Source organism: Actinoplanes sp. NPDC026619 (genome assembly GCF_040638295.1).
Classification (GTDB): Bacteria; Actinomycetota; Actinomycetes; order Mycobacteriales; family Micromonosporaceae; genus Actinoplanes.
In genome coordinates, this window is record NZ_JBEZYA010000006.1 from 199,346 (window position 1) to 256,039 (window position 56,694).

General features: G+C 69.7%; 56 protein-coding genes, 1 pseudogene and 2 riboswitches (2 of these 59 only partly in view). Of the genes and pseudogenes, 20 read left to right on the forward strand and 37 right to left on the reverse strand.

Annotated features, from left to right (window positions below; genetic code table 11):
* Positions 1-730, reverse strand: partial view of a hypothetical protein gene (locus AB0E90_RS15895; protein ID WP_360404946.1) — the 5' portion only. Its footprint begins 281 nt before the window's first position; the window shows 730 of its 1,011 coding nt (coding positions 1-730); the start codon lies at positions 728-730; its stop codon lies off the left edge, out of view.
* Positions 731-734: 4 nt separating this feature from the next.
* Positions 735-871, reverse strand: a riboswitch (cyclic di-AMP (ydaO/yuaA leader).
* 208 nt (positions 872-1,079) lie between these two features.
* A riboswitch (cyclic di-AMP (ydaO/yuaA leader) is annotated at positions 1,080-1,216 on the forward strand.
* Positions 1,217-1,219: 3 nt separating this feature from the next.
* Here AB0E90_RS15895 and AB0E90_RS15900 point away from each other — a divergent pair.
* Complete coding sequence (locus AB0E90_RS15900) at positions 1,220-2,254, forward strand: hypothetical protein (RefSeq protein WP_360404949.1); 1,035 nt, start codon at positions 1,220-1,222, stop codon at positions 2,252-2,254.
* A gap of 35 nt (positions 2,255-2,289) precedes the next feature.
* Here AB0E90_RS15900 and AB0E90_RS15905 read toward each other — a convergent pair whose 3' ends face one another.
* The 6 genes from AB0E90_RS15905 to AB0E90_RS15930 form a co-directional block, all read right to left on the reverse strand.
* Entirely contained in the window at positions 2,290-4,656 is a 2,367-nt protein-coding gene (locus tag AB0E90_RS15905) for a glycoside hydrolase family 65 protein (protein WP_360404952.1), read from the reverse strand.
* A 61-nt stretch (positions 4,657-4,717) separates the two neighbouring features.
* Positions 4,718-5,458, reverse strand: a complete 741-nt coding sequence (locus AB0E90_RS15910) for a beta-phosphoglucomutase family hydrolase (protein ID WP_360404955.1) — start codon at positions 5,456-5,458, stop codon at positions 4,718-4,720.
* Between the two features lie 91 nt (positions 5,459-5,549).
* A complete protein-coding gene (locus AB0E90_RS15915; protein WP_360404958.1) occupies positions 5,550-6,020 on the reverse strand; it encodes an ATP-binding protein in 471 nt (156 codons plus the stop codon).
* 115 nt (positions 6,021-6,135) lie between these two features.
* Positions 6,136-7,431, reverse strand: coding sequence for an ATP-binding cassette domain-containing protein (locus AB0E90_RS15920; protein ID WP_360404961.1), 1,296 nt, complete (start codon positions 7,429-7,431; stop codon positions 6,136-6,138).
* A gap of 147 nt (positions 7,432-7,578) precedes the next feature.
* On the reverse strand, positions 7,579-9,741 hold the full coding sequence (locus AB0E90_RS15925) for a bifunctional glycosyltransferase family 2 protein/CDP-glycerol:glycerophosphate glycerophosphotransferase (RefSeq protein ID WP_360404964.1): 2,163 nt from the start codon (positions 9,739-9,741) through the stop codon (positions 7,579-7,581).
* Entirely contained in the window at positions 9,738-11,603 is a 1,866-nt protein-coding gene (locus AB0E90_RS15930; protein WP_360404967.1) for a DUF5941 domain-containing protein, read from the reverse strand. Before AB0E90_RS15930 ends, AB0E90_RS15925 begins: the two co-directional genes overlap by 4 nt.
* A 208-nt stretch (positions 11,604-11,811) precedes the next feature.
* Here AB0E90_RS15930 and AB0E90_RS15935 point away from each other — a divergent pair, with 208 nt between their 5' ends.
* Positions 11,812-12,000, forward strand: coding sequence for a PspC domain-containing protein (locus AB0E90_RS15935; protein WP_360404970.1), 189 nt, complete (start codon positions 11,812-11,814; stop codon positions 11,998-12,000).
* A 77-nt stretch (positions 12,001-12,077) separates the two neighbouring features.
* Here the strand turns inward: AB0E90_RS15935 and AB0E90_RS15940 are convergent, their stop codons facing one another.
* Genes AB0E90_RS15940 through pdxH form a run of 7 tightly spaced genes read right to left on the reverse strand, consistent with a single transcriptional unit; the run spans position 12,078 to position 17,931 of the window.
* Positions 12,078-12,854, reverse strand: a complete 777-nt coding sequence (locus AB0E90_RS15940) for a DUF4230 domain-containing protein (protein ID WP_360404973.1) — start codon at positions 12,852-12,854, stop codon at positions 12,078-12,080.
* A gap of 39 nt (positions 12,855-12,893) precedes the next feature.
* Positions 12,894-14,066 carry an acyl-CoA dehydrogenase family protein gene (locus AB0E90_RS15945; protein WP_360404976.1) on the reverse strand — a complete coding sequence of 391 codons (1,173 nt, stop codon included), beginning with the start codon at positions 14,064-14,066 and terminating at the stop codon, positions 12,894-12,896.
* A 2-nt stretch (positions 14,067-14,068) separates the two neighbouring features.
* Positions 14,069-14,365: a type II toxin-antitoxin system VapB family antitoxin gene (locus AB0E90_RS15950; RefSeq protein WP_360404979.1), complete on the reverse strand. Its 297-nt coding sequence runs from the start codon at positions 14,363-14,365 to the stop codon at positions 14,069-14,071.
* 60 nt (positions 14,366-14,425) lie between these two features.
* A complete protein-coding gene (locus AB0E90_RS15955; RefSeq protein WP_360404982.1) occupies positions 14,426-15,034 on the reverse strand; it encodes a nitroreductase family protein in 609 nt (202 codons plus the stop codon).
* The gene (locus AB0E90_RS15960; protein ID WP_360404985.1) at positions 15,034-15,954 is read right to left on the reverse strand and encodes an aldose 1-epimerase family protein; all 921 of its coding nucleotides are present in this window, start codon (positions 15,952-15,954) and stop codon (positions 15,034-15,036) included. The genes AB0E90_RS15955 and AB0E90_RS15960 overlap by 1 nt, the downstream gene beginning before the upstream one ends.
* Positions 15,955-15,964: 10 nt before the next feature.
* A complete protein-coding gene (locus AB0E90_RS15965; protein WP_360404987.1) occupies positions 15,965-17,308 on the reverse strand; it encodes an MFS transporter in 1,344 nt (447 codons plus the stop codon).
* Positions 17,305-17,931: a pyridoxamine 5'-phosphate oxidase gene (gene pdxH / locus AB0E90_RS15970; RefSeq protein ID WP_360405454.1), complete on the reverse strand. Its 627-nt coding sequence runs from the start codon at positions 17,929-17,931 to the stop codon at positions 17,305-17,307. Before pdxH ends, AB0E90_RS15965 begins: the two co-directional genes overlap by 4 nt.
* A 218-nt stretch (positions 17,932-18,149) precedes the next feature.
* Here pdxH and AB0E90_RS15975 point away from each other — a divergent pair, with 218 nt between their 5' ends.
* The 5 genes from AB0E90_RS15975 (at position 18,150) to thpR (ending at position 23,286) form a co-directional block, all read left to right on the forward strand.
* Positions 18,150-19,256 (forward strand): citrate synthase 2, encoded by a 1,107-nt coding sequence (locus AB0E90_RS15975; protein ID WP_360404989.1) that lies wholly within the window; start codon positions 18,150-18,152, stop codon positions 19,254-19,256.
* The gene (gene serC, locus AB0E90_RS15980; protein ID WP_360404992.1) at positions 19,253-20,377 is read left to right on the forward strand and encodes a phosphoserine transaminase; all 1,125 of its coding nucleotides are present in this window, start codon (positions 19,253-19,255) and stop codon (positions 20,375-20,377) included. The genes AB0E90_RS15975 and serC overlap by 4 nt, the downstream gene beginning before the upstream one ends.
* A gap of 33 nt (positions 20,378-20,410) precedes the next feature.
* Positions 20,411-21,400, forward strand: coding sequence for an intradiol ring-cleavage dioxygenase (locus tag AB0E90_RS15985; RefSeq protein WP_360404995.1), 990 nt, complete (start codon positions 20,411-20,413; stop codon positions 21,398-21,400).
* A 306-nt stretch (positions 21,401-21,706) separates the two neighbouring features.
* The gene (gene sepH, locus AB0E90_RS15990) at positions 21,707-22,804 is read left to right on the forward strand and encodes a septation protein SepH (RefSeq protein ID WP_360404998.1); all 1,098 of its coding nucleotides are present in this window, start codon (positions 21,707-21,709) and stop codon (positions 22,802-22,804) included.
* Positions 22,805-22,809: 5 nt separating this feature from the next.
* Positions 22,810-23,286 (forward strand): RNA 2',3'-cyclic phosphodiesterase, encoded by a 477-nt coding sequence (gene thpR / locus AB0E90_RS15995; protein WP_360405457.1) that lies wholly within the window; start codon positions 22,810-22,812, stop codon positions 23,284-23,286.
* A gap of 95 nt (positions 23,287-23,381) precedes the next feature.
* Here the strand turns inward: thpR and AB0E90_RS16000 are convergent, their stop codons facing one another.
* A complete protein-coding gene (locus AB0E90_RS16000; protein ID WP_360405001.1) occupies positions 23,382-23,834 on the reverse strand; it encodes a hypothetical protein in 453 nt (150 codons plus the stop codon).
* Between the two features lie 111 nt (positions 23,835-23,945).
* Between AB0E90_RS16000 and AB0E90_RS16005 the strand changes: the two genes are divergently transcribed.
* Positions 23,946-26,588: an AAA domain-containing protein gene (locus AB0E90_RS16005; protein ID WP_360405004.1), complete on the forward strand. Its 2,643-nt coding sequence runs from the start codon at positions 23,946-23,948 to the stop codon at positions 26,586-26,588.
* Here the strand turns inward: AB0E90_RS16005 and AB0E90_RS16010 are convergent.
* Positions 26,572-27,960, reverse strand: coding sequence for an MFS transporter (locus tag AB0E90_RS16010; protein ID WP_360405007.1), 1,389 nt, complete (start codon positions 27,958-27,960; stop codon positions 26,572-26,574). The two genes, AB0E90_RS16005 and AB0E90_RS16010, sit on opposite strands and share 17 nt — an antisense overlap.
* Positions 27,961-28,035: 75 nt before the next feature.
* Positions 28,036-28,482, reverse strand: a complete 447-nt coding sequence (locus tag AB0E90_RS16015) for a MarR family transcriptional regulator (protein WP_360405460.1) — start codon at positions 28,480-28,482, stop codon at positions 28,036-28,038.
* Positions 28,483-28,700: 218 nt separating this feature from the next.
* Here AB0E90_RS16015 and AB0E90_RS16020 point away from each other — a divergent pair, with 218 nt between their 5' ends.
* Positions 28,701-28,904, forward strand: coding sequence for a DUF2530 domain-containing protein (locus AB0E90_RS16020; RefSeq protein ID WP_360405462.1), 204 nt, complete (start codon positions 28,701-28,703; stop codon positions 28,902-28,904).
* Positions 28,905-28,909: 5 nt separating this feature from the next.
* On the opposite strand, the gene AB0E90_RS16025 is transcribed toward AB0E90_RS16020, so the two are convergent.
* Complete coding sequence (locus AB0E90_RS16025; protein ID WP_360405010.1) at positions 28,910-29,731, reverse strand: DUF3027 domain-containing protein; 822 nt, start codon at positions 29,729-29,731, stop codon at positions 28,910-28,912.
* A 95-nt stretch (positions 29,732-29,826) separates the two neighbouring features.
* On the opposite strand from AB0E90_RS16025, the pseudogene AB0E90_RS16030 reads away from it, so the two are divergent.
* From AB0E90_RS16030 to AB0E90_RS16040, 3 genes and pseudogenes are all read left to right on the forward strand, one after another.
* Positions 29,827-31,203: pseudogene (locus AB0E90_RS16030) on the forward strand (MFS transporter); the annotation flags it as partial.
* A gap of 710 nt (positions 31,204-31,913) precedes the next feature.
* Positions 31,914-32,546, forward strand: coding sequence for a futalosine hydrolase (locus AB0E90_RS16035; RefSeq protein ID WP_360405013.1), 633 nt, complete (start codon positions 31,914-31,916; stop codon positions 32,544-32,546).
* Positions 32,547-32,617: 71 nt separating this feature from the next.
* A complete protein-coding gene (locus AB0E90_RS16040) occupies positions 32,618-33,430 on the forward strand; it encodes a 1,4-dihydroxy-6-naphthoate synthase (RefSeq protein ID WP_360405016.1) in 813 nt (270 codons plus the stop codon).
* 5 nt (positions 33,431-33,435) lie between these two features.
* Here the strand turns inward: AB0E90_RS16040 and AB0E90_RS16045 are convergent, their stop codons facing one another.
* The 3 genes from AB0E90_RS16045 to AB0E90_RS16055 form a co-directional block, all read right to left on the reverse strand.
* On the reverse strand, positions 33,436-33,822 hold the full coding sequence (locus AB0E90_RS16045) for a cold-shock protein (protein ID WP_360405019.1): 387 nt from the start codon (positions 33,820-33,822) through the stop codon (positions 33,436-33,438).
* A 62-nt stretch (positions 33,823-33,884) separates the two neighbouring features.
* Entirely contained in the window at positions 33,885-34,499 is a 615-nt protein-coding gene (locus AB0E90_RS16050) for an HAD family hydrolase (protein ID WP_360405022.1), read from the reverse strand.
* Positions 34,496-34,699, reverse strand: coding sequence for a hypothetical protein (locus AB0E90_RS16055; RefSeq protein WP_360405025.1), 204 nt, complete (start codon positions 34,697-34,699; stop codon positions 34,496-34,498). The genes AB0E90_RS16050 and AB0E90_RS16055 overlap by 4 nt, the downstream gene beginning before the upstream one ends.
* 84 nt (positions 34,700-34,783) lie before the next feature.
* Here AB0E90_RS16055 and AB0E90_RS16060 point away from each other — a divergent pair, with 84 nt between their 5' ends.
* Positions 34,784-37,210 carry a helicase-associated domain-containing protein gene (locus AB0E90_RS16060; RefSeq protein WP_360405028.1) on the forward strand — a complete coding sequence of 809 codons (2,427 nt, stop codon included), beginning with the start codon at positions 34,784-34,786 and terminating at the stop codon, positions 37,208-37,210.
* A 55-nt stretch (positions 37,211-37,265) separates the two neighbouring features.
* On the forward strand, positions 37,266-38,927 hold the full coding sequence (locus tag AB0E90_RS16065; RefSeq protein ID WP_360405031.1) for a DNA repair helicase XPB: 1,662 nt from the start codon (positions 37,266-37,268) through the stop codon (positions 38,925-38,927).
* On the opposite strand, the gene AB0E90_RS16070 is transcribed toward AB0E90_RS16065, so the two are convergent.
* The 5 genes from AB0E90_RS16070 to ligD (AB0E90_RS16090) form a co-directional block, all read right to left on the reverse strand.
* The gene (locus tag AB0E90_RS16070) at positions 38,924-39,340 is read right to left on the reverse strand and encodes a hypothetical protein (protein ID WP_360405034.1); all 417 of its coding nucleotides are present in this window, start codon (positions 39,338-39,340) and stop codon (positions 38,924-38,926) included. The genes AB0E90_RS16065 and AB0E90_RS16070 overlap by 4 nt on opposite strands.
* Positions 39,341-39,425: 85 nt before the next feature.
* Positions 39,426-39,761, reverse strand: coding sequence for a PadR family transcriptional regulator (locus AB0E90_RS16075; protein WP_360405037.1), 336 nt, complete (start codon positions 39,759-39,761; stop codon positions 39,426-39,428).
* Between the two features lie 76 nt (positions 39,762-39,837).
* Positions 39,838-41,229 carry an Ig-like domain-containing protein gene (locus tag AB0E90_RS16080; protein ID WP_360405041.1) on the reverse strand — a complete coding sequence of 464 codons (1,392 nt, stop codon included), beginning with the start codon at positions 41,227-41,229 and terminating at the stop codon, positions 39,838-39,840.
* A 57-nt stretch (positions 41,230-41,286) separates the two neighbouring features.
* Positions 41,287-42,198, reverse strand: coding sequence for a non-homologous end-joining DNA ligase (gene ligD, locus AB0E90_RS16085; protein ID WP_360405044.1), 912 nt, complete (start codon positions 42,196-42,198; stop codon positions 41,287-41,289).
* Positions 42,188-43,138, reverse strand: coding sequence for a non-homologous end-joining DNA ligase (gene ligD, locus AB0E90_RS16090; protein WP_360405047.1), 951 nt, complete (start codon positions 43,136-43,138; stop codon positions 42,188-42,190). Before ligD (AB0E90_RS16090) ends, ligD (AB0E90_RS16085) begins: the two co-directional genes overlap by 11 nt.
* 85 nt (positions 43,139-43,223) lie before the next feature.
* Here ligD (AB0E90_RS16090) and AB0E90_RS16095 point away from each other — a divergent pair, with 85 nt between their 5' ends.
* The 3 genes from AB0E90_RS16095 to AB0E90_RS16105 are packed head-to-tail and all read left to right on the forward strand — an operon-like array spanning position 43,224 to position 45,914.
* On the forward strand, positions 43,224-44,123 hold the full coding sequence (locus tag AB0E90_RS16095) for a Ku protein (RefSeq protein WP_360405465.1): 900 nt from the start codon (positions 43,224-43,226) through the stop codon (positions 44,121-44,123).
* A gap of 13 nt (positions 44,124-44,136) precedes the next feature.
* Positions 44,137-44,625 (forward strand): NUDIX domain-containing protein, encoded by a 489-nt coding sequence (locus tag AB0E90_RS16100; protein ID WP_360405050.1) that lies wholly within the window; start codon positions 44,137-44,139, stop codon positions 44,623-44,625.
* An 11-nt stretch (positions 44,626-44,636) separates the two neighbouring features.
* A complete protein-coding gene (locus AB0E90_RS16105; protein WP_360405053.1) occupies positions 44,637-45,914 on the forward strand; it encodes an MFS transporter in 1,278 nt (425 codons plus the stop codon).
* A gap of 458 nt (positions 45,915-46,372) precedes the next feature.
* On the opposite strand, the gene AB0E90_RS16110 is transcribed toward AB0E90_RS16105, so the two are convergent.
* From AB0E90_RS16110 to AB0E90_RS16125, 4 genes are all read right to left on the reverse strand, one after another.
* Positions 46,373-46,927 carry a hypothetical protein gene (locus tag AB0E90_RS16110; RefSeq protein ID WP_360405056.1) on the reverse strand — a complete coding sequence of 185 codons (555 nt, stop codon included), beginning with the start codon at positions 46,925-46,927 and terminating at the stop codon, positions 46,373-46,375.
* Positions 46,928-47,328: 401 nt separating this feature from the next.
* On the reverse strand, positions 47,329-48,558 hold the full coding sequence (locus AB0E90_RS16115) for an MFS transporter (RefSeq protein WP_360405059.1): 1,230 nt from the start codon (positions 48,556-48,558) through the stop codon (positions 47,329-47,331).
* Positions 48,558-49,124: a TetR family transcriptional regulator gene (locus AB0E90_RS16120; RefSeq protein WP_360405062.1), complete on the reverse strand. Its 567-nt coding sequence runs from the start codon at positions 49,122-49,124 to the stop codon at positions 48,558-48,560. The genes AB0E90_RS16115 and AB0E90_RS16120 overlap by 1 nt, the downstream gene beginning before the upstream one ends.
* Positions 49,121-49,687: a sugar O-acetyltransferase gene (locus tag AB0E90_RS16125; protein WP_360405065.1), complete on the reverse strand. Its 567-nt coding sequence runs from the start codon at positions 49,685-49,687 to the stop codon at positions 49,121-49,123. Before AB0E90_RS16125 ends, AB0E90_RS16120 begins: the two co-directional genes overlap by 4 nt.
* Before the next feature lie 51 nt (positions 49,688-49,738).
* On the opposite strand from AB0E90_RS16125, the gene AB0E90_RS16130 reads away from it, so the two are divergent.
* Positions 49,739-50,863, forward strand: coding sequence for a geranylgeranyl reductase family protein (locus tag AB0E90_RS16130; protein ID WP_360405068.1), 1,125 nt, complete (start codon positions 49,739-49,741; stop codon positions 50,861-50,863).
* Here AB0E90_RS16130 and AB0E90_RS16135 read toward each other — a convergent pair.
* From AB0E90_RS16135 to AB0E90_RS16160, 6 genes are all read right to left on the reverse strand, one after another.
* Positions 50,860-51,390, reverse strand: a complete 531-nt coding sequence (locus tag AB0E90_RS16135) for a DUF6226 family protein (protein ID WP_360405071.1) — start codon at positions 51,388-51,390, stop codon at positions 50,860-50,862. The two genes, AB0E90_RS16130 and AB0E90_RS16135, sit on opposite strands and share 4 nt — an antisense overlap.
* Positions 51,391-51,451: 61 nt before the next feature.
* Positions 51,452-51,649 (reverse strand): DUF397 domain-containing protein, encoded by a 198-nt coding sequence (locus tag AB0E90_RS16140; protein ID WP_360405073.1) that lies wholly within the window; start codon positions 51,647-51,649, stop codon positions 51,452-51,454.
* Between the two features lie 251 nt (positions 51,650-51,900).
* Complete coding sequence (locus AB0E90_RS16145) at positions 51,901-52,092, reverse strand: DUF397 domain-containing protein (protein WP_360405076.1); 192 nt, start codon at positions 52,090-52,092, stop codon at positions 51,901-51,903.
* Between the two features lie 58 nt (positions 52,093-52,150).
* Positions 52,151-53,068, reverse strand: a complete 918-nt coding sequence (locus tag AB0E90_RS16150; RefSeq protein ID WP_360405079.1) for a helix-turn-helix transcriptional regulator — start codon at positions 53,066-53,068, stop codon at positions 52,151-52,153.
* 174 nt (positions 53,069-53,242) lie between these two features.
* On the reverse strand, positions 53,243-53,686 hold the full coding sequence (locus AB0E90_RS16155) for a DUF6232 family protein (protein ID WP_360405082.1): 444 nt from the start codon (positions 53,684-53,686) through the stop codon (positions 53,243-53,245).
* Positions 53,687-53,926: 240 nt separating this feature from the next.
* A complete protein-coding gene (locus AB0E90_RS16160; protein ID WP_360405085.1) occupies positions 53,927-54,151 on the reverse strand; it encodes a DUF6232 family protein in 225 nt (74 codons plus the stop codon).
* Between the two features lie 485 nt (positions 54,152-54,636).
* Between AB0E90_RS16160 and AB0E90_RS16165 the strand changes: the two genes are divergently transcribed.
* A complete protein-coding gene (locus AB0E90_RS16165) occupies positions 54,637-55,095 on the forward strand; it encodes a DUF2231 domain-containing protein (protein ID WP_360405468.1) in 459 nt (152 codons plus the stop codon).
* 193 nt (positions 55,096-55,288) lie between these two features.
* Entirely contained in the window at positions 55,289-55,828 is a 540-nt protein-coding gene (locus AB0E90_RS16170; protein WP_360405088.1) for a type 1 glutamine amidotransferase domain-containing protein, read from the forward strand.
* Positions 55,829-55,875: 47 nt separating this feature from the next.
* On the opposite strand, the gene AB0E90_RS16175 is transcribed toward AB0E90_RS16170, so the two are convergent.
* Positions 55,876-56,694: the 3' portion of a DNA polymerase III subunit delta' gene (locus AB0E90_RS16175; protein WP_360405091.1), read on the reverse strand. The gene runs 375 nt beyond the window's last position; 819 of the gene's 1,194 nt are visible here — the last part of the coding sequence; its start codon lies beyond the right edge, outside the window — the gene reads right to left on this strand; its stop codon occupies positions 55,876-55,878.

Consider the following 56,694-nt stretch of genomic DNA (forward strand, 5'->3'; position numbering starts at 1 on the left):
GCGTGTAGTGGGTGAAGCCGGCCGCCCGCGCCTGGTTGTAGGCGAACAGCATCCGCTGGGTGATGCGGCCCCCGCTGGTCGGGTCGTCCACCGTGCCGCTGCCGCCCGAGAACGTGCCGGACGTGTCGCTGCTGCCGCCGTCGGTCGACTGCGGATCGTCCTGGCCGGCGTTGGCCGCCTTCAGCGCGCCCTCCGCCTGCGCCTTGCGCTTGGCCATCACGCTGACCTGCTTGGCCTGGTCGCGGATGGTGGCGTCGATCCCGAGCTTCGCCTGTTCCTGCTGGTCGCGGGTCTGCTTAAGGTCCTTGATCACCGCTTGCTGCTTGACCGCGACCGTCTCGAGGGTCACCGCCCGGTCCAGGAAGCCGCTCGCCGAGTCGGCCGTGAGCAGGGCGCTCATCGGCCCGAGCCGGCCGGTCCGGTAAGCCTGCGCGGCGATTTCGTCGATCGCCGCCTGCTTCGGGCCGAGCTGGGTGTCGAGTTCCTTGACCTTGGCGGTCAGCTGGGTCTGCCGCGTCTTGGACTTGGCCAGCGCCTCCTGGGCATCCACGTAGCCCTTGGACGCCGCCTCGAGCTGTTGGATCAGCGTCTTCGAGCCACCCTCGCCGTCGTCGCCGGTGTCACCCGGCGCCGCGCTCGCCGGTGTTGCCACCGCGAAGGCCAGCCCGGCGACTGCCATCAAAAGGGCCAGGAATGCCGCAGAACGGCGGCGGACAGTTTTCTGCCGCACAAAGGTTTCCTTCCGTCGGCCGCCGACCGAGTTAGCTGACGGGTTCGGGATGGAAGTGATCCCTACCGCGGTTAGGCGGATTCACCCCAAGGAACGTGGTTCCCCGGCTCGCCCTCGCGGGCGATTAAGCGGCGATCCCCCGGCTGGAGATCGGGACCGACGATACTCATGATATTGATTGATCGACAGTTCTCGTACTGTGCGCAATTCGATGATGACCTTGCGTGACAAAAGCACGGAGAGTCGCCGGAACGTCACCGCATTCACATTTCCCGAGCCCTGCCCTATAGCACGGCCTCGGGTAAAGTAGGGCCGGTTCTGCCGCCGAAGGCGCCGCCCCCGAGGTGCCGGCAGACCACCGCCTAATCGCCCGCGAGGGCGTGCCGGGGAACCAGGTCAGTGGGGTGAATCCGCCTAACCGCGGTAGGGATCGCTTCCATCCCGAACCCGTCAGCTAACTCGGTCGGCGGTCAACTGGAAGGAACGTGCATGTCCGTACGCCCGCGCCGGTGGCTGACCCTAGCCCTGGCACCGCTCGTTGCGGTCGCCTTCTTGGCGGCGCCCGCATCGCCCGCGAGCGCCGACCCCGACACTCCGTCGACGTCCTCGGCCCAGCCCGACGAAAAGGGCGACGACAACGCCGACCAGACCCTCGATGACGTTCTCGAGTCGTCGAACCGCAAATACGTGCAGGCCAAGGCCGCGGTCGCCAAGTCGACCACCGCCCAGAAGCAGCTGACCGTCAAGGTCACGCTCGCCGAGGCCAAGCGCAATGTCCTCATTCCCGAGGTCAACGCGATCGCGGCCCAGCAGTACCGCACCGGCCACCTCGGCACCGTCAGCTTTCTGCTCGGCAGCAACGGCTCGGATGACTTCCTGGCCAAGGCGGTCTCCCTCGAGGAGATCAACACGCTGCACGACAAGAAGCTGCACGAGCTCAACGAGGCGATCGACGAGGTCAACACGACCAAGGCGGCACTCGACGCCGAGGTCAAGGCGGAGCAGACCAACCTGACCGCGATGGCGAAGCAGAAGCAGACCGCCGACAAGGCTCTGTCGCTCATCGGCGGCGCGGGCCTCACCGCCGGATTCGTGGACGCCACGTCGAAGGTCGCGGCCCCGGCGCCCCGCAATTCCGACGGCGGTTTCTCGCCCGAGAAATGCACAGTGAACGATCCGACGACCAGCGGTTGCATCACCGCCCGCACGCTGCACCTCTACCAAGAGGTGAAGAAAGCCGGCTTCAACAACTTTGTCGGTTGTCACCGCGACGGCGGGCCGTTCGAGCATCCAAAGGGCCGGGCCTGCGACTGGTCGTTGCAGAAGAGCGGCTTCTCGGAGTCACACAACGCCACCATGAAGAAGTACGGCAACGACCTGATGGCGTTCCTCGTGCGTAATGCCGACCGGCTGGGCATCTACTACGTCATCTGGTATGCGCAGATCTGGTTCCCGGCGACCGGCTGGCATGCTTATCACGGGGTCAGCAATCACAAGGACCACGTACACGTATCACTGCTCTGAAAAAAAAGCCCCCGCCGGATCGGCGGGGGCTTTTCTCATTCCTGTGGGGCCCGGCGCACCGGGGCGCGACCGGCCGGCTGGGTCGGCGGCGGGCCGACCGGACCGGCCGGCGGGATCGGCACGGTAACCGGCTTCACCTGGGTGACCTCGACGTCCTTGCCGTGGTGCTGGATCACCAGGCGAGCCGACCCACCGCCGTTGCGCAGCGAGTAGGTCACCTCGTCGGAGGTGACGTTCACCCGCAGCCGCAGCCCGCGCCAGAGCAGCGAGAACTCCAGGTTGTTGATCCGGCTGGGCAGCCGCGGCGAGAACGACAGCTGGCCGTTGAAGTCGCGCATGCCACCGAGGCCCGCGACCAGCGAGATCCAGGTGCCGGCCAGCGACGCCACGTGCACGCCGTCCCGCGAGTTCTGGTGCAGGTCGTGCAGGTCCATCAGGGCGGCCTCGCCCAGATAGTCGTGGGCCAGCTCGAGGTGCCCGACCTCGGCCGCCACCACCGCCTGGATGCACGACGACAGCGACGAGTCCCGGACGGTCCGCGCGTCGTAGTAGGCGAAGTTGCGCTGCTTCTCCTCCGGCGTGAACGAGTCACCCCGGATGTACATCGCCATGACCAGGTCGGCCTGCTTGACCACCTGCTTGCGGTACAGATCGAAGTACGGATAGTTCAGCAGCAGCGGGTACGCCTCCGGCGGCGTGTTCTCGAAGTCCCACTCCTGCAGCCGGGTGAAGCCCTCCGACTGCTGGTGCACCTGCAGCTCCCGGTCGTACGGGATGTGCATGGCCGCCGCCGCGTCCCGCCAGGACGCCATCTCCTCGTCGTCCACGTTCAGCTGGCGGGCCAGGTCGGGGTGCCGCTTGGCCGCCTCCACCGCGCTGAACATGTTCTGTTGCGCCATCAGGTTGGTGTAGATGTTGTCGTCCACCACAGCGGTGTATTCGTCCGGGCCGGTGACGCCGTCGATGTGGAAGCGGCCGTGCCGGTCGTGGTGGCCCAGCGAGCGCCACAGCCGCGCCGTCTCGACCAGCAGCTCGAGACCGACCTCACGCTCGAAGTCGTAGTCGCCGGTGGCCTGCACGTAACGGCGGACCGCGTCGGCGATGTCGGCGCCGATGTGGAAACCGGCGGTGCCGGCCGGCCAGTACGCCGAGCACTCCTGCCCGCGGATGGTCCGCCACGGGAAGGCCGCGCCCTGCAGACCGAGCGTCTGCGCGCGCTCCCGGGCCAGGTCGAGCGTCGAGTGCCGCCAGCGCAGCACGTCGGCGGCCGCCGCGGGCTGGGTGTAGGTCAGCGCCGGCAGCACGAACGTCTCGGCGTCCCAGAACGTGTGGCCGTCGTAGCCGGGGCCGGAAAGGCCCTTGGAGCCGATCGGCCGCTTCTCGGCGCGGGCGCCGGCCTGCAGCGTGTGGAACAGCCCGAAACGGACCGCCTGCTGCACCTCGGCGTCGCCCTCGATCTTGACGTCGGAGTGGTCCCAGAACGCGTCCAGGTATTCCTGCTGAGCCTCGAGCAGGCCCTCCCAGCCGTCCAGCCGGGCGCTGGCCAGGGCCGCACCGACCTGGTCGCGCAGGGCGGGCAGCGAGCGGTTGCCGGACCAGCCGTACGCGGCGAGCTTCACCACCCGCAGCTTCTGGCCCGGGGCAACCTTGGCGGCGACCGTGGTGCGCAGCCAGTCGGGGTGGCCCTCGGTGGTGATCTCGTGCCGGCCGGGCGCGTCGACGAAATGCTCGACGGCGGCGGCCATCCGCAGGTCGCTGGCCTTGGTGCGATGCACCAGGAGACCGCCGGCGCGCTGCTCGAGCACCTCTTCGGCCTGCAGCGGATGGTCGAGGACGGCGGCGACCCGCGGGTCCTTGCTCATCGGCGGCAATTGCTCGTTGGCGACCAGCTCGGACTGCAGGATCAGCCGGGTGGAGGCGTCCAGCGGCTCGACCTCGTAGAGGAAGGCGACGACCGAGCGCTGGGTGAAGGACACCAGGCGCACGGTGCGGACTCGAATGGCCTGGCCGGACGGGGAGACCCATTCGACGGTGCGCTCGAGCGTGCCGGCGCGCAGATCGAGGATCCGCTCGTGCGCGCGGAGCTCGCCGTACCGCACATCGAAGGGCTCGTCGTCGACCAGCAGCCGCATCAGCTTGGCGTTGGTCACGTTGATCATCGTCTGGCCGGACTCGGGGAAGCCGTAACCAGCCTCGGCGTACGGCAGCGGGCGCAGCTCGTAGAACGAGTTCAGGTACGTGCCCGGCAGGCCGTGGGGTTCGCCCTCGTCCAGGTTTCCGCGTATCCCGATGTGCCCGTTGGCCAGTGCGAACACCGATTCGGACTGGGCCAGCAGGTCCAGGTCGAGCCGGGTCTCCCGAATGTGCCATGGGTCCACGGGATATGCCCGTTCACGGATCACGGTGGTGCCTCTCGCGAATGAGTAAGAGAAAAGTCGTGAAGATATAAGCGCTGATACGTACTCAGCGCGTCAGGAGTTCGGACAGGTCCGTGACAACGATGTCGGCGCCGTGCTCCAACAAAGCGTCAGCCTGCCCGACGCGATCGACCCCGATCACGATCCCGAAGCCGCCCGCACGACCGGCCTCAACGCCGGCCAGAGCGTCCTCGAACACGGCGCAACTCTTCGGGTCGAGGCCGAGGAGCTTGGCGCCGTAGAGGAACGTGTCGGGCGCGGGCTTGCCCGGCAGGCCCTGCTCGCGGGCGACGACGCCGTCCACCCGGGCCTCCAGGAAGTCCGTGATGCCGGCGGCCTGCAGAACGTCCTTGCAGTTGGCGCTCGCCGAGACGACCGCCCGGCGCAACCCGGCCTCCTGGGCGGCCTTCAGATAGGCCACGGAGCCTTCGTAGACCTGAACCTTGCCTTCCTGGATCTTCTGCAGAACCAGGAGGTTTTTCTTGTTGCCGATGCCGTTCACGGTCGTCTGGTCGGGACCGTCGTCCGGCGTCCCCTCGGGCAGGGTGATCCCGCGGGAGGCCAGGAAGGTGCGGACACCATCGGCGCGAGGCCGGCCGTCGACATATTGGTGGTAGTCGGCGCCGGAGTCGAACGGCACGAACGCCTGGCCGTGCTGCGCCGACCACGTCTCGAGGAACGCGTCGAACGTCTGTTTCCACGCAGCATTGTGCACAAGTGCGGTCTGCGTGAGCACTCCGTCAAGATCAAAAAGGCATGCCGTCACATGCGGAGGTAGTCCGAGCACGCGCCCAATGTAGTCGCATACCGCGCGCGGCGAGCCCCGAAGGGCACCTTCACGTTTTGCGCGCGCTTTACAACCTGTTCAAATCATCGTTTCAAGCGAGTGTCGGCAGCGCCATGCGCAGCCCGATCGTGGTACCGATCGGTCCGGTGTCCACCGTTACCTCGTCGCAGAGCTGGTGGGCGAGCCAGATGCCCCGGCCGCCGACCTCAAACGCCTCAGGAACCTCGGGCGGGCGCAGGAACCTCACCGGGATGCCCGGCCCCGCGTCGGTCACCGTGCACCGCACCGAACCGCCGGCCAGCCAGAGCAGAACCCGGCCCTGGCCGCCGGCGTGCAGCACGACGTTGGTGATCACCTCGTTGACCGCGAGCACGAAACCGTGCCGCCGGTCGCCGGTCAGCCCGACGTCGACCAGCCGGCCGGAAACCTCATGGCGCACCACGGCGATCTCGTCCCGGCCGAAGCTGCGGTCGAGCAGGCGGGAGGGATCGGTGGGACGTGCAGGGTCGGCCGACTCCACCTCGGGAGCCGAGCGCACGCTCTGCCGCAATCTTTCCTCCACCGTGGTGCAGCCTACGCGTCATGCACCCGCTGACCCTAGAAGAGGTGGCGGTCGTCTTGCAGATCTCCGCACAGAAGTTGTTGTCGATCTGGTGACCGGCTGAATTTCACCCGTCTCAGCGCCAGCCGACATCGATGCGGGCGCCGCTCTCGGCGAAGAAGTGCAGCATGTCCATCCGGACCGCCACGGCGAGCGGGTGACCCGGTGAAACCGCGGGGTACGGCGCCAGGCGGACGGCCAGCTCGGCCGGTCGGCGGTGGTGCCGGCCCGGGTCGAGCACGCTGCGCTCTTCGCGCGGCTGGACGACGGTGGCCGCCGAGCCGTTCGTGCGGCCGGCCAGTTTCTGCAGCGTGCTGCCGAACCGCCGGAGCGCCCCACCGGGCTCGGCCTCGGGCTTGCCGGTGCCCATCTCGTCCACCATGATCGCGGTCGCGCCGATGTCCAGGAAGGCCAGCGACTCGTGCCCGTGGTGCTCGAGGTAGCGGATCCGGCCGCGGAGGACGTCACCCTGCACCTCGGGCGCCACCGGGGTGAGCGCCTCGGCCCGCATGCCGACCACGATGCGCTCGCCGTGGTAGTGCGCCACCGCCCGGGCCCGGATGTCGGTCCAGGGCAGGTAGAGCGCCTGCTCGCCGAAGTTGAGCGCCACATATTGGTCGAGATGCACGTAGACGGACGCCTCGAGCAGGTTCATCCGGGGTGAGCCGAGGAACGCGGCAACGTAGAGGGTGGCGGGTCGCCCGTACACCTCGGTGGGGGTGCCGACGTCCTGCAGGACGCCCTTCCGCATGATCGCCACGCGGTCGGCCATGGTGAGCGCCTCGGCCTGGTCGTGCGTGACGTACATGGTCGTCACGCCGAGCTCGCGGGTCAGGCCGGTGATCTCGGCACGCAGCTCGGCACGCAGACCGCTGTCCAGGTTGGACAGCGGCTCGTCCATCAGGAAGAGGCCCGGGCGGCGGACGATGGCGCGGCCCATGGCGACGCGCTGGCGCTGACCGCCGGAGAGCTGGCTCGGCTTGCGGGCGAGCACGTCGCCGATGCCGAGCGCGCTGGCCACATCGCCGACCCGGTCGAGCCGGTTGCCCTGCTCCATTCCGGACAGACGCAGCGGGAAGCCGATGTTGTCGCTGACCGTCATATGTGGATAAAGAGCAAAGTCCTGGAACACCATGGCGATGCTGCGGTCGCGCGGCGCGAGCTCGAGGACCGGGTCTCCATTGAGGAGAATGTCCCCTTCGCTGGGATCCTCCAGACCGGCGATCATTCGCAGGATGGTTGATTTCCCGCAGCCCGACGGCCCGAGCAGCACGAGAAACTCGCCGTCCTTGACGTCGAGACTCACGTGGTCGACGGCAATCGTGCCATCGGGCCAGACCTTGGTGACGTCCTTGAGCAAGACGGTGGACACCGTCTCTACCTCCTGCCGGGAAAGAGTGCAGTGATCCCGGTCCCACGACGTCCGGCGATCTAGCTCACTTTGACGAGGAGTATCGATATGCCGCCATCGGGTGAACGTGCCATTTGCTCACAGTAGTGAACCGATTACAACTTTCTCTCACCCATCGAGAAACACCCGGCGAACCACGCGTTCCGCCGCTCCCCCGTCGTCCAGGTAGCAGAACTTGGCCCGGAATGCAGCCCGTGCCGCTTCCGCCTTCGCGCCGGCATAGATGCCCTGGTCAAAGACTTCTGCGAGCTGCGCGGAGTCGATTGCCACGGCGCCGGGCGGTTCCTCCATGAGATCGAAGTAGACGCCCCGAACATCGCGGTAGGCCGGCCAATCGGGCGCGTGGATCACTACGGGGCGATCGAGGACCGCGAAATCGAACATCGCGGATGAATAGTCAGTAACCAGCACATCAGCGGCCAAATAGAGATCCTCGACCACGGGGTAGCCAGAGACGTCCACGATCCGTTGCCCGCCGGTCGGCGCCTGCCCCTGCTGGGCCGCCGTCACATAGAAGTAGTGCGCGCGGACCAGCAGCGTCGTGTCCGGGCCGAGCTGCTCGGACAGCCGCTCCACGTCGAGCACGTAGGCGCCCTTCGGCATCCACTCCCGGTGCGTCGGCATGTAGAGCACCACGCGCTGCCCCGCACCGATGCCGAGCTTCTCCCGGGCCGCCGCGGTGTCCGCCTCGGTGGCCGTGGCCAGCCGGTCGTTGCGCGGGTAACCCACCTCGAGCGTCTTGTGCGAGCCGGGGTACGCCCGCTCCCAGGCGACCGTGGTGTGCGCGTTCGCGGTGACGCTGAAATCCCAGCGGTCGACCCGGCGCATCTGGCCGGCGAAGTCGGCGTCGGTCGCGGCGGCCGGGTGCTCGAGCTGGTCGAGTCCCATCATCTTCAGCGGGGTGCCGTGGTGGGTCATCACGTGCGTGGTGCCGCGCCGCTTGACCATCCATTTCGGCCAGTTCACGTTGTTGACCAGGTACCGCCCGCGGGCCAGCGCACGGTAGTAGGCCCACGAGCCCGCCTCCACGTACTCCGTGCCGGGTGGCACCGAGCCCTTCCGCGACGGGCCCACCACCCAGACCGGCCGAACCTTCGGAGCCAGTTCTGCCGCCTTGGCCGCGATCGCCGCCGGGTTGCAGGTCACCCCGCGGTACCAGTACGCGCTGTAGACCGCGAGCGACTGATCCACCGGAAGGCGCAGCTGGACGCGGTAATAGAGGTGGTGAGCGAGCTGCCGGAGACGGTGCACGACCTTGCCGCGCAGACGCCGGGCCTTGACCCGGGTGCGCCGGCTCCGGCGAATCGCCTGATCCGAGATGACGAACCGCCGGTACGAGCCACTGCCGACCAGCCGGTAGCGCAGCGCCTCACCGCCGTCCGGCGGCGGGAAGCCGGCCGGGGGCAGGTAGCGGTGATACATCTCGGTCATCTGATCGAAGAACCGCCGCCGGGACGCGGCCGGCAGCCGATTGTCGTTGCGCAGCACCCGCACGAGATGCCACAGCATCCGGCGGAACAGCAGACCGCGCACCTCGTCGCCGGACTCGGCGTATTTGGCACACAGCGCGAGCGCGGTCTCCCAGTGCTCGAAGACCTCGAAGTGCCGGTCCCCGACCGTCCGGGTGATCGCGCCGGTCCGCCGCTGCCGGTAGTGCACGCAGGTGCGGGGCAGGGTGCTGATCTTCGGGGCGGCCACCAGCAGCGGGAAGGTGAACGAGACGTCCTCGTACCATCCGGTCGAGAAGCCCAGGTCGAGCCGGGCCAGCAACTCGCGGCGGATCACCCGGTTCCACGCCACGTGCAGCACGCTCAGCGCCTTGGGCCACTGCTCGAGGGAGAACACCCGGGGCGCGCCGGACAGCAGCTTCTTGGCCGTGCCGACCTGCACCTTCCCGTGCCAGTGCACCCGATCCCAGCCGACGAGCAGCAGGTCGCAGTCGGTGGCGCGGAGCCGGGCGGCGACCGCCGCGAGCGAGCCGACGGCCAGCCAGTCGTCGCTGTCCAGGAACCAGACGTAGTCACCCGTGGCGTGCTCGAGGCCCAGGTTGCGGGCCATGCCCAGGCCGACGTTGGCAGGCGAGGTGATCACCCGGACCCGCGGGTCGCGCGCCGCGTATTCGGCCAGGATCTCGCCGCTGTGGTCGGGCGAGCAGTCGTCGACCGCGACGACCTCGAAGTCCTCGAACGACTGGCTGAGCATCGAGTCGAGGCACTGGCGAAGATAACCCTGCACCCGGTAGACGGGCAGGACGATGCTGAGCAGGGTCACTTGCGGTTGCCACCCCTCCAGTCGACAACGGCGTTGATCAGGAACAGCCCACCGACCACCGCGGCCAGCAACGCTTCTGCCAGAGTGGCCCACCCGAGCAAGGCCAACCCAGTGAGCAGCACCACGCGGACGTCCCAGCCGATCAGCGAGCCCGATCCGCGGCCGGCCGGGGCGCCCTTTTCCATCCGGGCGATTCGGTCATAGTGCCGCAGGGCCAGCGCGAACAACAGCAGGAACACCACCGGCGTCGGCACGCTGCCGATCAGCCCGACCGCCACGACCAGCAGGTATTCGCCGGCGCGCAGGAAGGCCGGCACCAGCCAGTCGAGCGGGCCGCGATGCCCGGCCCGAGCCGGCAGACCGGCTGCCAGCACCAGGAGCGCGGCCACCACCAGCTCCACCCGGGCCGGCGGCTGCGCCCAGCCGGCCAGCAGCGACACGGTCAGGGCCAGAGCGGCCACGGCGCCGAGCGCCGCGAAGGCCAGCGGCATCGGCGCACCGAGCCGGGAGAGGACGACGCCGACCAGCGGCCCGTCATCCCGGCTGGCGGCGGTGTCGCGCTTGTCGAGCACGCTCACCCGCATCGAGAGCGAGCGCAAAGAACGCAGAGCGAGGGTGTACGCGAACGCCAGCAGCCCCCAGCCGACGACCGCGGCCAGTGCCGTGCGCCCGTTGCTGACCGCGGCGACGACCGCGATGAGCGCCCACCGCTCGCCGATCGGGAAGACCACGATCCGCTTCAGCCAGTACGCCGCCGAACCGGTGTCGCCCTGCACCTTCGCCGATGCCGCGCTCAGCCGGGCGCCGACCCCGCTGGCCGCGGCCACGACCGGCCGGGCCGCGGCCTCGTCGTGCAACTGGCCGTACCACGCGTCGGTCATGTGCCGGACGGTCTGCAGCAGGATCGCGGTGATGGCGAGAGGCCAGGCGTACGGCAGGCCGATCCGCTCGGCGCCGGCCGCGAGACCGGCGTACGCCACGTATTCCTTGCCGCGGTCGGCCATCGTGTCCAGCCAGCCGCCGAACGCGCCGAACGTGCGGGTGTAGCGGGCCAATTGCCCGTCCACGCAGTCGAGCACGAAGCCGAGGTAGAGCAGGATGCCGCCGGCGATCATGGCGGGCCGGGACGCCTGCCAGAAGGCGAGCGCGGCCAGCACCGAGAACAACACCGAGATCCAGGTGACACCGGTCGGGGTCAGACCGAGGCGGGCGGCGGCCTTGGTCACGATCGGCGACCACGAGCTCACCGCGTACGTCGTGAAGAAGTCGTCCTTCTCCTTGACCGCCAGCCGGAGCCGGGCCGCGTCCTCGTCGACGGCGGCGACCGCGGCCCGCGCCCGGGCGAGTTCCGGCTCGGTGTGCACCTGCTCGGCGTGCAGCAGCCGGACCGAGGTGGCGATCGGCACCACGCCCTCGGCAAGCAGCGCGGGAAGCAGGTCGGCCGACCTCTCCAGGGCCTTGTCGAGCGCCGGCAGGTCGGCCGGCGCAACCCGGATCGCCCCCACGAAGCGGGCGGTGCCGTCGCCCCCCGGAGCCGCGGTCACCTGGCCGCGGTCGGCCCGCAGGTCACCGGCCGGGTCGGCGACGATCAGGGCGGTGCTGCGGCCGGACGGCTCGGTGGCGAGGGTCCACAGCAGGCTCGGATGGGCCACCAGGTTGTCGGCACAGATCAGCACCGGCTCGTTCGCGTCGTGCGCCCGCCGGGAGATCTCCCGCAATCGGGTCGCCGGGTCACTCCCGAGGCGCTCGACCTCGACCGCACCGGCCGCGTGCAACGCGGCCGTGAGATCCGTCGCGAGCTGGGTGGCGTCCGCCGGCGCCAGGGCGTTGCCGCCGCCGGCTGTCAGGACGGCCAGCGTCACCGCTGCCTCCAAAGGCTGGGGGCCGAGGCCAAGCGCCAAGGCCGGTAAACGGCACCCAGGTTAACAGCGAGTGAGACTCGGGTACGGGTGACCCTTACGGGAACGAAGTCGCCTTTCTCCCCCTGCGGACCGAGGGAAGGCAGTCCCGGCGCACCTACCGTCGAGCTTGGTCGTGGCGACCGCCCACGAACCAGATATGAAGGAGTGAGTGACCGTGACCCGCCGACTCGCCCGCCCCCGCGACGACCGCTGGATCGCCGGGGTTTGTTCCGGTCTTGGCCGCCGCTTCGGACTTTCGTCCGGCACGGTCCGCCTGATCTTCGTAGTCTCCTGCCTGCTGCCCGGCCCGCAGTTCCTGATCTACCTCATCCTCTGGGCACTGCTGCCCAACGAGTGACGTTTCCCGCCCAGCTCAGGGTGAGGTTGCCCGCCCGGCTCGCCCCCCGCCAGGGACGAGCCGGGCCCGGCATTAAATCAGGGGTTGTTGGCGTAAGTGATGGTCACCGACGTGTAGCCCAGCCGGGTGAACAGGCTCTCCAGCATGCGCTGGGTGTTGTCACGGGCGCGCTGGTCGAGGCCACTGCCCCGGGCCGCCTCGGTGATCTTCGTCTGAGCCATCGCGTAGACCCGCTGCTGCTTGTCGGTGTCGCTGCGGAACGCGTCGCCGATCGCGGTGAGGGCGCCGCGCTGCTCCTCCACCACGTAGCTCTTCTGCATGTCGAGCGCGGCGTTGCCCTGCTCGGGCGGCGGCAGCGTGATCTTGATGGTCTTCGACTCGTTGTCGACATCGAGCGCGCTGGTCGCCAGCTTGGAAAAGTCGACATACTCCTCGACGGTGCCGGAGCCGACGAAGAGGATGCGCCGGTTGACCAGGAAGCTTGGAATGTTTTCCTTGTTTTCCTGCAGGTCGACGATCACCTGGAAGGTGCCGTCGGCGGCGACATAACGGTTGAGGTCGCGCATCGACTGCAGCAGGACCGGCTGGCTGCGGTCGGTCGTCTTGCTTTCGAACGGGTTGTCGAAGCTGGGCAGCACGTGCAGCGCCCGCAACCCGAAACAGGCCGCGACCATGACGGCGAAGACGACACCGAAGAAGATGAGGACGCGAGCGACGATGCTCCGCTGTGGGGGGTCGGCGCTCTTCTCTTCGAGCTCAGGTTTCTTGTCAAGCTCAGGGGTGGCCGGCGAGGCGTCCTCAGGGACAGCCGGATATTCCCTCGTGGGTTCATCGACATCCGGTGACTGGGCCATACCCTCACGGTACGAGGGGGGTACGACACTCGCATCCGCTCAGTTGGCGAATGCGTTCAAACCAGTCAATTTTTGGCCGATGACCAGCTGGTGAATTTCCGAAGTTCCCTCGTACGTGAGCACGCTCTCGAGGTTGTTCGCGTGCCGCATGATCGGGTACTCGCCGCTGATGCCGTTTCCGCCGAGGATCGTGCGGCACTGCCGGGCGATCTTGATGGCTTCCCGCACGTTGTTGAGCTTGCCGATGCTGACCTGCTCGGGCCGCAGCGAACCGGCCGAGTCGCGCAACCGGCCCAGGTGCAGCGCGAGCAGGAAGCCCTTCTGCACCTCGAGGGCCATGTCGGCCAGTTTCGCCTGGGTCAGCTGGAAGCCGCCGAGCGGCCGGCCGAACTGCTCCCGGGTGCTCGCGTAATCGAGCGCCACCTGCAGACAGTCACGGGCTGCTCCGAGCGATCCCCAGATGATGCCGAATCGGGCTTCGGTCAGACACGACAACGGGGCCTTCAGACCACGCGCGCCGGGCAGCTGAGCATCGGCTGGAAGGCGGACGTCATCGAGGCTGATCTCGCCGGTGCTGGACGCCCGCAGCGACATCTTGTGTTTGATCTCCCGCGCCGAGAAGCCCGGGGTGTCGGTCGGGACGGCGAAGCCGGCCACGCCCTCGTCGGTGCGCGCCCAGATCACCGCCACGTCGGCGAGCGGCGCGTTGGTGATCCACATCTTGCCGCCGTTGAGCACCCAGTCGTCGCCGTCACGGCGGGCGCGGGTCGACATGTTGGCCGGGTCGGAGCCGTGATCGGGCTCGGTCAGGCCGAAGCAGCCGATCAGCTCGCCGGCCGCCATGCCCGGCAACCACCGTCGTTTCTGCTCCGCCGACCCGAAGGACCAAATCGCGAACATCGCCAGCGAGCCCTGGACGCTGACCAGCGAGCGGACGCCCGAATCGGCGGCCTCGAGCTCCATGCAGGTCAGGCCGTAGGCGACCGCGGAGGCGCCGGTGCAGCCGTAGCCGGTCAGGTGCATGCCGAGCAGGCCGAGCTTGCCGAACTCCAGCGCGAGGTCGCGCACCGGCGCGGTGCCGTTCTCATACCAGTCGGCGACCGACGGGCGGACCCGATCGTCGGCGACCCGGCGGGCGAGCGCGCGGATGTCGCGTTCCTCGTCGCTCAGCAGCGAGTCGAGGTCGAGCAGGTCGAGCGGGTCGGCGGCCACGGTCAGCCCCCGACGACCAGGACGCGGGCGTGGATCTGATTGCGCTGCTGCAGGGCCGCCCGCAGCGCGCGGTGCAGGCCGTCCTCCAGGTAGAGCGCACCCTTGTATTCCACGACGTGCGGGAACAGGTCGCCGTAGAAGGTCGAGTCCTCGGCGAGGAGCTTGTCGAGCGCGAGCTCGCGCTTCGTGGTGATCAGATCAGCCAGCCGGATCGGCCTCGGCGGAATCTCCGACCAGGCCTTCAGCGTGGTGTTGTGATCGGGGTACGGGGCTCCGTCCCGGACCGCTTTGAAAATCACGCCGGGTTGCCCCCTCTCCAAGAACCCAAACTGTCGGTGTCAGCCTAGCCGCGCCCGCGGTCACTCGGCTGCTGCCGCCCATCGGCCATGATGCACCACTTCGTCCACCGGGCGGTGCCCCCGCTTCAGTGACGGTGACCTCTTGTCCGTGGCACGGTAACCGATCGTGAGCGCTCCGATCGGGGTGAACTCGTCCGGCACCCCGAACGCGTCCTTGAATCGTTGCAGCCGGTTCACCGGAATCCCGAAGAAGCACGAGCCAAGGCCCTCGTCGACCGCGCTGAGGTGCATGAGCAGCGCGGCGAACCCGGTGTCGATGTCCCAGTACGGCACCGGCCAGTGCTTCTCATCCCTATCCGTCCAGCCCTTGTCGTCCTGCGCATAACGGTCCAGATAGACCGACTTGTTGGAGAGGCAGACGACGATCGCCGGGGCGTTGCGCATCCGGGTGAGCCAGTCGTCCCACTCACCTTCGGCCGTCGTCGACCAGTACAGCTCGCGATCTTCGGCGGCGGTGAGGACCAGGAAGCCCCACCCCTGGGAGAAACCGGCACTGGGCGCCCGCAGCCCGTGCCGGACGATCTTGTCGAGAAGCTCGGCCGGCACCGGGCGGTCGGGGTCGTAGTTGCGCACCATCCGCCGGCGGCGGACGACCTCGTCGAACTCCATCAGCTCCGGATCCCCCAGGACGCGGTCCAGGTCTCGCCCGGGGCCAGCACGATCAGGTCGCGGCCGGTGCGGAACGAGTCGGGCGGGCAGGTCATCGGCTCGATCGCGACCGATCGGCGGAACCGCTCGCCGTGCAGGGTGTCGCCGGAGAAGACCTGCCAGTACTTGAACTTGTCGTCGGCCCAGACCACGACCTTGGCGTCCGAGCCCGGGTCGGCGATCGTCACCTCGGTGATGCCGGCCGCGTCGTGCTCGATCTCGCCGAACGTGGTGTCCAGGACCAGGTCGCCGATGGCGCGCGCCGCGGTGAAGTCGAACTCGGTGCCGGCGACGGAGTTGGAGCCGATCGGCAGCAGGCGGTTGTCGGCGATGATCCGGGTCTTGCCCGGCACGTGCAGCAGGATGTCGTCGACCGCGACGCCGGGCAGCTGCAGGTAGGGGTGCACGGAGTAACCCCACGGCGCGTTCGACGGGCTGTTGTTGACGACCTCCTGCGTGCAGCTCAGGCCGGCCGCGGAGACCGACCAGCGGGTGCGCAGCGTCAGCCACCAGGGGTAACCCACCTGGGCGGGCAGCTCGAACTCGACCGTGATCGCGTCGGCGGACTGCTCGGCGAGCGTCCAGCGCGACCAGTTGGCCAGGCCGTGGATGGCGTTGTGCCGGGCCGGCTCGGTCAGCGGCAGCTGGTGGGCCTGACCCTCGAACTCGTACTGGCCGTCCCGGATCCGGTTCGGCCACGGCGCGAGGATCTGCCCGGCGCTTGCCGGCGAGAGCTCGTCGGCGTCGAAGCCGTCCAGCACCTGCACGTCGCCGACGGAGTAGTGGCGCAGCACGCCACCGACCTCCACGACCACGGCCCGGTGGCCGTCCGCCTCGATCGCCCACTGGGTTCCGGTCTTCGCCGGCACGACGCTAGTCATGACTTCCAACCTAGTCTTCAGACCGATTTTGGGTGGCGGGCGGGGCGGTTGGACGGCGGTTGGCTCCGTCCGGGGTTTGGGCTGGCGGGCGATAGCGGGCCAGGGCCGGGAAGGCCGTGGCCACGACCAGGGCCAGACCGGCCGCTACGAAGCCGCCGCCCGCCCACGACGCGGTCGTGCCGGTCAGGTCGGCGGTGGCGCCGGCCCGCAGGTCACCCAGGCGCGGGCCGCCGCCCACCACCACGATGAAGACGCCCTGCAGCCGGCCGCGCAACCGGTCGGGCGCGAACGTCTGCAGGATCGACTGCCGGTAGACCGCGCTGACCAGGTCGGCCGCGCCGGCCACGGCGAGCAGCAGCACCATCAGCCACAGCTGATGCGCGAAACCGGAGAAACCGATCGCGACGCCCCAGCCCACCACGGCCACGATCAGCGCGATGCCCTGCCGTTTCAGGCGCCCGATCCACCCGGAGGTCAGGCCGGCGATCACCGAGCCGATCGCGATCGCGGCATAGAGCCAGCCGACCGCCGAACCGCCGCCGAACCGGTCCGCCGCGACCTCGGGGAACAGCGCGCGCGGCATGGCGAACACCATCGCGATGATGTCAACACCGAACGAGAGCAGCAGCACCGGCTGGGTGACCAGGAACTTCAGGCCGTCGGTGATGCCGCGCAGCCCCGCCGACGGCTTCTCCTCGTCCTCGGCGTGCACGATCGGCGGGATCGACGGCAACTTCCAGGTCGCCCAGAACGAGATCGTGAACAGGGCCGCATCGACCAGGTAGGCCACGGTCACACCGGCGCCGGTCGAGGCGATGCCGAAAATCAGCCCGGCGGCCAGCGGCCCGAGCACCCCGCCGGCGGTCGTGGTCGTGTAGCTCAGCGTGTTCGCCGCCGGGACCAGGGCGGTCGGCACGATCCGCGGGATGATCGCCTGCCGGGTCGGCGAGCTCACCGCGAAGCCGGCCGACTGCACCGCGGTCAGCGCCAGCAGAAGCCAGCCGCTGTTCAGCCCGAACAGCGCCTGGGCCAGCAGCCCGATGGTCGAGATCCAGGCCAGCATCGAGCTGGCCAGCAGCAACTTGCGTCGGTCGACCACGTCGGCGGCGGCGCCACCCCACAGACCGAAGATCAGCAGCGGGACCAGGCCGGCGACGCCGAGCAGACCGACCCACGCGCTCGAGTGCGTCACCGCGTACATCTGCACGGGCACCGCGACCGCGGTGAACTGGAACCCGAAGAACGACACCCCGTTGCCGATCCACATCCGGCGGTAGGCCAGCACCCGTAACGGCCGGGTGTCGATCACCCAGGAGCTGCGCTCCTTCTCCTGCTCCTCGACGACCTCACTCACGGCGCGAGTCGTTCGACGACAAAAACCCCATCAGGTGTACGGCGGAACCGCAGCCGATCGTGCAGACGACTCGTGCGTCCCTGCCAGAACTCGACCGTCTCCGGCCGGACCCGGAACCCACCCCAGTGCGGCGGGGCCGGCACCGGTCCGTCGCCGAAGCGCTCCTGGGCGGCGGTCAGCCCGGCCTCGACCGCGGTCCGGTCGGCCAGCACCCGCGACTGCGGGCTGGCCCAGGCGCCGAGCTGGGAGCCGCGCGGCCGGGACGCGAAGTATTCGTCGGTCTCGGCCCGGGTGACGTGCTCGACCGCGCCGCTCACCAGCACCTGGCGCTGCATCGGAAACCACGGGAAGACCAGGCTTGCGTACGAGTTGGCAGCCAGCTCCGAGCCCTTGCGCGACTCGTAGTTGGTGAAGAACACGAAGCCCCGCTCGTCGTACTCCTTGAGCAGGACCGTGCGGGCCGACGGCCGCCCCTCGGCGCTCGCCGTGGCCACGATCATCGCGTTGGGCTCCGGCAGGCCGTAGGCCGCCGCGTCGGCGAACCAGGCGGCGAACTGGGTCGGCCAGTCGGCCGCCAGATGCTCTTCGAGCAGCTCTCCACGCTCGGTGTAGTCGCGCCGCATCGTTGCGGGCGACGGAGGTTCCACGGTCACGAGCGCTCCCCATTACTTTCGTCCTCAACGACCGTAAGACCGAGCGGCCCGTACGTCAGCTCGGTAAGGATGGGTGTCATCGAGAGCACATCGCGTCGGCCCCGCTAACCGGGCAATATGAAAGACTCGTAGTAATTCTTCACAGGGGAGCCCTGTTCGATTTGAGCGCCGGGTCCGAATTGAGTTCTGTGTCCGATTTCAAACCGGGCCTTGAAGGTGTCGTCGCGTTCGAAACTGAGATCGCCGAGCCGGACAAGGACGGCGGCGCACTGCGCTACCGCGGCGTCGACATCGAAGACCTGATCGGGCACGTCTCCTTCGGCAACGTGTGGGGCCTGCTGGTCGACGGCCGGTTCGGCCCCGGCCTGCCGCCCGCCGAGCCGTTCCCGGTGCCGGTGCACTCCGGCGACATCCGCGTCGACGTGCAATCCGCGGTGGCCATGCTCGCCCCGTACTGGGGGCTCTCCCCGATCTTCGACATCGACGACGCGCAGACCCGCCGTGACCTGGCCCGGGTGTCGGTCACCGCGCTCTCGTTCGTGGCCCAGGCGGCCCGCGGGCTCGGTCTGCCGGCGGTGCCGCAGAAAGACATCGACCGGGCCGAGACGATCGTCGAGCGGTTCATGCGCCGCTGGCGGGGCGACCCCGACCCGCGGCACGTCAAGGCCGTCGACGCCTACTTCATCTCGGCCGCCGAGCACGGGCTCAACGCGTCGACCTTCACCTGCCGGATCGCCGCCTCGGTCGGCGCCGACGCGGCCGCCTGCATCTCGGCCGGCATCGGCGCGCTCTCCGGCCCGCTGCACGGCGGCGCCCCGCTGCGGGTGCTGCACATGATCGAAGAGGTCGAGCGCAGCGGCGACGCCGAGGGGTACGTGAAACACGTCCTCGACCGCGGCGAGCGGCTGATGGGCTTCGGCCACCGCGTCTACCGCACCGAGGACCCGCGCGCCCGGGTGCTCCGCCAGATCGCCCGCGACCTCGGCGCGCCCCGCTTCGAGGTGGCCGAGGCGCTCGAGCGGGCGGCCCTGGCCGAGCTGCGGGAGCGCAAGCCCGACCGGCCGCTGCCCACCAACGTGGAGTTCTGGTCGGCCGTCGTGCTCGACTTCGCCGAGGTGCCGGCGCACATGTTCACCCCGATGTTCACCTGCGCCCGGGTGGCCGGCTGGAGCGCGCACATCCTCGAGCAGAAGAAACTCGGCCGCATCCTGCGCCCCAGCCTGCGTTATGTGGGCCCGGCCGCACGCAAGCACGAGCAGGTCGAGGGCTGGGAGCAACTCGCGCATAATGTGTGACCGTGACTGACATCCGGATCCCTGACGAGATCAAGCCGGTCGACGGACGCTTCGGCTCGGGCCCCAGCAAGGTGCGACCGGAGGGCGTCGAGTCGCTGTCCGCGGTGTCACGCACGCTCCTGGGCACCTCGCACCGGCAGAAGACGGTGAAGGACCAGGTGGCCCGGCTGCGTCGCGGCCTCGCCGAGTTCTTCTCGATGCCCGACGGCTACGAGGTGGTCCTCTCCAACGGCGGCACCAGCGCGTTCTGGGAGACCGCCACGTTCGGCCTGGTGCGCGACAAGGCCCAGTTCGCCGAGTTCGGTGAGTTCGGCGCCAAGTTCGTCAAGGCCGTCGCGGACGCGCCGTTCCTGGCCGACCCGACCGTGCACAAGGCGCCCGGCGGCCAGGCCGCCTATCTGACCGCCGAGGCCGGCGTCGATGTCTACGCGAGCGTCCACAACGAGACGTCCACCGGCGTGGCCGTGCCGGTCCGCCGGGTGGCCGGCGCCGACGAGGGCGCGCTGCTGCTCACCGATGCCACCTCGGGCGGCGGCAGCCTCGACGTCGACCTGCGCGAGACCGACGTCTATTACCTGGCCCCGCAGAAGGCGCTCGGCTCCGACGGCGGCATCTGGCTGGCGCTCATGTCGCCGGCCGCGATCGAGCGCGCGTTCGAGATCAAGGGCAGCGGCCGCTACATCCCGCAGTTCCTCGACCTGGTCACCGCGATCGAGCAGTCCCGCCTCGAGCAGACCTACAACACACCCGCGCTGGCCACCGTGTTCCTCGCGGCCGAGCAGCTCGACTGGATGAACGCGCAGGGCGGCCTGTCCTGGGCGGTCAAGCGGAGCGCCGAAAGCGCGACCGCGATCTACGGCTGGGCCGACCGGTCCTCGTTCGCGACGCCGTTCATCACCGACCCGTCGCTGCGGTCGGCGGCCGTGGCCACGATCGACTTCGACGGTGTGGACGCCGCGAAGATCGCCGCGGTGCTGCGGGCCAACGACATCGTCGACACCGAGCCGTACCGGAAGCTCGGGCGCAACCAGCTGCGGGTCGCGCTCTACCCGACGGTCGAGCCGGCCGACGTGGCCGCGCTGACCGCGTGCATCGATTACGTCGTCGAGCGCCTCGCATAGGCTCCGCACAGGAATAGACGGTTAGCTACCCGGATGATCGATCCGGGTAACTCCGCCTATGTTCGGCTGGTCCACGACAAGGGCCTACGGTTCGACCGTCGGCGGCTGCTGACGATGCTCGGCAGCGCGGCCGTGCTCTCTGCCTGTTCGGATTCCGCCTCACCGACTCCGCCGGCCTCCTCCGGCACTGTTGCCGAGGTCGCCTCGGAGACCGCCGGGCCCTACCCTGCCGACGGGTCCAACGGGCCGGACGTGCGGACCATCGACGGGATCGTGCGCAAGGACATCCGCTCCTCGTTCGGCACCGCGACCGGCAAAGCGGACGGGGTGCCGCTGGAGTTCTCGCTGGTGGTGAACGACCGCAGCGGGAAGCCGGTGACCGGCGCCGCGGTCTACGCGTGGCACTGCGACAAGGCCGGCAACTACTCGATGTACTCCACCGCGGTGACCGGCGAGAACTATCTGCGCGGCATCCAGGAGACCGACGCGACCGGCACGGCGAGCTTCACCAGCATCTACCCGGCCTGCTACACCGGCCGGTGGCCGCACATCCACTTCGAGGTGTACGCGTCGGCCGCGCACGCCACCAGCGGGGACGGGCCGATCGTGAAGACGTCGCAGATCGCGCTGCCGGAGGACGTGTCCGATCTGGTGTACGCGACCGACGGCTACAGCGCGAGCGTCACCAACATGAAGGGGATCAGCCTGGCCACCGACAACGTGTTCGGCGATGACAAGGCGGTCACCGAGCTGGCCACCGTGACCGGAAGCGTGTCCGAGGGATACAAAGCGACGCTGACGATCTCGATCGACCCGGCCGGCGAGGAGAAGGGCGGCGGCATGGCCCCTCCCGGCGGCGGCATTCCCCCGAGCGGCATGCCCGGCGGCCCTGGTGGCGCGCCCCCGAGCGGGATGCCGGGCGGACCCGGTGGCGCTCCGCCGAGCGGCATGCCGGGCGGGCCGGGCGGGGCACCGCCGAGCGGCATGCTTACCGGTGCGCCACCGAGCGGCGCGGCCGCCTGACCACCTCCTCACGCGAGAGTCGCGCTGCGGCCCCGGCCATGCAGCGCGGCCGCGCTGAGCGCCAGGGGCTGCGCTAGTGCTTCTGGTCACTCCTACGCGCGTACCATTACGTGGGTTTATGAGTTTGAATGGGTTTGCCCTTGTGGAGAACGATGATCATCTCCGCAGTTCAGAGCAATCCCAGCAACACCCCGGGCGCGTCTCCTCCCATCGAGTGACCAAGGCGCGTACCGTGTTCCGAAACGCGCCCGAGTGGCTGACTCTCGGGAGCACAGGCCAGCGAGTTTGACGGGACGGAGGCAACGCATGCGGCCGGTTCGCTTCGTCGCCCTCTCCGAGGACGGTCAGGCCCTGGTGCTCGCCGATGAGGTCGGCCGGCTCCTGGCCCTCCCCATCGACGACCGCGTCAGCGGCGCTGTCACCCACGAGACACACCCGGGTTCACCGGGCGGTGCCGTGGCCGTGATGACGCACGAAAACGCGGTGGCGTCCCTGTCACCGCGCGACATCCAGGCCCGCATTCGTTCCGGCGAGTCCGCCGAGGATGTCGCTCGCGTCGCCGGCGTCCCGGTCGACCGCGTGCTGCGTTACGCCGGTCCGGTGCTGCAGGAGCGGGCGATGCTCGCCCAGCACGCGCGCCGCACTCGGCTGAAGACGTCCGACTCGGGCGCGCCGCTCGCCGAGGTGGTCGACAGCCGCCTGGCCCAGCACGGCATCGATTCGGAAAAGATCTCGTGGGACGCGTTCCGGCGTGAGGACGGCACCTGGCGCATCGTCGCCACCTGGCCGTCCGGCAAGGCCACCGCCCAGGCGATCTGGGACCTCGACAAGGGACGCCAGGTCGTCTCCCCGCACGACGACATGGCGCAGTACCTGTGTGCCGAGCGCCCCACGCAGATCCTCGGCCAGGACCCGGTTCCCGAGCGCAACTTCCTCGCCGAGCGCAGCGGCCACGGCCTGCCCAGCTCCGCGCGCGGCAACGAGCCCGCCCGCGGCGGCCACGGCCTGCCCGCTAACGAGACCCCTGCGCAGAAGCCCCAGCAGCGTCCGACCCGCGACCCGATCCGGGCCGGCCGCGACGCGCTGCTCGCCTCACTCGACCGCCCGCTCAGCGGCGGCCGCGGCCTCGACACGGCCGGCCCCTCCGAGCAGCCACGTCGGCCGGTCGCCGGTGGCGCGGCCGCGCTCCTCGGCGGCGGCTCCGGCTCGGCCTTCGACGACGACGCCGACCTGCCCAAGGAGGTGCCCGCCGTGCCGTCGCTGGCCGTGCTGCGCCCCCGTCGCACGGTCGGTCAGCAGGGCCAGCAGTCCTCCGAGACCGACGAGACGAAGCCGCGCAAGCGCCTCCCGAGCTGGGACGATGTCCTGTTCGGCGGCGGCCCGGCCGCCCGCGAGTCATCCTGACCCGCCTGTTCGTCGCGCTCTACCCACCACCGTCCGAGTTGTCGGCCCTCTCGCGCGCCCTGCCGTCCGGCTCTCGCTTGACCCGAGCCGCCAAGTGGCACGTCACGCTGGTCTTCCTCGGTGACATCCCGGTCACGCCGGTCGCCGTGGTGCTGGACGGCATCGTGGCGCCACCTCAGTTCGCGCTTCACCTCCACGGGGGCGGACAATTCGGAAATGCGGCTTGGGCCCGAGTGGAGGGCGACCTGGGCCCGCTCGGCGAGTTGCGCTCCGAGGTCCGGGACGCGCTGGCCCACGCCGGTTTCCCCTCGGACGACCGCCCGTACCGACCACATTTGACCGTCTCGTACCGAAGCGACGATCCGATCCGCACAGCGCTGGCGAATTACCGCGGGTCTCCGTGGCGTGTGACTGAGTTCGCGCTGGTCGAGAGCCACAACGGCGAGTACAAAACGGTGCAGAAGTGGCCACTCGCCGCCTGATCTCTCGATCTTGGAAACTTGGTGCGCGGCACTGACAGCAACTCACCAAGATCGAGCGCCTGGCCCTGCGCTGGGCAGGGCGCTGCGCGCCCCGCTCAGCGCAGGGCCAGGCCGGCGGCCTGTAGGTCGTGTTCCATGCGCATGCGCTCCAGGTCGCGGTCCATGCCCTGCAGTGGGCCCAGGTGCTCGGCCACGCCCAGGCAGTGGCACGCCAGGCACAGCCGGTCGTCGTAGGCGCGCTGGACCGCCGCCAGCCACTTCTCCGAATGCCGGGTCGGGCCGGAGCGGCGCTGCTGGGCAAGCCGGCGCAGGTCGAACGCGATCTGCTCGATCGACGGGTTGTCCAGGACGGCCAGCGACGGCACCGGGTCGGCGGCACGCATCTCGCGGTCGAGCCGCCGCAGAGCGCGAATCTCCTGGCGGCCGGTCCGCGTCCACATGCGGCGCATCGCCAGCTCGTCGGCGCAGACCACGGCCGCGACAACGCACGGTAAACAGAGCAGCGTCAGCAACGCTGCCGTCAGCACAACAATGTGCGCGATGGCCACGGAAAAAACGCTAAGCCGCCGGACGCAAGTGTCGGAATACCCGTTCGGCCGACTCAGTCTGCCAAACCCGCGCGCGAGCGGAGGTGCCGGCGGGCGGTACCGTCGGTCGCCATGCGGCCCTCCACGGTTCTCGGCGTCCTCGCCGAGCTGGCGCCCGCGGCCGGAGATCGCGTTCTCGACGTCACCCGCGGCGGCCAGCCACTCGTCTGGCTGGACGATGCCGAGCGGGCACCCCGCCGCGCCGAGATCGACCGGCTGGCCGCCCTGGACGCGCTGCACCGCGAGGAGCGCCTGTTACGCCGCGGCTGGGGCTTCCTGGCGGGGGAGACAACGGGCGAGACCGACGACAAGCCGCGCAAGGTGCGGCTGCCGCTGCTCAGCCAGCCGGTGCGGCTGGAACGCACGCTGACCGGCTACCGCGTCGTCCCGGCCGGCGATGTGGAGATCTCCCCGCTGGTGACCGACCGCGACCTGGCCGCCGCGCTGGAGGCCGCGCCGGGGCTGGCCACGCCGGGCTGGCTCACCGCGACCGGCAGCACGGCCTGGCTGTCGACGGCCGCCGAGGCGACCGGCATCCCGGTCTTCGCGGTCAGTGACGATCACCGCCGGCTGCCGAAGAACCGGGTGGTGCTGGTGCCGAAGGCAGCCCTCTACGTGGCACGCGACGTCTTCGGCGGCGGCCTGGCCGACAGTCTGCGCAGCTGGGCCGCGCGCGACCTGGGCGGAACGGCATTCGCCGCGATCTACGGCGAGGAGCGGGTGGAGCAGCCCGTCGACGACGAGGTGCGGTCGCCGCTGCCGCTGACCGAGGCACAGGCCGAGGTGGTGGCGCGGGCTCGCACGGCAGCGATCACGGTGGTCTCCGGGCCGCCCGGCAACGGCAAGAGCCACACCGTGGTGGCGGCCGCTCTGGAGGTGGTGCATCGGGGCGGTTCGGTGCTGGTGGCGACGCAGTCGCCGCACGCCGCCGAGGTGCTCGCGGCGCTGCTGGCCCGCTACCCGGGCCCGACGCCGGTGCTGTTCGGCGACGCCGGCCGCCGGGAGAGCCTGGCGGCCGAGCTCACCGCCGGAACAGACCAGGGCGCCAGCGACAAAGAGCTGAGAGCGGACGTCGCGGCCATCAAGACCAAATCCGATGACGTACGCCTACAACGCGCCGCCGTGGCCGATGCTCTCCACCAGGAAACTCAGGCCGCGACCCTGGAACACTGGCAGCCACAGCTGGCCGCCCTCGCCGCCGACGTCCCCGGCGCGTTCAACGGTGATCTGGACCGGGGCGGCCTGGCCGGCTGGTGGGCCCGCCGGCGGATCCGGAAGATCCCGCCCCAGCGGGTGTCCGACGCCCGGACCGCGGCCGCCGCCCAGCGAGCCGCCGCCCTCCTCGCCGCGACCGGCGGCACCGATCTGACCCAGCACTGGCCGGCCCTGCACGCCGCCGAGGAGGCCCTGGCCACCGCCGTGGGCGACGCCATGCGCCGGGCCGCCCGCAGCGAACGCCGCTGGGACCGCGATGCCCGCCGGGGCGCCGCGTCGCTGGCCGCCGCCCTGCGCGCCGGCCGCAACCGCCGCCGCGAGCTGCTCGCCAAGCTCGACGCCGCCCCGCTGGTGCGCGCGCTGCCGCTGTGGATCGGCACGGTGGCCGACGTGGAGGACCTGCTGCCGTCGGCGCCCGGCATGTTCGACCTCGTGGTGATCGACGAGGCGTCGCACGTGGATCAGATCCGGGCCGCCCCGGTGCTGGCCCGGGCCCGCCGCGCGCTGGTGGTCGGCGATCCGCGACAGTTGCGGTTCGTCTCGTTCGTCAGTGACGTGGACGTGGCCGAGGTGCTGTCCCGGCACGGCGCCGACGACCGTCTCGACGTGCGCCGGGTCAGCACTTACGACCTGGCCGCGGGCGCGGCGCCGGCGACCTGGCTGGCCGAGCACCACCGGAGCACACCGCATTTGATCGGGTTCTCGGCGCACCGTTTCTACGGCGACCGGATCGCGGTGCTCACCCGCACGCCGGCCACCGAGGCCACCGACGCGATCGACGTGGTGCGCGCACCCGGCCCGAGCCTGGCCGACGAGGTGACGACCGTGCTGAAGGTGGTCGAGGATCTGGCCGCCGAGGGCCGTCGCGGCATCGGGGTGATCTCGCCGTTCCGGCCGCAGGCCGAGGCCCTGGAGGCGGCGCTGGTGGCCGCGTACCCGGTGGAACGGATCGAGGAGCTCGGCTTGCGAGTTGGCACCGTGCACGCGTTCCAGGGCAGCGAGGCGGACGTGGTCGTGGTGTCGCTCGGGCTGCTGCCGGGCGACTCGGCCGGCCGGCGCCGTTTCGTGGCCGACCCGCACCTGTTCAACGTCATGATCACCAGGGCGCGGCGGCGGCTCGTGGTGGTCAGCTCGCTGGACGAGGCGAACGGCCTGCTCGGCGACTATCTGGCCTACGCCCAGGCACCGCTGGATGCGAAGCCGGATGCCGCGGCCACCGGCTGGGCGGCGGAGCTCGCCACCGAACTGCGCAACCTCGAGGTTCCGGTGAAGCCGTCCTATCGCGTCGGACCGTGGACCGTGGATCTCTGCGTCGGCGAGATCGGCGTGCTCTGCGGGCCACATCCCGATGGGCCGGACGCGCATCTGGCCCGTCAGCGAGCCCTGCATCGGGCCGGCTGGCGGTTGCTGGACGCTTTCCCGAGCCGCTGGAACGGCGATCCCCGCCGCGCCGCCCTCGAACTGGCGGCGGCGCAGCGCCCGGTCAGCGTGCCGAGCTGAGCTCGACCTTCTCGGCAACGGCCACCGGAACCGGTGCCCCGGCCACGGTGTCGATCGGCGGCTCGTCGACGACCGGCACGTCTTCGGCCGGCACCTCATCGCGGGCCCGGCGGACCAGCTCGATGCACGGCCGCGGCCGCAGGCGCACGACGAGCCGGTCACCGCTGACCCGCAACTGCCAGACCAGCGCCGCCACCGCCGCGACGAAGCAGAGCAGGCCCGCGCACCAGATGCTGGCCGGCACCCCGAAGCGCTCACCCCACCAGCCGGTGACCGACGCCCCGATCGGCGTGGTGCCGAGGAAGACCAGCACGTAGAGCGCCATCACCCGGCCCCGGTACTCGGCGTCGACACCCATCTGGACCCGGTGGTTGGCGGCTTGGGCCAGGAAGATCGAGAAGAAGCCGGTCGGCAGCAGGATCAGCATGGCGACCAGGAAGTTCGGCGCGAACCCGACCGCGAACTCGAGCACCCCGAAGGCCAGGGCCGCGCCGAGTACGACGTACACGCTGGGGCGGGCTCGCCGGGCGCTGCCGGCCAGCGCGCCGCCGAGCGCACCGACCGCGAGCGTCGTGGTGAGCAGGCCGAACGACGACGGACCGGCGTGGAAATTGATCTTCGCGAGGGCGGCGAGGGTGACCGGGAAGTTGAACCCGATCATGCCGACCACCGCCATCAGGCAGATCGGCAGGAGCAGGTCGGGATGCCGGCGAACGTACTGCAGACCGTCCAGGACGCGGGCGCCCTTCTTGGCCGCCGGCGCGTTGCGGTAGAGGTCGGCCGGACTCATCCGCAGGTAGCTGAAGACCGGCGCGATGGAGAGCACGGTGGCGATCAGGAAGACCGGACCGGTGGAGAACGCCGCGAGCGCGATCCCGGCCAGCGCCGGGCCGGCAATCCGGGCGCAGTTGAAGGTGGCCGCGGAGAGCGCGAGGGCGTTCGGCAGCAGCGGCAACTCGACGAGCTCGGAGACGAAGGCCTGGCGAACCGGGGTCTCGACGGCGTTCGCGATGCCGAGCAGCCCGGCGAACAGGAAGACGTGCCAGAGCACCACTGAGCCGGAGGCGACCAGGACGGCGAAGACGACCGCGGTGACGGCGAAGACAGCGTTCGCGGCGACCAGCAGCTTCCGCTTGTCGTACCGATCGGCGAGCCGGCCGCTGTAGAGGGTGAGCACCAGCACCGGAAGGAACTGCAAGGCGGCCACCGTGCCGAGCGCGCCCGGAGAGTTGCCGGAGAGGTCGAGCACCAACCAGTCCTGCGCGGTGAACATCATCCACACGCCGACCAGCTTCACCAGCTGGCCGATGCTGAAGAGTCGGTAGTTGCGAACCTTCAAGGACCGGAACGTGGTACTCAGCACTGCCCGCACTAGGCTGCGCCTCCCTCTCGGCCGTACGCGTCATCGTCAAGTGATGAAGCGCGGCGACCGAGTCGGTCGAGGCGGTCAGGCGCGGGCGACCTGCTGCATGATTTTTGCAGCCTGGGCGAGCACGTTCTGCTCCTCGGCGCTGAGAGCGGCCAGCTGTTCGGCCAGCCACTCGTTGCGCACCTGTTCGAACTGGGCGTACATCGCCCGGCCCTGCTCGGTCGGCGCCAGGATGACCTGACGCCCGTCGGTCGGGTGCGGGGTGCGGGCCACAAGCCCGCGCTCCTCCAGCTTTCCGACGATCTTGGTCATCGTCGGTGGCTGGACCCGCTCGACGTCGGCGAGCTCGCGAGGAGTCAACGCGCCGTGCAGCTGAAGGCTGGTCAGGGCGGAGAGCTGGCTGAACGTAAGATCGCCGACCGCACGGGTCTGCCGGACCCGCCGGTTGAGCCGCAGAATGGCCTCGCGCAGCGTCATGGCCAGCTCGTCCGCTGTCCCTCGCTCCGTAGCCACCGGCCACTCCATCACGATTCTTAGCTTAGCTAATGAGCTTGGCTAACGACTATGACTGCCGTCACCGGGAGTTCCGGTGACGGCAGTCTAGATAACCCACGCATGCTTTCAAGGCGGGGGTGACCAGCGCAAAGCCGTGTTGTCCACCGCATACCCACGGATGATCGTTACGCACGTACCCTGTCGGTGTGACTCAGCCGAAGCCCCGGGTCGAACCGCTGGATCCGCCGATGGTCCCGTTCGCCGCGGCCGGCCTCGCCGCGTTCGCGATCGCCGCCGCGGTCGTCTGGCTGGCCGACGGGCCGGACACCTGGCTGCAAACCAGCGTCGCCGGCTTCCTGGTCGGCATCCCCGGCCTGGTCACGATGCTCATCCACGACCGCAACCGCAAGCGGCGCCGGTCGATCAGCCACGCGGAGTTCCGCGAGGGCTGAGCGGCTCAGCTGTGGCCGTAATCCTCGGCCGGCTCCTCGTTCTCGACCGAGCCGTGGCCGCGCGACACCGCCACCGACTCGACCTCGCTGTCGTCGTAGACCGTCGGGAGTTCCTCGACCGGCGGCTCGGACGTGCCCAGCAGCGCCTCGGAGTGCGCGCCACAACCGTGGTCGGCGCTCACCGCGCGGGAGTCGTCCGGCGCGTAGAGGTTGCCGCAGACGCCGAACATCGTGCGCAGCGAACCGGCCAGCGGAAGGTAGAAGCCGCAGGTGCCGCAGCGCGCGTTACGCGGCGCCGCGGTCGAGATCGGGGCTTCCGGGCCGGAGTCGCCGTCATACCACCTCTGGGCGGTCTCCATCCGGCCCTCCTGCGACATCACCCGGGACCGGCCGAGGCCCAGCTCCCAGCTGACCTCCTCGACGGCGGGGTCGTCGCTCAGCACATAACCCTGGGCCAGCCGATCGTCGTCGGGCGCGGTCGGCATGAGATCGCCCACACCGAGGTCGCCGGGCTGCAGCCGCTCGTTCCACGGCACCCAGCCCGGGGCCATCAGCGCGTCGGGGCCGGGCAGCAGCACCGTCTCGCAGTTCGTGACGTGCCGGCTGCGCGGCACCCGGGTCACCGTGACGGCCCAGCGCCACCCCCGGTAACCAGCGAGATGGCTCTCGAAGAAGTGAGTCACGACACGATCGCCCTCGGCGACCGCCTCGAGGTGGTCACCGATGTCAGAGGGATCCACATCCGTGATCGCGCCCCGGGCCACCCCGACAGCATCGGCACAAACCTGGTCGAGGCGGGCGGCGCGCGCGGCGGTCCTGGTCGTCACGTATCCATTGTCCCCTACCGGGACTGATGTGCCGCAGCGACTCCCCCGAATTCGACGGCCACGGAACGGGACGCAGGTAGACCGGATCAGTCAGGATGGTTGCCATGCCGCTGCTTCCCACACTCGGACGCACCGTCGGCACCGGCGTCAAGGCCGTCCGGCTGCTGGTGCGCGGCTCCGTGCGCGGCGGCGCCTGGGCCACCCGCCGGGTCGGCTCGGCGCGGGCCAAGGGCGCCGCCAACGAGATCGGCATGATCCGCCTCTTCGACCTGCACGCGATCTCCTGCGCCGGCGACGCGCTCATCACGATCGGGCTGGCCGGCACGATCTTCTTCAACGTGCCGCTCGGCGAGGCACGCGGCAAGGTCGCTCTCTACCTGTTGATCACGATGGTGCCGTTCGCGCTGCTCGCGCCAGTGGTCGGCCCACTGCTCGACCACTTCCGGCACGGCCGCCGCTACGCCCTCGCGGCCACCATGCTCGGCCGCGCCTTCCTGGCCTACGTGATCTCCGATCACCTTTTCGGCTGGGGGCTCTATCCGGCGGCCTTCGGGGTGCTTGCGCTCTCTCGGGCGTACGGGGTGGCCCGCTCCGCCGCCGTGCCCAGACTCCTGCCCCAGGGCGTCCGGCTGTCCCAGGTCGGCGCGCGAGCCAGCGTCTACGGCACGTTCGCGGGCGCGGTGGTCGCACCCATCGGCCTGCTCGCCTTCAAGTTCGGCCCGCAGTGGCCGCTGCGCGTCGCCACGATCATCTTCGTGGTCGGCATGGTGATCTCGCTGCGCCTGCCCCCGCGCGCCGACTCCGACCCGCCCGAGGAGGTCCCGCGCCCGTGGCGGGCCGTTCTGGGCCTGAGCCGCGGCAGCGACCGGCCGCTCTCCGGCAAGCTGGTGATCGCCGCCCTGCTCGGCAGCGCCAGCCTGCGCCTGCTCTACGGCTTCCTGCTCCTGTTCCTGGCGTTCGTGATCATGGCCAACCAGCTCGACACCACGGTGCTCGGCCACGACATCGGCCGGCAGGGCGCGGTCGGCCTGATCGGCGGCACGCTGGCCGTCGGCACGTTCCTGTCCACAGCCGCCGGCACCCGGTTGCGCATCCGCCGCCCGCTGGCTCTGCAATCCGGCGGCCTCACCATCACGGCGGGCGTGGCCGTCCTGTCCGCGATCTTCTACAGCCTGCCGATGCTGGCACTGCTCGCCCTGATCACCGCCATCTTCAGCGGCATCGCGAAACTGGCCGTCGACGCCAGCATCCAGGAACGGATCCCTGAGCGCCTGCGGGCGAGCGCCTTCGCCCACTCGGAAACGGTCCTGATGATCGCCTGGGTGGCCGGCGGCGCGATCGGCATCATCCCGCTGGCCGGCCGCCTCGGCGTCGCCCTGGCGGCCCTCCTGGCGGTGGCGGCGGCGCTGCGCGCGGCCTGGGCGGCAACCCGCCTGCACAACGAGCGCCTGAGCGGCCGCGCCGACGGCGAAAATCCCACCGACTCACCCGGCCCAGCCCACTCCGGCACCGCCGGAGTGGGCAGCGCCGGCTCTGGCACCGCCGACTCAGGCACCGCCGACTCAGGCACCGCCGACTCAGGCACTCCTGGTTCCGGCCGCGCCCGCTCTGGCACCGCCCGCTCTGGCACCGCCCGCTCTGGCACCGCCCGCTCCGGCACCGCCCGCTCCGGCGCCGCTGGCACCGGCACCGGCGGGTCGACCGGACGGGACGAGCCGACCGATCCCTGGCCCGACGCGCCGACCGTCCCGGTCCGGAATCAACCGCATCCACCGGCGCCACGAGCACCGCAGAGCGGCCGCACAGCGACGCAGGCCCGACCGGCGGACCGAACCCGCCTCGACCCCACCCCGGCCGACTCCGGCCCTGCGCCCACCCTTCCCGACATTTCGGATAAGCCGGAAAAGCGGAAGTGGGGCTTCGGAAAGCGGCGATCCGCGCCGCCCAGCGGACCGGACTCGCGTTCCACCCCGACCGCGCCGCCCGCCCAGACCCCGCCGGCCGCTGGACGCCCACCGACCGAGTCGCCGCCGCCTGCCGCCGATCACCGGCAAGCACCCACTCCCACCAGGCCCGACCCCGCGGCCCCGCCCGGCTTCCACGTCTACCGCCCCTCCTCGACCGGGCGCAACACCGGCAACGGCGGCGGCGAAACACGCTCCCCGGAGGATGACGACCGCTGATGCCGTACCCGCTGCTTGTGGTGACCGCGGTGGCCGCCGAGGCCGATGCCGTCCGCGCCGGGGCCGACCCCGGCAATGTCGTCGTCGAGCCGGTCGGCGTGGGGCCGGCCGCGGCCGGCGCCGGGACCGCCCGGCTGCTCGCTACCGGCCGCTACCGCGCGGTGATCAGCGCCGGCATCGCCGGCGGCTTCGCCGGGCGCGCGCCGGTCGGCAGCACCGTCCTCGGCGCCCGCAGCATCGCCGCCGACCTGGGCGCCGAGTCGCCGGACGGCTTCCTGCCGATCGAGGAGCTCGGCTTCGGGTCGAGCGTGCTGGTCGCCGACCCGGTGCTGCTGAAAGGCCTGACCGGCGCGCTGCCCGACGCGCTGGCCGGTGACGTGCTCACCCTGGCCACGGTCACCGGCACGGCCGCGACCGCCGCGATTCTCGCCGCCCGTTTCCCGGCCGCGATGGCCGAGGCGATGGAGGGCTTCGGCGTGGCGACCGCGGCGGCCGGCGCCGGGCTTCCGTTCGCCGAGCTCCGCACGATCTCCAATCCGATCGGCCCCCGGGACCGGGCGGCGTGGCGGCTGAAAGAGGCCTTTAGCGCGTTGTCCACAGCTTCGGGCGCCCTGTGGACAGCCTGTGGATAACCTCACGATGTGGGGTGGAAGACAGGTGGTGTTTCGGGCGAGGCGGCCGTTACCGGACTAGCGTGTCGACCGTGGCGCTTTCACTCGCGGTCTCTCCGTGTCCCAACGACACGTTCGTCTTCCACGCCCTGGTGCACGGTCTGGTGCACGGCGCTCCCGAGGTCAATCTGACCTTCGCCGACGTGGACGTCACCAACACGGCGGCCGAGCGTGGCGAGTTCGACCTGGTCAAGGTCAGCTACGCGGCACTGCCCTGGCTGCTCGACGATTACGACCTGCTGCACACCGGCGGCGCCCTCGGCCGTGGCTGCGGCCCGCTCGTCCTGGCCCGCACCGCCGACCAGGACCTGACCGGCGCCCGGGTGGCCGTTCCCGGTGACCGCACCACCGCTTACCTGTTGTTCCGTCTCTGGGCCGAGGGCAAGCAGCCCGGCCAGATCGACGTGGTCCCGTTCCACCAAATCATGCCGGGTGTCGCCGACGGCACCTACGATGCCGGCCTGGTCATCCACGAGGCCCGCTTCACCTACCAGCGCTACGACCTGGTCGCGCTGGCCGACCTCGGCGAGTGGTGGGAGGGCGACACCGGCCTGCCGATCCCGCTCGGCGCGATCCTGGCCCGCAAGGGCGCGGTCGACCCGGCGCAGGCCACCGAGTGGATCCGCAACTCGGTGAGCATGGCGTGGGCCAACCCGGACGCGAGCCAGGAGTTCATCCTCGCGAACGCGCAGGAGATGGAGCCGGACGTGGTGAAGCAGCACATCGATCTCTATGTGAACGAGTTCACCCTGGAACTGGGCCGGGACGGACTCGCCGCCGCCGACGCTCTGCTTCAGCGTGCGGCGGCGGCGGGTCTGACGCCAACCGTGAAACCGTTCCTCTAGGGGATTTAGATCTCGAACTCCCGCGCCACCGCGTGCGCGACCTGCGCGATCGTCGCCGCGGTCTTCTTGTCGGGGTAACGACCGCGGGACAGGGTCGGCTGCACCTGCTGCTCCAGCACCTTGATCATGTCTTCGATCATGCTGTGCAGCTGGTCGGCCGGGCGCCGGCGCAACTCCGCCAGGGACGGCGGCGCATCGATCAGCTTCACGCCCATCGCCTGCGCACCCTTGCGGCTGTCCACGACACCGAACTCGACCCGTTGACCGGCTTTCAGTTCCGCCGTTCCGGCCGGCAACGCGCCCTTGGGCAGGAAGACATCCCCGCCCTCATCGCTGGTGACGAAGCCGAATCCCTTCGCCGCGTCGTACCACTTCACTCGACCCGTGGGCACCGCTGACCTCAACTTCACTCAATGGAAACAACCGCTCACCGCCAGGCTACTGAAAGCGAGCACTACGGCCCAACTGCAATCTCGCGCAGCAGCTCGGGGAACGGGACGAGGTCGGGCAGTACGTACGAAGCGCCCGCCGCGCGGAGGTCATGCGCGCTGCACGGGCCGGTGGTCACACCGATGCCGGGAACACCGGCGGTGCGGGCCGCGATCATGTCGGCCGTGTGATCGCCCACATACCAGCGGACGCCGTGCTCGGTCACCGCCGCCGCCTTGCCCTCGGCGAACAGGTCGCCGGCCAGTTCGTCGACGACCATGCCGAGGTGGTCCAGGTGCAGCCGGGCCAGCCGGCCCAGCTTCGAGGTCACCACGACGACGCGCAGGCCCAGCTCGCGCACGGCGGCGAGGGCCTCGATCGCGCCCGGCGTGGGCACACTGGGCGTGATCGCGTAGTCCGGGTAGAGCCCCCGGTAGGTGTCGACCGCCTCTTCGACGTCCTCGGCCGGGAACCATGCGCTCAGCTCGGTGCGCAGCGGCGGCCCGAGCCGGGTGACCGCCAGATCGGCGTCGACGAGGACGCCGGTGGCGGCGGTCAGCGCGCGGTAGGCCGCATGGATCCCGGGCCGGGAGTCGATCAGGGTCATGTCCAGATCGAAACCGACCGCGGGTGGGGTCACGCCGGGGTCGACGGGATGTAGATCAGGCTTTCCACCGGCAACGGGAAGGTCTGGTCGTCACCGAACGGCGACGGCGCCGCGGCCCGATCGGAGATCAGCTCGGCGACGTTCAGGTGGCCCTTGGCCGACACCGGCTTGGTCTGACGCGCTCCGGCGCCACCCCGCACGTCGGTTCCCGGCAACTTGTTCTGAGCGGCCACGGATCTCCCCTTCAGGTATTCACTGGACCGGACGCCTCGCCCGGACACCTCAATATCGTCCCACGGCCGCTAGCGTTGAGCTTGATGGCCACCACATTTGCCGATCAACTACGGTTGCTCACCGACGAGGCGCTGGGCGCGCTCATTCAGCTGCGCCCCGACCTCGTCGTGCCCGTGCCCGCCGACATCTCGGCGCTGGCCGTTCGGGCTCAGTCACGCGGTTCGGTCGCCCGCTGTTTGGACGGCCTGGACGAGTTCACTCTGCGCATCCTCGACGCGGCCCGCCTGAGCCGCTCCGCCGACACGGCTCTGACCTCGGTCGATGCCATCCTCGAGCTGGCCGGCAGCAACGCGCCGGACGACGTGCGGGTGGCGCTCGACCGGCTCCGCGTGCGGTTCCTGCTCTACGGCCCGGCCGACGCTCTGGCGGTCACCGGCGCGGTCGACGAGGTCACATCGCCCTACCCAGCCGGGCTCGGCCGCCCCGCCGACTACCTCGACCCGCAGACCGCCGCGCTCTGCGCCGACAAGGCCAAGCTGCGCCGTGCGGTGCTGGCTGCTCCGGCCGGCGCCCGCGCCGTGCTCGACCGGCTCGCCGCCGGGCCCCCGATCGGCGCGCTGACCAGGGAAGCGGTCGCCGAGCCGGTGCGCTGGCTGGTCGAACAACACATTTTGGTGCCGATCTCGGAGGCCGGCCGGGCGCCGCGCCCCGACGGCGAGCTGGTCGAGCTGCCCCGCGAGGTGGGCATGCTGCTGCGCCGGGAGACCGGCCCGCTCGGCGAGCTGCGCCCGTTCCCGCCGGTGCCGGCGGCCTCGTCGCGCGACCGGAAATCGGTCGACTCGGCCGGCGCCGGCCAGGTGATGGAGGCCGTGCGCAGCGCGGAGGCACTTCTCGAGGCGCTCGGCGCCGAGGCCGCGCCGATGCTGCGGGCCGGTGGGCTCGGCGTGCGCGACCTGCGCCGGCTGGCCCGCTCGGCCGGTCTCGACGAGGCCGGGGCGGCGCTGCTGATCGAGATCACCTACACGGCCGGCCTGCTCGGCGAGAGCGACGCGACCGGCATCTCCCGCTCGGTGACGGTGAGCCGGGCCGGCGGCGCGGTCGACGAGATCTTCCTGCCCACCGGTTCGTACGACCTGTGGCGGGCGCTGAGCATCGCCCAGCGCTGGCACACCCTGGCCCGGGCGTGGCTGGCGATGACCCGCCAGCCCGGCCTGGTCGGCGCTCGGGACGACCGGGACCGGCCGATCAACGCGCTGGCCCCGGAGGCCGAGCGGGCCGGTGCGCCGCAGGCCCGCCGGGAGGCCCTGCTCGTGCTGGCCGGCCTCGAACCGGGAACCTCCCCCACCGTCGACGGGGTGCTGGAGCTGCTGGCCTGGCAGGCGCCCCGTCGTGCCCGGGGCCGGGAGGCGGCGCACCGGGACGCCCTGGCCGGCGCCGCGCTGCTCGGCGTGACCGCGCTGGGTGCGCTCACGTCGTACGCGCGGATTCTGCTCGAGGACCCGGAAGAGGACGAGAACGACCCGCTCGGTGTCCGGGCCGCGGTCACTCAGCCGCCGCCCGACGCGGTCCGCACCCTGGACGCGCTGCTGCCGGCCCCGGTCGACCACGTCCTGGTGCAGGCCGACCTGTCGGTGGTGGTGCCCGGCCCGCCCGAGCCCGAGTTGGCCGCCGAGCTCGAGGTGGTGGCCGAGCCGGAGTCGGCCGGTGGCGCCAGCGTCTTCCGGGTCACCCCGGCCAGCGTGCGCCGCGCGCTCGACGTCGGTTACACCGCGAACGACCTGCACTCGCTGTTCAAACGCCGGTCGCGGACGCCGGTGCCGCAGACGCTCACTTACATGATCGACGACGCCGCCCGGCGGCACGGCGGTCTGCGGTCCGGTTCGGCCGGTTCCTATCTGCGCAGCGACGACGAGGCGCTGATCGCCGAGGTGGTCGCGGACAAGCGGCTCGCCCCGCTGGGCCTGCGGCAGATCGCGCCGACGGTGCTGGTCAGCCCGATGCCGGTGGCCCGGCTGCTGGCGCAGCTGCGCGACGGCGGTTTCGCACCGGTCGCCGAGGACGCGGGCGGGGCGGCCGTGCTCTCCCGTCCCAAGGTCCGGCGCGCTCCCACCCGTACCTCTCTGGCCTCTCGATTGGCCGACCAGGCCGGGCCCCCCGCCCTGGCCGGACCCCGACTGGCCGGGGTGGTCGAGCAGTTGCGCCGGGGCGACATCGCCACCCGGGCGGCCCGCCGCGCGCCGGTCACCGTTCGCGCCGCGAACGGGCAGAGCGTGACCGGTCTCACCTCGGTGCAGCGGCATGGCGAGGCGATGGAGGTGTTGCAGCAGGCGGTCCGGGACAAGGCCCGGGTGTGGGTCGGTTACGTCGACTCGCACGGCGCCACGCTGTCTCGGCTGGTCCGCCCGGTGTCGCTGAGCGCCGGATACCTGCGGGCCGAGGACGAGCGCACCGAGACGCTGCACACCTTCGCCCTGCACCGGATCACCGCGGCGGTCACCGAGGAGGAATAGGGCCGCGTCACGAGGCCGTGGCAAACTGGAGGGTCGGCTTTATGAGGGGACTTCCGTGAGCAACGGGCCATTGATCGTGCAGTCGGACAAGACGCTGCTACTCGAGGTCGATCATCCGGACGCGCAGGCGTGCCGGATGGCGATCGCGCCCTTCGCCGAGTTGGAGCGCTCGCCGGAGCACGTGCACACCTACCGGTTGACCCCGCTCGGGCTCTGGAACGCGCGGGCGGCCGGCCACGACGCGGAGAGCGTGGTCGACTCGCTGATCAAGTTCTCCCGTTACCCGGTGCCCAACGCGCTGCTGGTCGACGTCGCCGAGACGATGGACCGCTACGGCCGGCTGCAGTTGGCCAACGATCCGGTGCACGGGCTCGTCCTGCGCGGCCTCGACCGGATCGTGCTGATCGAGGTGGCGAAGTCGAAGAAGCTGGCCGGAATGCTCGGCGCCAAGATCGACGACGAGACCATCGTGGTGCACCCGTCCGAACGCGGCCGGTTGAAGCAGGCCCTGCTCAAGCTGGGCTGGCCGGCCGAAGACCTGGCCGGTTACGTCGACGGCGAGGCGCACGAGATCTCTTTGAAAGAGGACGGCTGGACGCTGCGCTCCTATCAGCAGGAGGCGGTCGACGGCTTCTGGGCCGGCGGCTCCGGCGTGGTGGTGCTGCCCTGCGGCGCCGGAAAGACGCTGGTCGGCGCGGCCGCGATGGCGACGGCGTCCGCTACGACTTTGATCTTGGTAACCAATACCGTCGCCGGCCGGCAGTGGAAACGCGAGCTGATCGCCCGCACCTCGCTCACCGAGGAGGAGATCGGCGAGTACAGCGGCGAGCGCAAGGAGATTCGCCCGGTCACCATCGCGACCTACCAGGTGCTCACCTCTCGCCGCGGCGGCGCGTTCACCCACCTCGACCTGTTCGGCGCCCGCGACTGGGGCCTGGTCATCTACGACGAGGTGCACCTGCTGCCCGCGCCGATCTTCCGGTTCACCGCCGACCTGCAGGCCCGCCGCCGGCTCGGCCTGACCGCCACGCTGGTGCGCGAGGACGGCCGTGAGGGCGACGTCTTCTCGCTGATCGGCCCGAAACGCTACGACGCGCCCTGGAAGGACATCGAGGCGCAGGGCTGGATCGCGCCGGCCGAGTGCGTCGAGGTGCGGGTCACGCTCACCGACGCCGAGCGGATGACGTACGCGGTGACCGAGGCCGAAGATCGGTACCGCGCGGCCGCCACCGCACGCACCAAGCTGCCCGTGGTGAAGGCCCTGGTCGACAAGCACCCGGACGAGCAGGTGCTGGTCATCGGCGGCTTTCTGGACCAGCTGCACACCCTGGGCGAATATCTCGACGCCCCGATCGTCGAGGGCTCGACCACGAACAAGGAACGGGAGCGGCTGTTCGAGGCGTTCCGCCAGGGTTCGCTGAAGACGCTGGTGTTGTCCAAGGTCGGCAACTTCTCGATCGACCTGCCCGAGGCGGCGGTGGCGATCCAGGTGTCCGGCACGTTCGGCTCCCGGCAGGAGGAGGCTCAGCGCCTCGGCCGGGTGCTGCGGCCGAAGGCGGACGGCCGGCAGGCGCACTTCTACACGGTCGTCTCCCGCGACACGATCGACACCGATTACGCGGCGCACCGGCAGCGCTTCCTGGCCGAGCAGGGGTACGCGTACACCATCGTGGACGCGGACGACGTGCTCGGCCCGCCGCTTCCGCAGGTCGACTAGGAGGCGGCCGGCACCGGCAGGCTCGGCGCCGGTGCCGGCGCGCGCTCCATCTGCGCCGGGCTCTCGGTCGAGGAGCTGACGAAGAACGCGCTGGCGCAGAGGAGAAGCACCAGCACGACGCCGACGATCGCGGCGATCAGCCAGCCCCCTCGGAACTGCCGCCTGGCCGGGGGCGGCGTGACCGGGCCGAACTCCTCGTGCGCGGCGGCCGCTACCACGTCGGGGCTGCCGAGCCGCTCGAGCACCTCGATCAGCTCGCCCTCGGTCTGGATGTTGCGCTCGGCGCGTTCGCTGGCGATGTGCGCGGCCAGGTCGGCCAGCAGCTCGCGGCGCTGAAGCACGGGCAGCCCGGCCAGCCGGACGTCGACCTCGTGCAGGTACTCCGCGACGACGTCAGTGTTCTTGGTGTTCACGCTGAGCCCTCCATTGGCATGCCCTTCTGGCCCTCGCCTGCAACGCCGTCTTCCGGTGCGGCTGGGTGCCGCTCGGTGCAGGCGGTCATGCCGGCTCACTGGTCCCCACGAGACGATCAACGGTCTGACGGAACGAAACCCATTCGGTGCGAAAGTGCGTGAGCGCGGAACGCCCGTCGCTGGTCAGTGCGTAATAGCGCCGGGGTGGCCCGGACGGCGACTCGGCCCACTTGCTGTCCAGCCAGCCGACCCGGCGCAGCCGGGAGAGCAGCGGATAGATCGTGCCCTCGCTGGCCGCGAGGTTGGGCTCTTCGCCGAAGCGGCGGACGATCTCGGTGCCGTATCGGTCTTCGTGCTCGACCATGGCCAGCACACAGAACTCGAGGGTCCCGCGGCGAAGGCTGGTCGCCAGTTCTGCCATGCGTGACACAGTACCTTGCCACGCAAGGTAGGTCCATAAAAAGAAACCCCGCCGACGTACGCCGACGGGGAGTCCTTTAGCGACGGTAGGTACGCGCGGTCGTGTACGTGATGTTGCCCGCCCGGTCGTACGCCCGAAGTTGCATCTTGATCTTCTTGCCGTACTTCGACGCCTTGAACGAGAACGCGTACCCGGCCTTGACGTCCTTCGCGACCAGCTTGCCGTTGAGCAGCAGCTCGACCCGATTGACGCCGTTCCGGTCGCTCGCCGCCGCGGCGATCTTGACGGTGCCCTTCACCTTCGCGTTGTTCTTCGGCGCGCTGGTGAGCCGGAGGGCCGGCTTGGTGTTGTCCACCGTCACGTAGCGGGTGAACGTCGACGAGTTACCCCAGGAGTCCACCAGGTACCAGGTGACCGGGCGCCGCCCGTCCGCACCGGCCGCGATCGAGCTCGCGTACGGCGCGGTGAAGTCGCTGGGCGCGCCGACCAGCGTGGCGTACTGGACGCCGGTCACGTCGGCCGCCTTGAGCGTGCTGGTGATGCGGGAGCCCCGCACCAGCGCGCCGTTCGCAGGCGTCATCGCGGTGACCACCGGCCCGGACCCGTCGACCCGGAAGGTGAACTCATTGATCCGCTCGTTGCCCCACTCGTCCCAGGCCAGCAGCCAGCCGCTCCCGGTCCGGCTGGTCTTGCCGAAGTCGTAGTCGATGTACCGCCCGGTCGAACGCAGCTGCCCGTCCGCCCAGAACTCGATCCGGTCCACCTTCGACGCGTCCGTGACGGTGGTGTAGATCCGGCTGTGCCCGGTCGGCAGGATGTCGCCATGCTCGCCCGGCTCCGGGCTGACGTACGGCCCCGAGTAGTCGGGGTAGTAGCTGCGGATATAGGTGTAGCTGTTCCCGGCCAGGTCGGTGACCTCGATGGTGAGGAACGAGTTGGTCTTCGAGTCGATCTGCGCGACCCATGGCGCCGCGGTCACCCGAGCCAACTGCGCCCCGGTCCGGACGTCGCGGACCGCCATCTCGGCGATGTCGTCCGGCACGTCGGTCGCGGTGACCGGGACCAGCCCGTGCACCACCGTCTCCGTCGCCGGCGTGAGCTTCACACCGGTCGGCGCGACGACATCGACGTGCACCCGGGTGGTCGCCTCCGCGCTCTCGTCGCCGGACCGGACCCGAACGGTCACGTCCAGGTCCTTGCCGTCCTCGCTGCTGGCGAACCGCAGCGTGAGCCCCGTGGACTCGACCGTGGCCGGAACGTACTGCGACACCCGACTGTTGATCATCACCTCGATCCCGGTGATGCCGGAACCGGTCCACACCGGGTGGACCACCGTCCGGTTGCCGACCCGCTGACCCTCGGTGAGCCCGGTCGAGACGTCGGAAACCGCGGCGAACGCGGGCGTGCCGTTCGCCAGAATCAAAGAACCGATAAATGCCGCAATAGCGGCCGAACGCACTCTGCGCACTTGCTGCCTCCCCGTAATGGCAGGCGAAGAGTACGAGAGATCGTCAATGAATGTCGATCACGAATTCGGCACTTTTGGTCCCGGAACCAGGAGCTCCTCGAGCAGGTCGCCGTGCTCCTCGATCCGGTCCAGCACCTCGGCCGGCCGATAGTGGTGCGGCTCCTCGGCGCCGGTGCCGACGGCCTCCACTTCGTCCCAGGTCAGCGGGGTCGAGACGGTCGGAAACTCCTGCGCCCGCAACGAGTACGGCGTCACCGTCGTCTTCGCCGCGGCGTTCTGACTCCAGTCGATGAAGATCTTTCCCGGCCGGATGGCCTTCGCCATCTTCGCGGTGATCGAGCCGGGCACCATCGCCGCCAGCTCCTCGGCCACCTTTTTGGCGTACGCCGAAACGACCTCCGCATCCTGCGTTCCGGAAATGGGGCAGCACAGCTGCATGCCCTTCTTCCCGGACGTCTTCGGCAGTGCCGTGATCCCGTCCTGGCCCAACCGGTCCCGCATCAGCACCGCCACCGCGCAACACTCCCGCAGCCCGGCCGGCGCCCCCGGATCAAGGTCGACCACCAGCAGATCCGGGTTCTTCCCGATCTTCCACTGCGGAGTGTGCAGCTCGAGCGCCGCCAGATTGGCCAGCCAGACCAGGGTCGGCAGGTCGTCCACCACCACGAAGTCGACCGTCTCCCGGCTCTTCGTGGACCCCGGCACCGGGAGTGTCTCCAGGCGCACCCAATCCGGCGTACCCCCCGGCTTGTTCTTCTCGAAGAAGTGCACGCCCTCGACGCCGTTCGGATAGCGGATCCGGGTCACGGCCCGGTCCCGCAGATGCGGCAGCAGGACCGGCGCGACTCGCGTGTAGTAGTCGACCACCTCGCCCTTGGTGAACCCGGCGGCCGGGAACATCAGCTTGTCGAGGTTGGAAAGCTCCAGGTCACGGCCCTCGATCGAGACCGGGAACCGGTCAGGAGCCATCCTCTTCCTCCTCCACGCACTCGGCCGGGGTCTTGTCGTCGCGGACCCGCAGGAAGCGCGGAAAACGCAACCGGCCGTCCGGGGTGCGATTGCCGTACCGCACCTCGACCACCAGCTGCGGATCCACCCAGTGGGCGCCTCTCGCATCCTCCCGCGGAACCGCGCCGGGCGCGAACGGAGAATCCCGCCGGCCAAGTGGCTCCAAGGCGGCCAGCAGCTCCTTCTCGGCGACCGCGCCGATGCCGCCGCCCACCCGGCCACGAAAAATCAGACCCTCCGGGCCCGGAACCCCGACAAGCAGACCACCAAGCTTGCGTACGCCGGCGCGCCACCCGCCGATCACGTAGTCGCCGGTCCGGTCGAACTTGACCTTGACCCAGTCCGGCGATCGGGCACCAGGCAGGTAGACCGAGTCGGTGCGCTTGGCGACCACGCCCTCGAGGTGGTTCTCCCGGGCCGCCGCCTCGGTGGCCGGCCCGTCGCCGAACGACGGCGGCACCATCCAGTTCTGGCCGGCCAGCCCCAACTCCTCCAGCCGCTCCCGCCGGGCCAGGTAGGGCAGTCCGGTGTAGTCATCGCCGTCGTAATAGAGCAGGTCAAAGACCATATACGTGACCGGCGCGGTGATCGCCAGCCGAGCCGCCCGGCTGCGCTCGCGCACATGCATGCGCTCGGCCAGCGCGGTGAACGACGGTCGCCCGGCCGCGTCGAGCACCACCATCTCGCCGTCCAGCAGCGTGCCCTCCGGCAGGTGCAGGTCGGCGATTTCCGGGTATGCCGAAGTCACCACCGCTCCGGATCGCGCGAACAGGTCGGGCGGACCACCGGCGAACAGGGCGAGAACACGCACCCCGTCCCACTTGAACTCGTAGCTCCAGGCCGGCCCGACCGGCAGCGCACCCGCGGTGGCGAGCATCGGGGACAGAGGCGCACCGGGCACCCGATCACCTTAGGCAGGACGGAACACCTTACGCAGGCGTCTCACAAATGCCATCCTGATCGTGACTGACGAGGGGATATTCACGATGCGAGCGATCTGGAAGGGCGCGGTCTCGTTCGGCCTGGTGTCGATCGCCGTGAAGCTGTACTCCGCGACGGAGGAAAAAGACATCCGATTCCACCAGGTGCACCGCACCGACGGCGGCCGGATCAAGTACCAGCGCACCTGCTCGGTCGATGGCGAAGTGGTCAGCTACGACGACATCGCCAAGGGCTACGACATCGGTGGCGGCGAGATGGTCATCCTCACCGACGAGGACTTCGCCGACCTGCCTCTGACCACGTCCCGGGCGATCGACGTGCTGCAGTTCGTCCCCGCCGACGACATCGACCCGATCCTGTTCGCCAAGACCTACTACCTCGAACCCGAGGGCCAGGCCGCCAAGCCGTACGTCCTGCTTCGCGACGCCCTGAAGGACGCCGACCGGGTCGCCATCGTCAAGATCGCCATCCGCCAGCGCGAGCAGTTGGCCACCCTGCGCGTCCACGAGGACGTGCTGGTGCTCAACACCATGCTCTGGCCCGACGAGGTGCGCACCCCCGAGTTCGGCTTCCTCGACGAGGAGATCGAGGCCCGCCCGGCCGAGCTGGCCATGGCCGGCTCGCTGATCGACTCGATGGCGGGCAGTTTCAAGCCGGAGGAGTTCACCGACAACTACCGGGCCGCGCTGCAGGAGGTCATCGACGCCAAGGTCGAGGGCCGGGAGATCGTGCAGCCGGAGGAGACCGAGGAGGCCCCAGCGGCCGCGATCGACCTGATGGCCGCGTTGAAGGCGTCGGTCGAGCGAGCCAAGAAGGCCCGGGGTGAGGAAGCTTCCCCGCCGGCAAAGAAGGCGCCGGCTGCGAAAAAGGCCGCACCGGCGAAAAAGGTCGCACCGGCCAAGAAGGCCGCTCCCGTCAAGAAGGCGGTCAAGAAGTCCGCGTGACTAGAGTTGGCCCGTGGCATTGACGTGGGCAGAGTCTTATCTCGGCAAGGTACGAGCAAGCATCGGCGACACCGACACCATTCTCTTCGTCGGCGCGCGCGGCGTGCTCTTCGACGAGCAGGGGCGTTTGCTGCTGATCCAGCGTTCCGACAATCAGCGGTGGGCGATCCCGGCCGGCGCCATGGAGCTCGGCGAGAGCATGGAGGAGTGCGCGATTCGCGAGGTGTGGGAGGAGACCGGCCTGCGGGCGACGTCGCTGACCCCGTTCGCCTTCTATACGGCGTACACCTACACCAACGACTACGGGCACACCTACCAGCAGATCCTGATGAGCTTCCGGATCGACAGCTGGGAGGGCGAACTGCTGAAGCAGACCGACGAGTCGATCGACGCCGGCTTCTTCCCGCTCGACGAACTGCCCGGCCCGAAGTCGTTCGTCATCGACGAGACCCTCCGTGACCTTGCACAATTCCAGGAGACCGGGCGCCTAGTGCTCAAGTAGCGTCGCCCGTCGTGAGCAAGCGCAAACACTTCGGGATGGACCTCAGCCCGCTGAGATCCCGTGACTTCCGGCTCGTCTTCTCCGGCGGCACCATTTCCGGTTTCGGGTCGTTCATCACCTACGTCACCATCCCGTACCAGGTAGCGAAGCTCACCGACGACCCGCTGATGGTCGGCCTGCTCGGCGTCTGCGAGCTGGTCCCGCTGCTGGTGATGTCGTTCGTCGGCGGCGCACTGGCCGACTACGTCGACCGCCGCCTGCTGGTCCGGGGCGGCGAGTTCGCGCTGGCCGCACTCACCGGAGTGCTGCTCATCAACGCACTGAGCGACGAACCACACCTGTGGCTGCTCTACGTGATCGCCGCCCTGGCCGCGACGGTGGACGGCCTCCAGCGTCCGGCGCTGGAGGCGATGATCCCCCGCCTGGTGGAGCCGGAGCAGCTACCCGCAGTCATGGCGATCAACTCACTCGGCTTCCAGATAGCCCAGCTGGGCGGCCCGGCCCTGGCCGGCCTGCTGATCTCCGCCGTAGACCTGGCCTGGGTCTACGCCTTCGACCTGCTGACTTTCGCGGTGTCGCTGACCTGCCTGACGCTGGTCCGCGCGGTCCCGCCACCCCCGTCCGCCGACCGCCCGTCCCTAAAATCAGTGGTCACCGGCGTGCGCTACGCGAAATCACGACCCGAACTGCTCGGCACCTACCTGGTCGACATAAACGCCATGTTCTTCGGCATGCCCCAGGCCCTGTTCCCGTTCCTGGCTATGCAGTTGGGCGGCCCAAAAATCCTGGGCCTGCTCTACGCGGCCCCCGCAGCCGGCGCGATGGTGGCCACCCTGACCTCAAGCTGGACCGGCCGAGTCCACCGACACGGTTTGCTGGTGCTGATCGCAGCCGCATTCTGGGGCCTGGGCATAGTCGGCGTAGGCGTCTCGAACACCCTGTGGCTAACCCTTTTCTGCCTGGCTTTCGCCGGCGCCGCCGACATGATTTCCGGCATCTTCCGCTCCGTGATCTGGAGCCAAACGATCCCCGACCACCTACGCGGCCGCCTGGCCGGAATCGAAATGCTCTCCTACACAACCGGCCCCCTGCTGGGCCAGCTGCGCTCCGGCCTGATGGCCCGAACCCGCCTGGGCGTAACCGGCTCCATCTGGCTGGGCGGCGCCCTCTGCATAGCGGGCACGCTGACGTTGGCCGCCGCCCTCCCCCGCTTCTTCCACTACAACGGAAAAGACGGCCTAACCCAAAAGAAAGCCGCCGACGAGGCTTACTTAGCCGCAAACACCTAAACCTTTTCCAGTACGGCCGAGCACCAGCCCCGCCGCACACGGCCGGCCCACTGCACCACCCGCCGATCACCCAGCTACCGGCCCGGCCCGCCCCACCGCCCAGCTCGCAGGCCACCCCCGCATCGCCCTCAAACGCGCCCAAGCCCACTCCAAAGCAGACGCCCCCTCCCACCCACCGCCACCCCTGCAAAACCGGGCCCACAGCAAGCACCCACCCGCTTAATTGCTCGCAGCCCGCCCGTCCCACTGCGGGTTCGCTCGCGAGACCGGCGCCAGATGTTCGTTGATTTCGGTGCCACCTCGCGAGCTGGCACGGCGCGAATGTTCGCGAGAACGGGCTCCACTTGTCGACCTTGGCGGGAGCACTGGTCAGCTCGGCAGCTGTTCTTTGAGTAACTCTCTGTCAACGTCCCCAAGGGGCGGCCGACGCGCGACGCGATTCTCGGGCTGGGTCGCGACTACTCGATCTCGGGCCAGCGAGCGGCGAGCGTCGCGAGATCGACTTCGCTGGCCGGCCAGCAGACCTCATCACCGTCGCCCTCTCGATCAAATACCAAGCAGACGGCCCCGACAGATTCGGCCAGACCGGTGAAAACACCCTTGATGCACGCCGACTGCTCGAACAACAGGCTCATGCCTGTGGTGGCTGCGGTGAAATCCAGCCGCGAATAGCCGGGACGCAACCCACAGTCCCTCCAGAAATACAGATAGATCGAACCGACCCAGATTCGCCCCAGCGCGTCCGGATGCTCCTGCCTCCCCTCGCACCGCTCCGCTTCGGCCCACGCCCGGATCGCCTCGTCGCCGACCGGGAAGTACAGGCACGTGTCCAGCGACCAGTGGTCCCCGTCGTCCGATGGCTCACCTCGGAACGGCAGTGTGATCTGCTCGCCGCCAGGCACGACGACAGTCACCGACCCGATCCCTTCCCGGGCAATCGAAGCGACCACCTTCAGCGCATGGCCGACCGCGTGAGTCGGCAGGTAGAGGTCGTATCCGTAATCGATCCCCATCAGCCCACCCCGCCGAACTTTCGCCCTCGCATCAGCAATCTCCCTTTTGGCCACCGGCACCCATCACTATGCGTGACCGCGGTGCCGCCTCGGGCGGCAGGGTAACGGTCGTCGCTGAGGGTGGTCCCGCAGCCCGCAGCCCGCAGCCCGCAGCCCGCAGCCCGCAGCCCGCAGCCCGCAGCCCGCAGCCCGCAGCCCGCAGCCCGCAGCCCGCAGCCCGGGCGATTGTGTCCGCGGGGGGTCGGGTCTGTGACTGGCTCCGGTTCGACTTCCTGGGCGATGCGGGCGGAGCCTGCGAGCCGGGGTGCCGTCGGGGCCGGCCGGTAGCGGGGTGATCGGCGAGTGGCGCGGTGAGCTGGCCGTGCGCCACGGGACCGGGCCTCAGCCGTACTGGCAAAGGTTTATGACGCCTGGCCGGTGGGGCGCAGTGGCTTTACCGATTCGGCCAGGGTGACTGCCAAGAAGAGCAGCGCGACCACCGCGAGCAGGGCCTTCAGGACGGTTACATGGTCGCCGAGGAAGCCGACCAACGGTGGGCCGCCCAAGAAAGCGCAATAGCCGATCGTGGCGACCACGCTGACGCGCGGTGCGGCGTGGGCTGGGTCGTCGGCGGCTGCGCTCATGCCGACCGGGAAGCCGAGTGAGGCGCCCAGGCCCCACAGCAGCACGCCGAGGAAGGCCAGCGCCGGCACCGAGCCGAAGACGAAGAGGGCCAGGCCGGCGAGGCTTACTGCGGCGAGGGCGCGGACCACCGGCACCCGGCCGTAGCGGTCGAGCCAGCCGGGGCCGAACCAGCGGCCGATCGTCATCGCTGCCAGGAACGTGGCGAAGGCGAGGGTGCCGACCGTGGCGGGGACGCCGTAGCCGTCGATCATCGCGATGCTGATCCAGTCGAGGCCGGCGCCCTCGGTGAACGCGAAGGCCAGCACGAACAGGCCGATCAGCACCGTGCGGGGTTCGCGCCAGGTGGCCAGGGCGCGGGCGACGCGGCTGGCCGGTGGGGCGGCGTGCACCGGGTCGATGGGCACCGGCGGTTCCAGGTCTTCCGGCTCGTCGGCCATGAACGCCTGCACCGCCGGCATGACGATGATTGCCACCAGGATCGCGGAGATCATCAGGTGCACCGTCACCGAGACGTGCAGGGCCACCGCGGCCGCGCCGAGCAGGGCGCCGGCCACCGTGCCGATGCTGTAGCCGGCGTGGAAGCGCGGCATGATCGCCCGGCCCAGGTGCCGTTCGACGACCGTGCCCTGCACGTTCATGGCGACGTCCCAGCCGCCGTTCGCAAAGCCGTAGCAGAACAGTGCGATCACGACCGGCGCGACGCCGAACTGGTAACCGATCGCAGTCGCGGAGAGTGACACGCCGAGCAGCGCGGCCATCGCGGTTACTGTCCGGCGGGATCCGAAGTGGGCGACGATCTGCCCGGCGAGCAGTAGCGACACGATCGAGCCGGCCGCGATGGCGAGCAGCACCAAGCCGAGTCCGGACGGCGTGAGCGAAAGCTCGTCGCGCACCTGCGGGATGCGCGCGGCCCAGCTCGCCCCGGCGAATCCCATCAGGATGAAGGCCGCATAGACACCGCGGGTGGCGGCCCGGACGGGGGTGGCGACGGCGGTGGCCGAGCTCATCACGGCAGTCCGAGGAGCCGGCCGACGATCGCCCGGGTGTCCGCCCGGTCGAATGTGGCGGTGGAGAGCGTGAGGTGCATGGCCAGGCCTTCGATGAGGGCGTCGACGCCGCGGGCGGTCACCGGATCGACGAAGCGTTCCAGCACGGCGCGTGAACGGCGCATCCAGGACTCGGTCACGCCGCGTAACGCCGGGTTGCGCAGGGCGGCCAGATAGAGCTCGTACGCGACGGCCCAGTCACTCGGTGGCGCGCCGGCGTCGCCGTGGATGAGGTCGGTGACCGCGTCGGCGAACCCGGTGAGGTCGCGAACGTCGTCGAAGTGCGCCTCGTAGAGCGGCGACATCCGCTCGGCATGCCGGCTGAAGGCCTGTTCGAGCAGTTCTTCCAGGCCGGTGAAGTGATAGGTGATCGAGCCGAGCGGCACGTCGGCCGCGGCCGCGATGCGCCGGCTCGTGGTTTCGGCGACGCCGTGCTGGGCGATCACCTCGATGGCCGCGTCGACGATGCGGCTCTTGCGATCGGGGTCGTAGCGGCGGGCCGCTCGCGCGGCCGGGACGGCGGTCACGGTTCGACCGTCCGGATCACCCGCGCCGGATTCCCGACGGCGACCACGTTCGGTGGCAGGTCCTTGGTGACCACGGCACCGGCGCCGACCACGGTGTTGTCACCGATGGTCACGCCGGGCAGGACGATGGCGCCGCCGCCGAGCCAGACGTTGTGCCCGATGGTGATCGGCTTGGCGGCCTCCCACTTGTCCCGGCGTGGTCCGGCCGCGACCGGATGCAGCGCGGTGAGCAACTGCACGTTGGGCCCGATCTGCACGTCATCGCCGACCGTCACCCGAGCGACGTCGAGGCTGATCAACCCGAAGTTCGCGAAGGTGCGCGCGCCCACGAAGGTCTGATAGCCGTAGTCGCAGCGGAACGGTGGCCGGATCTCGCTGTTCTCGCCGAACGCGCCGAGCAGGTCGGTGAGCAGCTCATGGCGCAGCGCATGATCGTTTGGATCGGCCGTGTTGAGGCGGTGGGTCAGCGCCATGGCGCGCTCCGAGTCGCGGGCGAGCTCCAGGTCGTCGGCGATGTAAAGCTCACCGGCGAGCATCCGCTCTCGCATGGTCCGGGTCTCCATACCGACAATGTACGCTCGTACACAACCACCGGAAGGCGCTAAGCTGCGCTCGTGATCGCTGAGCCGCCCTGGGATGTCGCCATAATCGGGGCCGGTCCGGCCGGGCTCGCCGCCGCACACGCCGCGGCCGATGCGGGCGCCCGCACGATCGTGCTCGAGCGCGCCACCCACCCGCGTTACAAGACCTGTGGTGGCGGTTTGATCGGCACGTCGCTGGCGATAGCCGGGTCACACATCAAGGTGCCCGGCCGCGACACGATCAACGCCGTCACCTTCAGCCGGACCGGCCGGCTGACCTTCACCCGGCGCTCCCGCCGGCGCCCGCTGCTGACCATGGTCCGCCGCGACGACTTCGACCATGCCTGGTACGCCGCGGTGGTCGCGGCGGGCGCCACGGTCCGGCAGAACGCCCAGGTCCGCTCGGTGACACACGACGAGAGGACGGCAACGGTCACGCTGAGCGACGGCACCGAGATCGTGGCACGCACCGTGATCGGCGCCGACGGATCGGCCAGCGTCACCTCCCGCCACGTCGGCGTGACGCTCGACCAGCAGGATCTGGGCCTCGAGCTGGAGCTCGCCGCCACCCCGGCCGACCGGGAGACCTGGCGCGGCCGGGTCCTGCTCGACTGGGGCCCCTACCCCGGCTCGTACGGCTGGGTCTTCCCGAAGGACGACGAGCTCACCGTCGGTGTGATCATGACGAAGGGCCACGGCGCCGAGACCAAGCAGTACCTTCACGACTTCGTGGCGCGGCTCGGCCTGGCCGACCGCAAGGTGGTCCGCGACTCCGGCCACCTGACCCGATGCCGGCGCCCGGACTCCCCGCTGCGCAACGGCCGGGTGATCGTCGCAGGCGACGCGGCCGGCCTGCTCGAACCGTGGACCCGCGAGGGCATCAGCTTCGCGCTGCGCTCCGGCACCTGGGCGGGCGAGGCCGCCGCCCGTGACGACCTCGCCGGTTACGAGCGCCGGATCGGTGCGGAGCTCGTCCCCGAAATGGCCGCCGGCCGCCACATGCTGGGCGTTTACACCCGCCGTCCGCTGCTGGTGCACGCCGCGATGGCGACGCCACTGGGCTGGCGAGCCTTCCAGATGTTCTGCCGCGGCGAGCTGGCGATGGCCGACGTCATCCACCGGCCCGGCATCAAGGCGGCGGTGCGCCTCCTCGGTTAGGAACGCCGAGGCCAGGGCGCCCACTGGACCGGGGCCGCGAAACCGCTGCGCCGGGCCTCCCGAGAATCCCGCGCGGTCAGCGGGCCTTCCCGCCGCGCGCTGACACCGACTCCGATCAGCCGGGTCTCGAACCACGAGCCACCGACGCCGCGCCGCACCCGTTCCCACAGGCCACCCTCGACGAGCGCGCCGACCTGCGTGCGCATGACCTCGGCCAACTCCTCCGGATCTTCGCCGCAGTCGTCACACCCGCAGGCCGGCAACGCCTCGGCCCACCATCGGCCGAGGCGCACCGTCAACCCCGGGAAGTCGGTGAACGCAACAGCAAGGGGTCCGGCCGCCGGCGTCCGGGGAATGAGTCGCACCATCCGCACCAAAGCCTCGGTAGGCCCGAGCAGCTCCTTGCTCTCCCGCCGTTCCACCATGAACCGCTGGGCGAGACTGTCGAGCAGCGACTCGGCCGCGTCGTGCAGGACCGCGAAGCGCGCGGTCGAGGTGGCGTGCGGGTCAGCCCTCACCTGGCCCATTATGCCGCCGGTGACCTGGGACGACCCGGGTGTTCACCGAGGTTGGCAGATGTTGCACGGCTCAGGCGTCGAACTCGCCGGCCTTGACGGACGACACGAACGCGGCCCAGCCGGCCGAGTCCACGGACAGGACCGCGCCGTCGGGGTCCTTCGCATCACGTACGAGGTAGGTCTGGCCCACCGTGGCGATCTCGACGCAGGTGTTGTTTGCACAGCGGGACGAACGCCGCCATCGCAACTTCTCCGTCAGATTGATCATTTCCGCACCTCCGTGACGGTTCCCGTCATCCACGGTAAGGGAACGGCAACAGAGCAGGCAGGAGATGACATGAGTGAAACCCGACAAATTGCGGCATTCATTACAGAAAATGGCTCAATGTCAGCCAGGTTTACGTCGTTTAAGTCCTCTATGTAACGTGTACGGCCAAAAGACGCTTGGCCCCGCGCCCTGAGCTGGCACCGATGGCAGCCGGCTCGGGAGCACCTCGGAGCGCGAGGCCAGCGCCTGCATCAAAAGCTGAACTCGCCCTGGTTCACACCTTCGACGAAGGCCGACCACTCTTCAGGGGTGAAATGCAGCGGAGCGCGGTCCGGGTTCTTCGAGTCGCGAACCATTACGCCGCCCTCGACCTTGGCGACCTCGACACACGCGTTGCTGGCGCATTTGCTGCTCTTGCGCCAGTTGACCGAGATGGACTCCATTGTCTCTCCACACAAAAGGAACCCGCAGCCCGAACCGGCCTGCAGGCTCGGGTGATATCTAAGGGTTCTTCCTGTGGCGGATCTGCGCTTCCAGGTCCTTGATTCGGTTACCCATGAAGTCGATTGTGTCTTCCTCGGTAACCGCAGCGTTCCAAATTTTATCGAAGCGCTCGTGATGCTTTCGGACCGTCTGGTCCTCCACGATCTCGTCCTGCAATCCGGTCTCCCGATAGAGAACTTCGCTGCGCTCTTCGGGCTTCCCGGACTTTAGGGTAAGCAGGTCGAACGTGGCGTTGTTGGTCACCGCCGAGTCAAAGTCGAACGGAATCATCCGTAGTTTAATCTTGCCCTTGGTGACCAAGCCGTAGAAATCGCGCAACTGCTCGAGAAATACCTCCGGAACGCCGAGAGTGCGGCGGAAGACCGATTCGTCGAGGAGAGCGTAGATGGTGAGTCCGTTACCCAACCGACTCAACACGGTGTCGCGGCGGAACTGCCGAATCTCGACCCGGATCCGCCGCGTCTCCTCTGCGATGTCGTCGTCCGTGTAGGTCTCGAGGTTGGCGTGCCCGTAGGCGGGCGTCTGCAGCAGCCCGGGCATGTAGTAGACCTGGTAATACCTGATCTCGATGGCCTCGGCTTCGTACTCGATCAGGCGGAGCATCGCGTCGGTCAAGTGGTCCCGCATGCCGGGCTGCTGGTACCACGCCTTCCGTTGCCGGGTGCGAGCGATCTTGGCGAAGGCCAGCAGCTCGGCAACTTCTGTCCGATCCTTGACATTGAGGAACGTCAGCAGCGGCTTAAGATCATTGGGCGCGATGCTCACGTCGCCATTTTCAATCCGAATGACTTTGCTGAGAGACCACTCCATGGCCTCGGCGACCTGCGGCTGCGTGAGTTTCGCCTTTTCTCGGGCGTCACGAAGCGCCAGTCGCACGTTTCGGCGCGCGATGGTCGGCGAGACGTCCTCGGCCACGGTGTCTGGTCAGTCCTTCGAGATCATCAAGGTAAACGCGCCACCTCGCAGCTTGCCACCCGTCAGGCGGCGAGGTGGCATCATGCTATCCACTGTCCTACCAAAACGACGAAGCGCTTACTTGGTGTTTCTCAAAAAGAGATGAGTCACGAACCGATCTCTCGTCGTGGTCGCTCAGCCGGCTGCCGCGGGTGACCGGTAACGAGCCCCCGCAGCGTTCTCCAAGGCCCGGCTCAGACCGCGCTTGACCTGGTTGAACGTGGTGATGTCGCGCGTCGAGTAAATAATCGTCTCGCGCCCGCGATGCACTGCGCGGATCTCCCAGCAGGGAACCGTCCGCCGCCGGAATGTGGCCATCGCCACCATTGCCACCGCCACGCCGGCGAGCGAGAGCCGGACGGCGACGGCGTCGACGAACATCGCACTCACCGCTATGCCCGCTGCGGCCATGCCTGCCGAGGCGATGACTTCGGTGCGCGGACCGGACACCTTGGTATTACGGCGGATCACGCGGACCTGGCGCAGGTGCGCGATGTCGAACGAGCGGAGCGAGCCGGCCAGCCACAGAAACTGGTGCTCGGTGATGATCGCCTCTTGGCCTCGGTAAAACACCCGCATGTCCACTCCCTCGGCCGGGCGCACGAGAAGGACTGATCAGACAGCAGAGGGCGGCTGGTAGAGAAGCAAAAGCGGCACTTGGTTGCCGCCAAGTGCCGCTGTTGACTGCTCCCCTCGAACTTCCGCCCTCCGGACTGTCTGTAATCGAGTATCCATGGCCAACTGTCGCCTGGCTACCCCTCAATCAGCTAGTTGGCACATTGCGCACAGGCTGGTTCGCGCCGGCCGCATCGTGGCTGGTCAGGCTGCTTCTCTGTCCCACGGCTCGGTCTCCTCCAAGGCCCGCCGGAGGGCTCGGACGACCTGGTTGAACACCCGTTCGTCGGCCGAGGTGTAGAGAGCGATGGACCGGCCCCGGTAATCCGCCCACAGTGCCCACTCCCGTGTGCTCAACTGGGGACGGAACAGGGCCTCGACGAGGCGGCCCGGAACGGCGATGCGGACGTTGCGCAGCTCGCGGATCACGAACTGACCTGGCCGGGGATGGCGCCGAACAAAGAGTTCGCTGGTCACCACAGCTTCGCGCCCGCGGTAGTAAAGACGCATTACGAACCCCCTTCCCGTACTCCTGGCAAGAAGCTCCTTGCGAGAAGCGGGAAAGGGGAGCCACCATTGGCGCAGAGAGAATTCCCCGCCTCGCTCGCGCCACTTCGGATCTTCCGCCGTGGCGGCGGAGCCTGGAGGCGACAACGGCACCCGGTTGCCGCCGGGTGCCGCTGCCTTGGATCCCTCTTCCGAACTCCGCCCTTACCTCAAGTAGAACATGCCACCCGGCACTTCGCCACTGTTCAACCTGCCACGTTGCAGATTGCATCCAAGCTAAGTAGATGTCGTGCCATCCGTCACCCTGGCCGTCGTGTGGCGTTTCATTCATGTACGTCCCGGGTAGGCCAGTTGCGACCAACCACGACGAATTTTCGATATTCGCAGGTAGGAAGGGCGTTGACCGAATGGAGAGCCGGCTGAGCATCGCAGGGCAAGCGGTGCAACCTATCCTCGTGATGTTCCCGCTCGGCCTGTTCTCGATGGCCGTGATCTTCGATCTGGCGAACATCACCGGCGCCCCCGACGTCCTCGGCACGCTGGCCTACTGGAACATCGTGGCCGGCCTCACCGGCGGATTCCTGGCGATGCTGGCGGGCGCGATCGACACCGCTCTCGTGCGCCGCCCCACCGCGAAGCGCATCGGCGTCCTGCGCTCCCTGCTCAACATGGGCGTGCTTTTTCTGTTCGCCGTCATCCTGATGGTGCGGGTCGGTGCCAACGACCGCGCCGCCGGCGTCGGCCTGTTCCTCATCGAACTGCTCGCCCTGGCCTTCGCCGGTTTCGGCGCCTGGTTCGGTGGCCAGCTGGCGAACGGCCGAACCCCCGCCTTTGCCAAGGCCGCCCTCGGAAACCGCGGCTACTGAAAAGACTTTTCCAGTACGGGCAATGCCAAGTCACGTGGCGCACGGACCAGGTCCGTGCGCCACGCGCTTTTCACCCGGCTACCGGCCCGGCCTGGTGGGAGAGCCTGGTGGGAAAGACGGCCTCGCACCCGACGTTTGCGGCGCCAACCGCCGGGAACGCCTTGGGTAGGGGGCTATCGAAAGGGCTGACACGATGAGCACGCGGCTTCGGGGTAAGCGAGTGGCATTCCTGGCGACCGACGGCGTGGAAGAGGTGGAATACACAGAACCGCGGAAAGCCGTGGAAGCGGCCGGCGGCATCGCGGAACTGATTTCGCTCAAGGACGGCGACATTCAGGCCGTCAACCACCTGGACAAGGCCGGCACCTATCACGTCGACCACACGGTCCGGGAGGTCGCGGCCGCCGACTACGACGCTCTGGTGCTGCCCGGCGGCGTGGCCAACCCGGACTTCCTGCGCGCCGATGCCGACGCCGTGCGCTTCGTCCGCGACTTCGTCACCGCGGACAAACCGGTGGCCGCCATCTGCCACGGGCCGTGGACGCTGATCGAGGCGGGCGTGCTGAACGGCCGCACCCTGACGAGCTGGCCCAGCCTGCGCACCGACCTCTCCAACGCGGGCGCGACCTGGGTGGACGAGGAAGTCTTCGTGGACGACCGGCTGGTCACCAGCCGCAAGCCGGACGACCTCCCGGCCTTCTGCGAGGCCATGGTCGACCGCTTCGCACACTGAGCGACACGAGACGCCCCTCCCCACGGAGGGGCGTTTTTCCGGTCCGGTCAGCCGCGCCACAGAGTGAGCATCATCGCCTCGACGGCGATATCCGGCTTCACGTTCTGGTCGATGGCGTCGCGGCAGGCCAGCACGGCCTCCAGGCGGCGCAGCGTGCTCTCCGCCGTCCACTTGCCGGCGGCCGCCGCCGACTGGGCCGCCACGTCGGTGTGCACCACCGAGACCGGCGCCCGCAGCGTCGTGACGAGCACATCGCGATAAAAGCCGGCCAGGTCGACCAGCGCGCGGTCGAGCGCATCCCGTTTCGAGCGGGTGGCCCGTGACTTCTGTCGTTTCTCCAGCTCTTTGATCTGGCCGGCGGCGCCGCGCATGGCGCCGGCCGCGCCCCGGCCGGTGCCGCCCGCACCGAGCGCCTGCTCCAGGGCGGCGCGCTCGGCCGCGTCGGCCTCGATGAAGGTCTCCGCGGACTCCGCCTCGGCCGCCTTGATCAGGGCGGCGGCGGCCTCAAAGCAGGCGCCGACCCCGGTCAGGCGCCGTGGCACGGCCAGCACCGCCTCACGCCGGCCACGGGCCTCCGCATCCCGGGCCAGTCGTTTCGCGCGCCCCACGTGCCCCTGAGCGGCAGCGGCGGCCCAGGCCGCCACGTCGGGGGCGATGCCGTCGCGCCGGCTCAGCACCTCGGCGACCGCGGCCGCCGGCGGCTGGCGCAAGGTGATCACGCGGCAGCGGGAACGGATGGTCACCGAGATGTCGTCGGGGTGGGTGGACGGCGTGCACAGCAGGAACACCGTGCGCGGCGGCGGCTCCTCGATCGCCTTGAGCAGCGCGTTGCCGGCCTGCTCGGTGAGCCGGTCGGCATCCTCGAT

What these genes read in the sequence shown, in the direction of transcription:
- AB0E90_RS16015 (WP_360405460.1), bottom strand. Translation starts at nt 28,482, where the DNA reads ATGGAGTGGCCGGTGGCTACGGAGCGAGGGACAGCGGACGAGCTGGCC.
- AB0E90_RS16060 (WP_360405028.1), top strand. Translation starts at nt 34,784, where the DNA reads ATGGCCACCACATTTGCCGATCAACTACGGTTGCTCACCGACGAGGCG.
- AB0E90_RS16075 (WP_360405037.1), bottom strand. Translation starts at nt 39,761, where the DNA reads ATGGCAGAACTGGCGACCAGCCTTCGCCGCGGGACCCTCGAGTTCTGT.
- AB0E90_RS15955 (WP_360404982.1), bottom strand. Translation starts at nt 15,034, where the DNA reads ATGGAGTTCGACGAGGTCGTCCGCCGCCGGCGGATGGTGCGCAACTAC.
- AB0E90_RS16095 (WP_360405465.1), top strand. Translation starts at nt 43,224, where the DNA reads ATGCGAGCGATCTGGAAGGGCGCGGTCTCGTTCGGCCTGGTGTCGATC.
- ligD (WP_360405044.1), bottom strand. Translation starts at nt 42,198, where the DNA reads ATGGCTCCTGACCGGTTCCCGGTCTCGATCGAGGGCCGTGACCTGGAG.
- AB0E90_RS16165 (WP_360405468.1), top strand. Translation starts at nt 54,637, where the DNA reads ATGGAGAGCCGGCTGAGCATCGCAGGGCAAGCGGTGCAACCTATCCTC.
- AB0E90_RS16125 (WP_360405065.1), bottom strand. Translation starts at nt 49,687, where the DNA reads ATGGAGACCCGGACCATGCGAGAGCGGATGCTCGCCGGTGAGCTTTAC.
- AB0E90_RS16035 (WP_360405013.1), top strand. Translation starts at nt 31,914, where the DNA reads ATGCCGTACCCGCTGCTTGTGGTGACCGCGGTGGCCGCCGAGGCCGAT.
- AB0E90_RS16145 (WP_360405076.1), bottom strand. Translation starts at nt 52,092, where the DNA reads ATGGAGTCCATCTCGGTCAACTGGCGCAAGAGCAGCAAATGCGCCAGC.
- AB0E90_RS15985 (WP_360404995.1), top strand. Translation starts at nt 20,411, where the DNA reads ATGATCGATCCGGGTAACTCCGCCTATGTTCGGCTGGTCCACGACAAG.
- AB0E90_RS16140 (WP_360405073.1), bottom strand. Translation starts at nt 51,649, where the DNA reads ATGATCAATCTGACGGAGAAGTTGCGATGGCGGCGTTCGTCCCGCTGT.
- AB0E90_RS16170 (WP_360405088.1), top strand. Translation starts at nt 55,289, where the DNA reads ATGAGCACGCGGCTTCGGGGTAAGCGAGTGGCATTCCTGGCGACCGAC.
- AB0E90_RS16110 (WP_360405056.1), bottom strand. Translation starts at nt 46,927, where the DNA reads ATGGGGATCGATTACGGATACGACCTCTACCTGCCGACTCACGCGGTC.
- sepH (WP_360404998.1), top strand. Translation starts at nt 21,707, where the DNA reads ATGCGGCCGGTTCGCTTCGTCGCCCTCTCCGAGGACGGTCAGGCCCTG.
- AB0E90_RS15940 (WP_360404973.1), bottom strand. Translation starts at nt 12,854, where the DNA reads ATGGCCCAGTCACCGGATGTCGATGAACCCACGAGGGAATATCCGGCT.
- AB0E90_RS16155 (WP_360405082.1), bottom strand. Translation starts at nt 53,686, where the DNA reads ATGCGGGTGTTTTACCGAGGCCAAGAGGCGATCATCACCGAGCACCAG.
- AB0E90_RS16005 (WP_360405004.1), top strand. Translation starts at nt 23,946, where the DNA reads ATGCGGCCCTCCACGGTTCTCGGCGTCCTCGCCGAGCTGGCGCCCGCG.
- AB0E90_RS16135 (WP_360405071.1), bottom strand. Translation starts at nt 51,390, where the DNA reads ATGGGCCAGGTGAGGGCTGACCCGCACGCCACCTCGACCGCGCGCTTC.
- AB0E90_RS16115 (WP_360405059.1), bottom strand. Translation starts at nt 48,558, where the DNA reads ATGAGCTCGGCCACCGCCGTCGCCACCCCCGTCCGGGCCGCCACCCGC.
- AB0E90_RS15960 (WP_360404985.1), bottom strand. Translation starts at nt 15,954, where the DNA reads ATGACTAGCGTCGTGCCGGCGAAGACCGGAACCCAGTGGGCGATCGAG.
- AB0E90_RS15900 (WP_360404949.1), top strand. Translation starts at nt 1,220, where the DNA reads ATGTCCGTACGCCCGCGCCGGTGGCTGACCCTAGCCCTGGCACCGCTC.
- AB0E90_RS16020 (WP_360405462.1), top strand. Translation starts at nt 28,701, where the DNA reads ATGGTCCCGTTCGCCGCGGCCGGCCTCGCCGCGTTCGCGATCGCCGCC.
- pdxH (WP_360405454.1), bottom strand. Translation starts at nt 17,931, where the DNA reads ATGCGGCGCGACTACACCGAGCGTGGAGAGCTGCTCGAAGAGCATCTG.